Below are 57,671 nucleotides of genomic sequence, written 5' to 3'. Positions count from 1 at the left end.
TATATTCCTTTTTCCTTATAAATACAGTAAAATATTTGTAGATTAAACGTTTTATTACACCTTATTTACTTTTTATCTACTTTATAATAAAAAAGAACTATCCCTTCTCTTAAAAATTCAGAGAAAGAATAGTTCTTTTTTCATTTACTTTATTTCTTAAAGTAAGTCCAACCTTCTTCTTGGTAAACTTTTTCTTCTTTCATCAACTTACCAAGTGCGCGCTTAAATGCAGCTTTACTCATGTTAAAGCGTTCTTTAATATCTTCTGGATGGCTCTTATCCCAAAACGGCATTGCTCCGCCTCGTTCTTCCATATATGCATAAATTACTGCCGCATCGTCTTCCATTCCTTCTTCTTTACGAGGAAGAAGTGAAATGTTAATTGTACCATCATCTTTCACGTCAATAATACGGCCCGTTACACGCTCCCCGATGCGGACTTGTTCTTTTCTTTCTGTATGGTGTAAGAAAGCACGGAAATGCTCATCAGTTAGTACGAATGAACCAACTTGAAGAGAACGATATACACGTCCATTTACGTTTTTATTACGCATAGATGGCGTTGCATCTACGATAATTTCTTGCATATCACTGTCTCTTGCCGGAAGAGCAATTAAACGATCACGATTCGTTAATTTTAACGTACAATATAATTCGTCGCCTACTTCTGGCCATACCGGCATATAAATCGGGAACTCATCAGCTGGAATTAGTATATCTTTTGATACACCAATATCAACAAACACACCTAAACTAGGAATGACTTCTACAACCTTTACCCAGTTCCAATCATACGTTGTAATAATTGGCTCCTTCATTGTTGCTGAAATACGATTTTGGTGATCAAGGTATAAGAATACATCAATCGTATCGCCTTCTTCAATTTCTCCAGCTACTTCGTTTTTATGTAGGAAAATTTCTTCTTCTTCATTCCCAACCATATATCCAATTTCCGTTTCGCGTAAAACAGTTACCTGTTCAATCGATCCTATTTGCAAATACATATTTTTTAATTCCCTTCTATATATATAAAATTATCTTTTTTATCATTCCAAACAAAAGTTAATTATAACATGATTTTTCCTGTATTTGTCCAACTGCCCAAAATTCACTATAATAAAGTGAGGTTACATGAATATAAGTATGAAAACACTTAAGTCTAGACTCGTTTTCAGCTATACTTTAGTATGTACAGTACATAACAAGATTAGAAATTTATTTGGAGGTGCTAACTATGGCAAAAGATAGTTCTTTTGACATCGTTTCGAAAGTAGAATTACCTGAAGTAACAAACGCAATTAATATCGCATTAAAAGAAATCCAAAACCGATATGACTTTAAAGGAAGTAAAAGTGATATTAAATTAGAAAAAGAAGTACTAGTTTTAACTTCTGACGACGAGTTCAAATTAGACCAAGTAAAAGACGTTTTAATTTCTAAACTTGTAAAACGTAACGTTCCAATTAAGAACTTAGATTACGGAAAAGTTGAAGCTGCAACTGGCAACACTGTTCGCCAACGCGCAACACTTCAACAAGGTATCGATAAAGATAACGCTAAAAAAATTAACAACATCATTAAAGAAATGAAATTAAAAGTAAAAACACAAGTACAAGACGATCAAGTACGTGTTACAGCAAAAAGCCGTGATGACTTACAAGCAGTAATTGCAGCTGTTCGTAGCGCTGATTTACCAATCGACGTACAGTTCATTAACTACCGCTAAAAAGAAAACTCCTCTTAATTAGAGGAGTTTTCTTTTTAGTTTTGTAGAGACAATATTACAAGAACAAGCCATAGAAAAAAGGCATCTGCGGTGAAAATTGCTAAGTGAACAGAGTCTAACTATACGAATACTTCACAAGTGAATGCATGATTAAACTAGGCCTTATTGTAGAATTTGTTTCATACATGCATTTAGCAGACCTTATTGAAAATAAAAAAAAAGACAATTTAAGACGTTTCCCCTTCGATTTGAATTACTTTTCTTAGTAATTACATCCTAGGCCAAAGTCATCTTAAAAATCGCTGTAACTTATAATTTCTCTTCCTGCCAAAACGTAACAATTTATGAGTATAAGAATATTTCCCAACCTTTAATATAATGTAAAATTAATAAGGATCTTAAAAAATGTTAATTAAAAAAGAGTTAGAAGTGGTTATATGAAGAAATTAATATTATGGTTTTTATTGGCCACATTCTCCCTAAATACTGTAGGATGTTCTAATAATACGAATACACTAACGGATAAGTCTAACTGTATCAACAAAGCTTGGTACAAAAAAACTATGTCATGTAATCATTTAAAAAACATTAAATAGTTAATGATAAAAGTCATAAGAAAAGACCCATCAAAGTGCCTTCCTCCGACTTGAACCATCTTAATTTTAATCATATTTGGATGGAGTTAAAAAGAAGCATAAATTGTTAATAAAGATGCAGACTTCAAAATAAAAAAGTACGTTAAGGACACTCTTATATTAAACACTAATATTTTAGAAGCAAGTTTATAAGTATAAAACCTACAGGGATTTCCCCTGTAGGTTTTATTATATTTCAAGTGATTTCCAAATGAATTATGAGTGGCTTTTTTCAGTTTGATTTTCAAAATATTTTTCTTTAACCATTTTTATCAGAGTTTCTTTTTCTGTTAGTTCAAATATAAATAATGCTTTTTTCATGTTATTTGCAATATCTTCTTCATTCTGTTGTTTAAATCTTAATAAATTCCATCCTTTTAAATAGTACAGTTCACCTAATAAGTATAAAGTATTTAGATTAATAGCTAATTTGATGCCCTTATCAATGTATTTTACCGCTTCTTCATATTGATAGGTCATACCTAAACATTTCGCTAAATTAAAAATGATTTTTAATTTAATCGCTTTATCTCTCGGAAAATCTAACTTATTAAAATTAGTTAAACATCTTCCTAATATAGTAATACTTTTATCATATTCTTTATTTTCCGCATAAAATATAGACATTGTCTGCATAATATCTATTTCTCTTTCTGATAAAAAATCAACATTGGTTAAAGTTAGTTTTAATGCATTATTTAAAAGTTTTAAAGCAGTTTTTATGGATCTGTTCACCTCAAATACAGCAATTGCTTCATGCCATAGGAGAAATTGTTTATCTTCTTTTGCTTGGAAATTTTTTTCATCTTTCTCTTTTTTCACTATTTCATAAAGTTCTTTATATTGTTTTTGCTTTAAGCAATCTTTTATTACGTATTTTACATTTTCTACATATTTAAATTTTTTGTTTTGAGTTAATGCAAATATATTATTCGGGTCAATACCAAGTCTTTCTGATAATTGATATAACAATATACTAGATGGATAAATCATACCTTTTTCTATTTTGCTAATTTGACTTTGCGAACATATTCCATGACATAATTCGGATTGTGATATATTTTTTTTAATTCTAAGCTCTTTAATGGTAATACCCAAATCGTAAAATTCCATTTTCCCACCTACTATTTAGCACTATATTAGTATAAGAGTATTCTCTAATTTTTAATGTAATATAAAATTAATATAGTTGCAATTATCGTTCGTTCCAAAGATCTTTCTCTATCCGTATTGACACAAAAACAGGCTAGGAAGAAGACTTTCTCCATAACCTGGAACCCCCTCTCATTAGAGAAGTTTTCATTTTCGTATCGTTTCTCTTAAGAAATTTCATATCAACAGAATAAACACTATTGCCCCACCGAACAAACAAATACAATAAGAAGACGTGAACATAGAACGAGCAACTTCTCATCTACGTTTCCTTTTAACTGCAATTAAAAACGCAATAAATAATACATTCACACCAACGATTAAGGAGATAAATAACCAATTCACACCTGTTTCTCCGTTAAGTTTATACACGTTTGATTCTTCACGCTTTAAAACGAGATAAAATCCCCCATTTTCCTCTCTTATAATTTCATCCTCTAACAATCCTCTTAACTCTTGTTTTTCACCAATCGTACTTGCAGGTAAGGAGACTTTTTGTGTTTCTTTCGTATTATTAATTGCTACTAAAGTTACTTCATTTTTATATTTTCGTTTTAGTATGCTCATCCCGCTATTATCATACAATAGCTCAAACGTACCGCGTCGTAAAGACGGTCTCGCCTGTCTAAGTTCACCTAGTTTTGTTATGTGCTGCATAAATTTTTCGTCTGACTTAAAATCCATTAATCGTCTATTATCGGGTACACTTCCTCCATCTAATGCAATTTCAGTTCCGTAATAAAAATTCGGAATTCCAGGTGATGTTAACAGATATGTAAGCGCCAGTTTTAAACGTGATGGCGGATAATACATATTTTCTTTTGCAATACGCGCATATCTTTTTGTTTCTTGATCATCTAAGAACGTAACAAATTCTCCTTCTTTTTTACTCACATCGTATAACGATTTCACCGATACATCCGCTTTGGAAAACGATTCTACTATTTTTTCGTTGTATTCGCTATCCTCCTTTGTCATAATACGAAAATCTTTCTTTATCACTTGCATATCTTTTTGCGCGTTATCCCAAAAGGAACGCGGCTTTTTTTCACTATGTATAACATAACTTCCGTCTAAATCAACTTCTTTTATCCACCATTTCATTGCGTCAATTACCTGTTGTTCGTTTTCTCCAAGCGGAAATTGAAATACAACTTTCATTCCTTTTGCCTGAGCTTCTTTTACAAGTTCTTTCACATCATTTTCTGTCCCGAAATGTTCATTTACCTTTTTAAAATTTCGCACGTCTAATCCATCGTACTTTCCACTTTCAAAAAGTGGCGAAAGCATAACGGTAGTAAAACCCATTTCTTTTATGTAATCCAACCTTTTTATAATTCCTCTTATATCCCCGCCTTGATACCCTTCTAAATTACCAACTTCTAACTGTTTGTCATTTTTCGGTTCTCCATTATTGAAGCGATCAATCATAATGGAGTATATAACCTCATCTCGCCACTCTCTTTTTTCGTCTGCAAAAGTATGTATTGGTACAAACAAAACAACAGCTAAGCAAAAACAAATGAATAGTTTCCTAGTCCATATTTTTCCCACACGCATCCCCCAATTTTTTAATTGTAAGAATATTATACCAATTATCCAAGTGAAACGCATATGCCGATTTCAATCCTCACAAAATAATCTATGTTAGATTTTATGACATCACGTATATAATTTTCTGAATTTTTAGTTGATTTTTAGTTTTATTTCGAATATGATATGAAACATAACAAATAGATGTTATTTTTTCTAACATTCCAGGAGGAGAGATCATGAATATGGGAGATACGGTTTTTATGTTTGTGACGACAGTAATGGTCATGTTGATGACACCAGGATTGGCACTTTTTTATGGAGGTATGGTTCGTAGCAAAAACGTACTCAGTACAACGATGCATAGTTATAGTGCAATGGCTATCGTTTCGATTCAATGGATTGTTATCGGCTATTCTTTATCATTCGGGCCAGATTGGCACGGACTTATCGGTACACTTGATTGGTTCGGTCTAAACGGAGTTACCTACGCACCAAATCCAGACTACTCATCTACTATTCCTCACAATTTATTTATGATGTTTCAACTCATGTTCGCCATTTTAACTCCAGCTTTAATTTCAGGTGCATTCGCTGAAAGAATGCGATTTTCTGCCTTTCTTATTTTTATCCTTCTATGGACAACAATCGTTTACAATCCTGTCGCTCATTGGGTATGGGGCCTCGGTGGGTGGCTAAGGGAACTTGGTGCACTAGACTTCGCTGGCGGAAATGTCGTTCACATCACTTCCGGAGTTGCCGGTCTTGTATTAGCTATTTTCCTTGGAAAACGAAAAAACATAAATGGTTCTTCTCCTCACCATTTGCCATTTACAATGTTAGGCGCAGGCTTATTATGGTTTGGCTGGTTCGGTTTTAACGTTGGCAGCGCATTATCCTTAAACGACGTAGCTTTAACTGCATTTATTAATACAAATATAGCCGCTGCTGCCTCTGCTCTAACTTGGATGCTTTCTGAATGGTTCTTCCAATCAAAACCGACCGCGATGGGAGCTGCTTGCGGAGTTGTTTCTGGTCTAGTAGCTATTACACCAGCCTGCGGGTTCGTTACACCTTTCTCCGCCCTTCTTATCGGAGCAATTGGTGGTATAATATGCTTCGGCGCCGTTTTCTTCCTAAAAACAAAATTCGGGTATGACGATACACTTGATGCCTTTGGATGCCACGGCATCGGAGGAACTTGGGGCGGTATTGCAACAGGACTATTTGCAACTACTGCCGTAAACGGGGATGGCGCAAACGGATTATTTTACGGAAATGCCGCGTTACTGTTTAAACAACTTATAGCGATTGGCGCAACATATGCATTCACGATCATCATGACGTATGCCATTATTAAAGCGATCAACTTCTTCCTCCCCGTTCGCGTCGATGAACATGAAGAACACATGGGTCTTGATATTTCAATGCATGGCGAGAAGGCTTATGAACATGCAGAGCGAGTAAACTAAAAAAGAGATGCAATCTATTGATAGTAGATTGCATCTCTTTTTTGCGTACTAGGCAACATACCCCACCTAGTATAAATGTAAATATATCAACGGTTTTTTGGATATATCAACGATTTTTCAAATATATCGATTGTTTCTTTCAATATATCAACGGTCCGACACAACATATCGATTTACAAACAAATTCCGACATAATTTACAAGCAAAATACCCCACATAACGTTATACAAAAAAGACGACCGAAACCCGGTCGTCTTTTCCTATTTATTTTGGAGCATTTCCTACATATTGCGTAATATCAACATTTAACGCCTGCGCTAAACGCATACCGTATTCTTGATCTGCACGGAAGAAGTTACAAACAGCTAGTAATTTCGTGCGTTCATTTACGTCTTTCAAGTCATTTGTTAAGTTTGCAATTAAGTTATCTTGCTCTTCTTTAGAGAATGAACGGTAACGCTCACCTGCTTGTTTAAAGTCATTTGGTTTCTCGATTTTTTCACGAGATACATAGCCTTCTACTTTCATAGTCGAATCGCGGTAAGCTTTGTCTTCAACTGGATTCTCTGCATGACGGCTCGGTTCGTAGTTGATTGTAGATGGGTTTTGATTCATTTGCATCGCACCATCACGTTGTTGGTTATGAACAGCTGCATATGGGCAGTTTACAGGAATTTGCAAGTAATTTGCACCAAGACGATAACGCTGTGTATCTGGGTAAGAGAATAAACGACCTTGTAATAATTTATCTTCCGATGGTTCAATACCATTTACAGTTGCACTTGGAGAGAACGCTACTTGTTCTACTTCTGCAAAGAAGTTTTTCGGATTACGATTTAACGTCATTGTCCCTACTTCAATTAACGGGAAGCGATCTTCTGGCCATACTTTCGTTGGATCTAGTGGATCAAAGTCTAAAGAATCCATTTCATCTAGTTGCATAACTTGTACGTGTAAATCCCATTTTGGATGATTTCCTTTTTCGATTGCGTCGAACAAATCACGAGTTGCATGATTGAAGTCTTTCCCCTGCACTTCTTGCACTTCTTTCGCATTTAAGTTACGTACACTTTGCTGCGGTTTCCAGTGGTATTTAATATAAACAATTTTACCTTCTTCATTAATCCATTTAAATGAATGGACACCGAAACCTTCCATTTCACGATAGCTTGCTGGTGTACCATAATCAGAAAATACCCATGTCATCATATGTGTAGACTCTGGAGTTAACGTCATGAAATCCCAATAACGATCTGGCGTTTGAATATTTGTATCCGGTGCTGGTTTTAAAGAATGAACCATGTCAGGGAATTTAATTGCATCACGAATGAAGAAAACTGGTAAATGATTACCTACGATATCGTAGTTTCCTTCTTCTGTATAAAATTTAACTGCGAAACCGCGTGGGTCACGAGCTGTTTCTGGAGAACCTTGACCATGAATAACCGTTGAAAAACGAACAAATACAGGTGTTTCAGTTCCTTCATTTTGTAAAAATGCTGCTTTCGTATATGGCTTCATGCTATTTTTCGTTACGAATACACCGTGAGCACCTGCACCACGTGCATGCACAACACGCTCCGGAATACGTTCACGATCAAAGTGTGCAAGTTTTTCTACTAAATGATAGTCTTCTAATAATACTGGTCCACGACGACCAGCTGTACGAGAATTTTGGTTGTCTCCAACTGGAGCACCTTGGTTTGTTGTTAAGCGATTATTTGGATTCATCTAGGGGGATCCTCCTCTTTCTTTCATAGTAATTATTATTTATTTAAAATTATTATAAATTAATTATTATTTAAAACTAAATCTTTGTCAACTATTTCCTTCACTTTTTTGGAAACAATTTCAGCCAAACAGTCGATAAATGCAGATTGTGCATTCGGCATATTTGGTCTAAAATATTTAGCATTTAATTCATCAGTTACAACTTTACATTCATAATCATTGTCATATAAAACTTCTAAATGCTCTGCCACAAAGCCAACTGGGCAATATATGAAAGATTCGTACCCATGCTCTTCATATAAATCTTTCGTTAAATCTTGCACATCTGGACCAATCCACGGATCTGGAGTATTCCCAGCACTTTGCCAACCCGTTGTATAGTTTTGAATATTGGCAGTCCCCGCAATTAAATCTGCTGTATGCTGCAATTGCTCCACATAAGGGTCCCCTGCTGCAATAATTGTTTCTGGCAAACTATGCGCCGAAAAAATTACAACTGTTTTCTCTTTATCTTCAATCTTTGTAAATGTTTCTTTTATTTGATCTGTCCAATACGAAATAAACTTCGGTTCATCGTACCATTGTTCAATTGGTTCAATCACAGGACCACCGATTTCTTTTGAAAGACGAATAGCACGGTCATTATACGCTTTAATGCTAAATGTAGAATAGTGCGGTGCTAATACGATACTAATCGCCTGCTCAATTCCATCTCGCTTCATTTCTTCTACAGCATCTTCTATAAATGGCGCAGTATGTTTTAAACCTAAGTAACAAGTAAATTCATACTCTGTAAATATATTATTCATTGAATCTGTTAATTTATGCGCCTGCTCTTTCGTAATTTTTGCAAGCGGCGAAATTCCACCAATCGCTTTATAGCGCCCAATTAAATCTTCAAGCGCTTCTTCTGATGGCTTACGTCCGTGACGGATATGTGTATAATATGCCTCTACATCGTCTAATGATTCTGGTGTTCCATACGCCATTACGAGTAAACCTATTTTTTCCTTTGTCATCTATATAACACCTCAATTTTATAAATGAGAATACTTTTCAGAACGTTTGTTTCAAATTATAACAAGTAATAATAAGTACGTCAAAATAATAATTCTAATTAAGTATTATTTATAAGGTGATTTTGAATTTTATATGACAATTTCTTTAATAAAAGCGACTTACATAATTGCAAGCCGCTTTTCTCCTATTCTTTAATATTTACCCCATACTCTTTAAACCAAACATGAATTTGTGCTAAATGAGCTAAAAGCTGTGGCCCAGTCATCAATTGACCAAACCACGGTGTTTGAAATGCACTGCCACCAGACTGAATCAATCCGCTCAACTGCTCTTTATCAAATAGTTCGTGTAAAATTGAACCTTTATCTGTTAATAGATTTTGAAGCCATACCGTTACTGCCTTTGTATAGTGTGGATTGTGCGTTTTCGGATAAGGACTCTTCTTCCTATATAAGATGTCATGTGGGAGTACATCTTCTAACGCTTTACGTAATAGACCTTTTTCGCGGTTTTTATACATTTTCATTTCCCAAGGAATATTCCACGCATATTCGACAAGACGATGATCTGCAAATGGAACGCGTACTTCTAAACTTGCCCCCATACTCATACGGTCTTTTCTGTCTAATAATGTTGTCATAAACCATACCATATTTAAATAAAATAATTGGCGTCTTTTTGCTTCTAGTGGACTTTCCCCCTCTAAAATAGGAACTTCTTGAATCGATTCCTCATAGCGCCTTTGTACATATTGTTGTAAATTTAGTTTATTTCTCCATTCTTTTTTTAGAAGTTGTTCACGTGCCTCTGTAGAACGCATCCACGGAAATGCACTCGATTGTAAATCATCTTCTCTATAAAACCACGGATATCCACCAAATATTTCATCTGCACATTCTCCAGATAAGCCAACGACAAAATCTTGTTTAATTTCTCGGCAAAACCATAATAATGACGAATCGATATCTGCCATACCAGGCAAATCACGAACGAGTACCGCTTCAGTTAAATACTCTGCTAATTGTTCATTCGAAATGACGCAGCGATGATGGGTTGTTTGAAATGTCTCAGTCATTAAATTAATAAACGGAGCATCTGAATTTGGCTGAAACGCATTCGCTTTAAAGTATTTGTCATTATCTTCATAATCAACAGAATATGTGTGTAATTGCCCTTTTCCTGACCTTGCATATTCTTTCGCAGCAATTGCTGTTATAGCGCTCGAATCTACACCGCCTGATAGAAAAGTACATAGTGGTACATCAGAAACGAGCTGCCTTGTAATCGCATCTTGTAATAAAAAGCGTGTTTTCTCTACTGTTTCTTCAAAGGAGTCTTCATGTTTTTTACTTTCCACATTCCAATATCTCCATATACATAAACCGTTCTTTGAAAATGTCATCGCATGACCTGGACGTAATTCTTTTATACCAGCATAAATACCGTGGCCAGGTGTTCTTGACGGTCCGAGTCCGAATATTTCTGATAATCCTTCTAATGTTACTTCTGCCTTCACATCTGGATGCGACAATATCGCTTTTAACTCCGAACCAAATAATAAGCGTCCGCTATCATATTTATAAAAAAGTGGCTTTACACCTAATCGATCTCTCGCAATAAATACTTGTTCTTTCTGTTCGTCCCATACTGCAAACGCATATATACCGTTTAAATGATCGACACATTCTTCTTTCCATTCAATATAAGAAGCTAATAATACTTCTGTATCAGAATGACCTTTGAACGTATATCCTCTTCTTAATAATTCCTTTCGAATGTCTTCTGTGTTATAAAGTTCACCGTTATAACAAATGGCATAATTCGTTTCATCTTTTAAACAAGTCATCGGTTGTTTACCACCCTCAGGATCAACAACGATTAACCGTTTATGCCCAAATGCGACATTACCTTTAATCCAAACTTTATTATCATCTGGACCGCGTTTCGCTAATGTCTCAGCCATCTTCGTAACGACATCTCTTTCTCCTTCTAATGAGCGTTTATAATCCACCCATCCTGTAATCCCGCACATATAAATCATCCTTCCATCTTATTTCTTTTCTTGAACGTGCAGTAATCCCCACCCTGTGAGTGCGGATCAAAAAAATGACAAACTTGACGATAACCTACTATCCACATTTGGAATAGCATTCTCACTCAGTAAAACGTGTTTTATTGTATGCCCACCTATGTTTAGATGTGTCTAGTTATAAAGAATGCACGAACTGTCTATAACAGGAATAACTACTTTTCATAAAGGAGAAATCGTGTATGATACAACGTAAACATATTTTATATAACCAGCCCCGTGCTCATACAGTCGGTAATGTAGAATATATAAACAATGAATGGGTATTCTTTGATGATGAAAATGATGAAGCGTTTTTATTAGAAGATATTGCCGAAGATGGGTTTGAAGTTTTATATAATAACAATTGGCTACCAGCCCGTTTCTATGAACAAGATGTATTACAAATCGCCAACGAACAACACCATTTGCAAAATGGTGAAATGATACGTATTCGAAAAAAGTTACTTCTTAGTTATAATGAATGGCTCGAGGAATTACCTGACTCCGTCTTCACATTATTAACTGAATCATTGCAATCACTTCACTACTCTTTATATGATTGCATGTATTGTCATAATTATTTATCTTTCTTACCGAAAGAGGAGTCACGCGAAGGAGTAAATATTCTTTTGTTTGATAACGAAGAGATGATTTGTACACTGCAGCACCATTTCGTCCGTCACACTACATCCAATAAAAATATGTTCCGTTTTACGAAAGTAAATGGGGAAGAGTTGCATATCGATGCGACATAAAGTGAAACTTTAATCAGTGGGGCAGCCCCACTGATTATTAGCCTTCACCAATCGGGTGTTTACGAGCAGTTGATCTCCCGCCTAACTTCTTTGCTTAAGCTGAATTTTGAGGTGGGAGTTTTACTGCCAGTTAATACGGGATAACGTAAAAAACCACCTTATCTCCCAAGTCTTTGAGATTATAAGGTGGTTTTATTTTTTATTAGAATACTTTCCAGCCAATCGGTAATTTCAGTCCAAGGTAAAATACTGCTACTAGCGCAACAATAAATAAGCCCCAAACCGCCCCTGTTGGTTTGTTTTTGCTCATTTTCACAAGAACCATTTCCATTCCACCGATAACTAAAATACCAGTTAACATTTTTAAGCCATACCACATGTGCATGCTACCTGTTGCTGTCTTCACAATACTCATGTACAACATGAAGCCTGTCACAATAATGATGATATACATTAGGCGAAGCCCCATATGTACACCTTTACCTTTTCTTCCTGCTGAATAAAGTGAATACGCAACGAAGAATAAAATTAAACCTAACGCCCATGCTGTAATATGCATATGTACCATCGTATCCCTTACCTCCTCTTTTCACACTTTTTCACTCTATATGATAACATGTTCATTTATTTTCAGGAAATGTTTCGCTTTTTTACATTTAAATGATATAATATTTAGAGTATTTACAAACTTCTTGTAATAACAAAAGGGGGAACAATCATGATTCAAACTAAGGATATTATCGAACTTACAGACACATACGGAGCAAATAACTATCACCCACTTCCAATCGTTATTTCTAAAGCAGAAGGTGTTTGGGTAGAAGATCCTGAAGGAAACCGCTATATGGACTTATTAAGTGCATATTCTGCAGTAAACCAAGGTCATCGTCACCCGAAAATTATTAACGCTTTAATTGACCAAGCTAATCGTGTTACGTTAACTTCTCGTGCTTTCCATAGCGATCAATTAGGTCCTTGGTACGAAAAAGTTGCGAAACTAACTAATAAAGAAATGGTACTTCCAATGAACACAGGTGCTGAAGCTGTTGAAACTGCAATTAAAACAGTTCGCCGCTGGGCTTATGATGTGAAGAAAGTAGAAGCAAACCGTGCTGAAATCATCGTTTGTGAAGATAACTTCCACGGACGTACAATGGGTTCTGTTTCTATGTCTTCAAATGAAGAGTACAAGCGTGGATTCGGTCCAATGCTTCCTGGCATCGTTGTAATTCCTTACGGTGATTTAGAAGCATTAAAAGCCGCAATTACACCAAACACAGCAGCATTCATTTTAGAACCGATTCAAGGTGAAGCTGGAATTAACATCCCACCAGCTGGTTACTTAAAAGAAGCTCTTGAAGTATGTAAAAAAGAAAACGTTTTATTCGTAGCCGATGAAATCCAAACAGGCTTAGGCCGTACTGGTAAAGTATTCGCTTGTGACTGGGACGATGTAACTCCTGACATGTACATACTTGGTAAAGCACTTGGTGGCGGTGTGTTCCCGATCTCTTGCGTTGCAGCAAACCGCGACATTTTAGGTGTATTTGAGCCAGGTTCTCACGGTTCTACATTCGGCGGTAACCCACTTGCATGTGCTGTATCTATCGCAGCTCTTGAAGTGTTAGAAGAAGAAAAATTAACAGAGCGTTCTCTTCAATTAGGAGAAAAATTAGTTGGGCAATTAAAAGAAATTGATAACCCAATGATCACTGAAGTTCGCGGTAAAGGTTTATTCATTGGTATCGAATTAAACGAGCCAGCTCGTCCTTACTGTGAACAACTAAAAGCAGCTGGTCTACTATGTAAAGAAACACACGAAAACGTAATTCGTATCGCACCACCTCTAGTAATCTCTGAAGAAGATTTAGAGTGGGCATTCCAAAAAATTAAAGCTGTATTATCATAATAATAGAGAGGTTGTCCGGCATGTTGGGACAACCTCTTTCTTTTTATATTCATTTATATTAAGATAAAATCGTAATTTTCTGTATTTTAAAATCGTAAAGGAGGTGCGATATGCTATTAAGATACGGTAAACAGATTAACTATTTAGCTACATCTTTTATTTTAGTTACATTCTGTGGCTTCCTACTTTCCACAACATGGCTTACTCACTACTCAACTCCTACTACATTCACACTACTGAAAGCATCATTTTGGACTGCTGTTATTCTTACTATCATTGGTTTTGGACGAGAAAAAAGTGCACTTACGGTTATACTATTTGGCATTTGTACACTTGCATTCATTGGCCTTTACACTTTTTCCGTTATCGATTACCTCTATAACCCAAGGCCATAAAAAAGAGCTATCTTTTAACAAGATAGCTCTTTTCTTTATTTCACTACATTTCGCAAAGTACCAATTCCTTCTACTGTAATGACCACTTCATCACCAGCATGTAAAAACTTCGGTGGTGTAAAACCTTTTCCGACACCAGCCGGGGTTCCTGTTGCGATAATATCACCTGGTTCTAAAGTCATTCCTTTGCTTATCGTTGAAATAATTTCTTCTATCGAAAAAATCATTTTATTTGTGTTGGAAGTTTGCCTTACTTCTCCATTTACTACCGTTTCAATGTGTAATGCATTCGGCGCATTAACCACCGATTTATGAATTAAATACGGTCCCATCGGGCAAAATGTATCGAAGCTTTTCCCAAGGAAAAACTGTTTATGTTTTCTTTGAATGTCTCGAGCTGTTACATCATTTATAATCGTATAACCAAAAACATGCTCAAGCGCTTTTTCTTTTTTAATTTGCTTCCCTCGCTTACCTATAATGACAGCTAGTTCTCCTTCATAATCTAGTTCGTCCGTTGCGTGAGGGTGACCATTAATTTGCTCATTTATGCCAATAACTGTTGTTGGTGCTTTCGTAAAGATCATTATATTTTCTGGAATAGACTCTACTCCGCCCATTTCTACCGCATGCTCACGATAGTTTTTTCCAACGCACAAAATATTCTTTCTTGGCCTTGGAATCGGTGCTAATATTTTCACCTCTGTTAACGGATAATACGCCGCTTCCCCGTTCTCTTTTGCCCAATTTACAATTTCACATACTTTCTCAAAGCACTCAGTCCCTCTTTCAATACACTCTAACATTGTAATAGGGATTGTAACCTTTTCCCCTTTTTGTCTTTGCGCTTCTCTTAAGTGTAATACCTTTTCTTCTTCTTCATCCACAATACCTACAAATACCTTTTCTTCTTTCTTCGCCGTTACAAAACGCAATATTTCCACTCTCCATCCTAAAACTCATACCCTTTAATTGTATTCGCATCCGCAAGAAAAAAACCTTCTCATGCACGCTAATTTTTACAATATTCTTCTCACATCCTATTCGTTACCCCTCTACATTTGGCATAAAATGTAGAATTTTTACTTTTTTTAGCGAAGGTATTTCTTTTTTATGGAGTTTTTGTATAATATGTACTACATATATACTAAAAATTTCATTTAGAGATGGAGCCGATTTCAATGTTTGAGCAAGCGATTGAAAAAAAACGTGAAAAAATGATTTATTTTGCTGAACGCTATGGAATGACTTCTCAAAAAACAGTGGATTGTAGCCAAGAACTGGACAGGCTCTTAAATGTAATTTGGCATGTACATACGGATTTTCACTCAAATCAAACACTCAACACACACACGCAATAATGTGTGTGTTTCTTTTATTTCAAAAAAACACACATTTTATCGGAAACGCCCATACAATAGTAGAAAAGAAAATTTTAAAAACGAAGGGTGTTTTGTATGCCAGCTATGGTCGGACATATTCGTATCGTCAATATTGGATCAAGTGGTATTTTTCATATTGGAGATGTATTTGCGATTAGGCCTATTAGTTACTCACGTGCTTTCGCCGGGGCCGGCTCTTTTAATGTTGGAGATAATGTTTCTGTCTACAATTATCAAAGTGCAACGACTGTTAATGATTCAGATGTCGTTGATCAAGCGATAATTGGTTCAACTTAAAGGGGGCGATTGTATTGAATTTTTACGTAAACCAAAGCATTATCATTAACAGCATTAAAATTGATAGCATTACAACCTCTTCTGTATTCCAAATTGGCACTGCCGGAAGTATTAAAGCCCTATCCAAATTTTCAAATACGGGCGGATTTACGGAGCCGCTTCGCCCATTACAGGCAAACGGACAAATTATTTCTATCAAACCATCAACTAGTTCTTCTTAAGACATCCTTGTCATAAATATATAGCAGGAATATTTTTACCCTCCCTATTGAAAAGGAGGTTTCACAAATGAATCAAGATATATATACTTACTTACACCAACTTCAACAAGCTCTTCAAACACAACAAGCAGCCATCCTCAATTTAGAAGATCAAGTGCGTCAACTCCAAGAAGAGCTTAACGAATTAAAAAATCGCCCCTCCTCTTCTGTAGGAAAAGTGGAATACAAATTCGATCAATTAAAAGTCGAAAATTTAAATGGCACTTTAAATATTGGCTTAAACCCATTTTCAGCAAAAGGACAACAAATTGAAGATTTTCAAGTGGATACAGAAACATTGAAGGTAAATCCTGAAACCGAAACAAACCCAGACTTTTATCAAGGTATCCTCCAAGAAATGCATCGATACTTAGATGAAGAAGCATATAATCGTATTCTCCATTTTGAACAAGAAGAGAGAACACCGCTTGATGAAATGTATCGACAAATGATGGTGGATGACATAAAAAAACAGATGGAGCATCGACTCCCTTATTATTTATCACAAGTTCAATCATATGAAGGTATTTCAACAGATCCAGATTATTTACGAGATATCATTATCCAGGCAATGAAACAAGATATTGACAAAGCCTTTCTCTCATTTATTCAGCACATACCGGGAAATTTCCGAAAGGAGTAAGTATGTATGAACCTTAACGTTGTAAACCGTGAGTTAAAAGTCGGACAGATTAAAATGAACGGTGTATCGTCGTCCGCACTCTTTTTAATTGGAGATGCAAATCTCCTCATTCTATCTTCTATTCTCGATACACCATTTGAAACAGTTACAGAGGGTCCATTTGTACCATTAGTAACAGATGTCCCTCCTACTCCAGGTTAAGGAGACTGAGAAATTATGTTGCATCATGTGTCCATTGTCCAAAATGTTTCTATTATTTCTTTAGGGATTACTGCCGTATTTCAAGTTGGAGATGCAAACCAAATGGAATTAAAAAGTAGAGCTCTTGCCGTCCACCGTGAAATTCCTTGTTATATAAGGGGAGAAGGTCGCTTTGATGCTTTTGAAATCTTTACAGATGAACACATTACAATTCCAAAACGAACGACAGATGTAAAATTAAATATTGTAAATGAATGCCCTTTTATTGAAGTTAATAATGTTGAATTGCGGACACTTTTAAATTCTGGTTGCTTTCAAATTGGAAATGTTGATTATGGTTTTAATAACTCTCGTATTATGCAAATCCGCCAATATATTACGGATGAACCTTCCGCACAATAATTCATATAGTAAGTAAAAAGCTTAGTAAAGTAGGTGGATGGTATGCCTTCGGTTGTAGGAAATCTCGTCGTTCAAAATAGTAACGGCTCTTTCAACTTAGGAGATTTTTATAACGTATCTCCGAAAGAAAACACGAAAGCTTATAACGGATCTGGGGCTTCCAATGTTGGATTTGTCGTAAATACGTTTAACGGTGTTAGTGCAACAAATACGTTTGATTCTGATGTGGCGGATCAAGATCAGATTGGAACAGCGTAAAAAAAGTAGGAGATATTCTCCTACTTTTTTCTTTTATCTAATTCAAAATTATTAAAATGAAATTTTAATAAGAAAGAGCTTTACTGTCCACAAATAGCAGTATAAACAAGTAAGTAGTAAAGAGGCACTATTTCATTTTATTTAAATGATAACCCTCTCTCCTCCAAAGCCTTTCTAAGCTTCGGCATAGACGCAGGTCCCATACCATGCAGTTTTAAAATCTCTTTTTCACTATACTTGGATAGTTCTTCTATCGTGTGAATTCCATGGTGCTCTAGCGCATTTCGTGCTGGTGATGAAAGAAGTGAAAGAAATCCTGTTTTAGGTTTCTTTTCTTTCTCACAAGTCGGGCAAGTTGGGCAATCGCTACTTTTGTAGTATTCATGTCCTTTTTCACAAGTTCTTAACGTTTTTTCCGTTACCATTTTCAAGCCCCTCTATTCCTCAATATTTACAACATGATTCCCATCAAAGAAGTATAAACATTTCTCTTTCACAGGATGTTGTAAGCTTTTCTCCAGCGCTTTTGCATATAACGAAAGCTGTACTTTATATCGATCTTCTAAAATTGGTTTTGCTTGTTCGAATCCGCCTGGGAATTTCCCTTCAATCGTATCTGTTTTGAAGTCGATTAACGTAATGCCGTTTTCCTCTTCAATCATGCAGTCGATAACCCCTTGGACAAGAATCGTTTCTTCACTCTTCCCTTGCCAATCTTGATATGCTTCTTCTGCTGCAAGCATCATCGTAAATGGCACTTCACGCTCAACACTTTTCGCCGCTAGTACCCTTTTACCTAAATCACTGTCAAAGAATGAAATTACTTTTTCAATCGCTATTTCTTCCGCCTGCTCGAATGTTAATAATTCCTTATTTACCATTCCAGCAATTTGCTCTTGCAGAACTTCAACCGTAATCGGCTTCTTCAAATCAACATGCTGCATAACGGCATGGACTGCTGTTCCACGCTCTGCGTACGTTAATCCTTTTTTCTCCATAAAGCGCGGACGTGTTTTAATTGGCGTACGTAGTTTTTTAATAAAGGCATTATCGCTACCTTCTTCAGATTGATAATTTCTCTTTATTTCTGTAACAGATTGCTTCGCACGATAAGATGTTGCATCCTCATATCCGTACTTCCACATTAATCTGTCGTACACTTCTTCTTTCCGTTCACTTTGCAGGGGAACAGCCTTTTTCTCACGAAGCGCTTCTAACAATTCTTGTTTCTCTTCTTGAACTGGCTCTGGTGCAAGTAGCGTGTTACCGTCCACAACTTCTACTTTCCAGTTCGTGTCATACCCGTAAATTTCATCTGGAATACTTCCTTGTCCTAATTCAAGAAGCATTTCACTATCACGGTGTCTATATAATGAAGGTGCAATCCAGTCTAAATAACAAGACGCTCCGGCACGTATGTGATCCGGTAATAACCATTCACTATGTTCCCTCGCATCAAGCCATTTTTCCATCTCCTTATTTGCATCCTTAACTGTTCCGATTAAAATTAACTTCTCTTTCGCACGCGTCAACGCTACGTATAGTACGCGCATTTCTTCCGCAATTAATTCCATTTTCATTTTACGTTTAATCGCAAGCTGTGATAATGTCGTGTATTTAATTCGTTTACGCGGATCGATAAATTGCGAACCGAAACCGAAATCTTTATGGAGTAAGAAACGTTTCATTAAGTCTTGTGTATTAAAACGACGGCCGAGTCCAGCTACAAATACAACCGGGAACTCTAGCCCTTTACTTTTATGGATCGTCATGATGCGAACAACGTCTTCTTGTTCACCGAGGGCCCTCGCCGTCCCCATATCATCACCGCGTTCTAAAATACGTTCAATAAAACGTAAGAAGCGGAATAATCCTCTAAATGATGTTGCTTCATATTGTCTTGCACGGTCATATAGTACGCGTAAGTTTGCCTGCCTTTGCTTTCCAGCTGGTAAACCGCCAACGAAGTCGTAATAACCTGTCTCGCCGTACACTTTCCAAATTAAATCAGAAAGTGATTGTTGACGTGCAAATTCACGCCATCCTTGCAGTAAGTTATAAAACCACTCTAGTTTTTCATGAAGTTCTTGTTCCTCTTCAAGCGGTGCACCTTTTAAGAATGAGCTCATTACTTCATAAAACGAGCCTTTCTTTCCGTGAGCACGAAGCGTCGCAAGGTCTTCATCGTTTAATCCAACGATTGGGGAACGAAGTACAGCTGCAAGCGGGATATCTTGCATCGGATTATCAATAACGCGGAATACGTTCATCATAATATTTACTTCCGTTGCTTCAAAATAACCAGTCGCAAGGTCAGCATATACCGGAATTCCTTGCAATTTTAACTCTTCCATAATTTGCGGCGCCCACGGCATGGAGCGAAGTAAAATAACGAAGTCGCGGTATTGTACAGGACGCATACTATCCGTTTTACGGTCATACACTTCATAACCGGAATCAACCATCGCTTTAATGCGCTGCGCCATAAGGCGAGCTTCAAGCTGTGCTTTTTCGACTTCTGCACCTTCTTCACCGTCTATTACTTCTTCTTCCGTTTGCTGAATACAGAGTAATTCTGCCGCTACATCTTCACCTTCTGGATAGGTAGCACCTAGTTTTAATTCAGCGTCAGCGTCGTAGTCAATCTCTCCAACTTCTTCGCCCATAATTTGTTTGAAAATGAAGTTCGTACCTGCTAGTACTTCATGACGACTACGGAAGTTTTTCGCTAAGTCAATCTTCATTCCGCCGCCCAATCCTTCTTGTGTGAAGCGTTTATACTTTCCTAGGAATAGTCCTGGTTCAGCTAGTCGGAAACGATAAATCGACTGCTTTACGTCACCAACCATGAACAAGTTTCCTTCACTCTCAGAATCTTTCGTTACGAATTTAATAATGGATTCCTGTACAAAGTTCGTATCTTGATATTCATCGACTAATACTTCAGTAAATTTATTACGATATTGGAGCGCCACTGCTGACGGATTCATTTCACCATTTTCACTTTGTTCACTTAAAATTTGTAAACAGAAATGCTCTAAATCTGTGAAATCGACCATTCCTTTATCTCGCTTCATCGCTTGGAAACGCTCTGTAAATACTTTTACAAGTTGAACAAGCTTTTCTAATACTGGGTGCATATCTTGAAAATCTCGTAAGAAACTTTCAGGTTTGCGGCTAAATAACTCTTCTTGTAATTTCTTTACTTCATCTTTCGCTTTATTACGAAGAGAGTCTACTTGTTTTACAACATCTTCATTGTAATCACTTTTCTTAATACGCTTTAACGTTTGCCACGATACGTTTTGCATCGCTTCATACACGCTTGTCCACGACTCACGAGCAGCTGATGATAACGTTCCAAGTAATGCTACATCTGCTTGCAGGGTTTCAACGCGAGGCGCTGGACCGTCAGGAAGCATTGCGAGTTCAGTTGCCTTACGAATATGCTGTTCCGCTGTTTCAAGCTGGAATTTCACATCTTCTAATAAATAAGAAGCATATACTAAATCTTCAATTGTCTTTCCTTCTACGTCATATGCTTCTACTAATTTATCAAGCCATTTTTCCGGATTTGGATGCGCTCTTGACTCTGTATGAAGCGCTAAAATCATACGTTGTAAGTCATCATCACTACGGTCACTCGTATAACGATCAACAAGTTCAAAGAAGATTGTATTATCTTCGATTCCGTACTCTTCTTCTAATATGTCATCTAGCACTTCTTCTTTTAACAATTCATTTTCTGTTTGATTCGCAATACGGAAACGAGGATCAACATCCAGCATGTAGTAATATCCTCTAATTACTTGTAAACAGAATGAGTGAATTGTTGAAATAGAAGCTTTATTTAATAGGCTCAGTTGCTTTCTTACATGCTGAGAGCCTGGTTCATCAATTAATACCTTTTCTAACGCTTCCCCAATTCGATTTTTCATCTCTTGCGCTGCTGCATTTGTAAATGTTACAACGAGCAGGCGGTCGACATCGACTGGATTCTCTTCATTAATAATCTTTTTAATAATACGTTCAACTAATACTGCTGTTTTACCTGATCCAGCTGCAGCCGCAACTAAAATATCACGTCCGTTCGCTACAACAGCTTTCCACTGGTCATCTGTCCATTGACTACCTTCTGGTTTTTTAGGCCAATTTTCTATCATTCTCCGCCAACCTCCTCTCTTATTTTCTCCATCGCTTCACTATCTTTCATATCTTTTAACGTACGGAATTGATTATCTTCAAGTGACTCATCAAATTGACAAACAGATTTGAAGTTACAGAACGTGCACGCTGCTTTATTTCCCATTTTATAAGGAGCAATATCGATAACACCTTCTGTAATATCTTTTCCGATATTTTCAAACGTATGGTGTACATATTTTTGCAGTACGTTAAACTCTTGCTCACTTGCAATACTTGAACGCGCACTAAAGCTACCGTCTTTTTTCAGGCCAGCAGAAATAATATCTGAACTTCCTGTTGAAAGTTTGTTATCCATTAAACGAACAACGTCCGCATCTCCTAATACGAGTCCTTTCATTTTAAATTTCTTTAAAATTTCTTTTTCAATTTCGGCTTCAGATGCGTCACCTTTCATTTCAACAATTGGATTATGGATATGAAAATACAATACACCCGCTGGTGATGCTGCTTGGCCTTTTTTCATCCACGTCTGTGCATTCGAAGTAACAACATCTAAATACGTTAACATTTGAAGTGCTAATCCGTAATACACTTCTGTTAAATCTAACGCTTTTGAACTTGATTTATAATCAATAATACGTAAGAACGTCCCGTTCTCATCTTCTGCCTTATCAACACGGTCAATACGGCCGACTACTTCCATCTTCACACCATTTGGTAGTGAGAATTCCATCGGCGGAAGTGATCCTGTACCGCCCATACCGAATGGCACTTCTAAATCAACTGGTACGAATCCGCTCGACTTCGCATGTTCACGAAGAATGATTGACGTACGGAAAATGATTTGTTGTAGTTTTTGTTTTAAATAGAAATGACGGTTTGAACTTAATAAAATTTGTCGTTGTAATAACGGTGCGATTTCTTCTATTACTAAGACAGAAAGATGCTCACACTCTTTTATAGATAAATCCGCCCAAGTGCGGTTTTCACGCAATAACTTATCCGCAATTTTCTTTAATGCCGCATGGAATAATTCACCGATGTCTGGTGCATCAAGCTTGAAAATATCACGCTCTCTAAGTGATAAACCGTGCTGTGCAAAATGAGCGTATGCACAACGGTTAAATAGTTCCATACGAGAGACGCTTCCTTTAATTATATCTCCATATAAATCTCTACTTACTGCTGTACTTAGCTTCTTCGCACGATTTCGATAGAATAAACTTGATAAGACGCGGCTACTTTTTTGTTTCCATTCATCTGAAGTTACGTAGAAGTTGTATACGTCCCACCAAAAGTCTAAATTCCCTTCAAATCCGTATCGCTTCCACGTTTGTAGTTGCTGCATAACGTAAGATAACGTTACTTCTGGCGTTGCTACGTATGAAATTTGTTCTGAACGTGATAAATCATTTACGTCATTCGTAATAAATGAATCTTTCACATTAGGGAACATTCTTTTTATTTTCTTAATAAAGCTAGACGCAAGTAACGTCTTTCCTTCTTCATCTGCAAGCGGGCATGAAATGTATAACCTCTCAGACGCTCTCGTTACCATTTGATACATAACGAACTGTTCTTCTAACAAAGTTTGTCTCGTCGTTGGCGCTAATTCAATCCCTGCCGCACCAAGAACTTCTCTTTCCTCATCAGAAAGCATACCTTCATCCATAGGTGCTGCTGGAATGACCCCCTCATTTACACCTATAATAAACGTTGCTTTCACGTCAGATAACCTGGAGTGATCAATATTAGCAATTAACACTTGGTCTAATGACGGCGGAATGTTAGCAAATTGAAGTGCCTCAAGACCTGTCGACATAACGTCCGTAAACATAGAAAGAGACATTTTCTCTTCACCAAGCATCTCTACAAATGTATCAAGAAGACTCATTACTTCTTCCCATACTTGTTCATGATCTGTCGCAAATAAGAAATCTCCACTTTCTTCTGCACGTATACGTAATTCTTCTAGCTTCTTCGGAACATCCAGTTCTTCTAAAAATAAGTAAACTGCTTCACACATTTGCATAACTGTTCCTGCACGCTTTAACCTTTTTTGCATGCGAATAACAGGTGTTCTTACAACGTCACGTAACCTATTTATTTTCTCTTCCATTTCACGTTCACTGTCTGTAATCATCCCGTTCGTATCATCAAGAGAACGATAACGGCGATACATCCATGGATCCTCTGAAGTCCACCTCTTTCCTTGTACACCGTACGCTAAACAGTAATTTTCAAATTCATCCATTTCTTCACGCATCGTTTCTTTTCTTACGTCTAATGGATATAAAAGCTCTGTTTTCACGCAGCGGAACACCGCATCATAACGCCAATTCCCACTAATAATCTCGAGTGCAGAACGAATACATTCTACTAATGGGTGGTGTGACATCGGACGCTTTTCATCGATGAAGTGCGGGATATTGTAATCTGTAAATAACGTGCGCATCACATCGTAATAACTTTCCCCATTACGAAGAAGCACTGCAATATCTCGGTAACGATATTTTTCATTCGCAACAAGTTTACGAATTTCACGAGCAACACCTTCTACCTCCGCTCGTAAATTCGCAGCTGTGCTAATCGTTACACTCGCTTCACCGTTAAATTTTTCATTTGGACGCGCTTCATAATGAGCTTCTAAATGCGCTAATGCTGGAGAATGAAAACGCGGCTGTTCCATAAGTGGAATTGTTTTTTCAATTTCTATTTTCTCTTCACGCGCTACTTGTTTGATTTTTTCATACGTTAACGTCGTTTCATAAAATAAATCGAGTTCATTTACTGGCTGTGCTAACGTTTTTTCATCTATCGTTAACGTGATCGTAACTCTCGCTCCGCAAATCATAAGCTGTCTTACAATCTCTAACTCTTGCGGGGAGAATGAATGAAATCCATCTATATAAATTTCCGCACCATTTACATATTCAGACTGCGGAAGCTTTTCCACTAGCAATTGCAGGTAGTCTTCTGAATCTAAATATTTTCCAATTAAAGCACGTTCAAAATCATCGTATAATAGCTGTAAATCATACACTTTATTCGCTAGTAACTTTTGTTCGGCACTGCTACTATGCGCATCCAATTGTTGCCACATTTCATATACGTTAGATGGCGTTACATTGTAACGTTTAAACTCTGCAATCATACTGCCAAGATGTTCAAAGAAACCGTTTTGCTCCGCTGCTTTTTGGAACACCGATAATCCATCTTTACGAGACTCTACAATTTTACGGAGTAACATATGTACACCCGCTTCATCAATATGAAGACGACTCGCTCCGCCAACTTCTTGTAGTACCTTCCACGCTAATCGTGAAAAACTAAAAACTTGTGCCCGAATAGAACCTCTTACATCCTCACTTCCAATTAACGCCTGCTGCGTCTGGAATGTCATCTGTTCTGGCACAAGATATAATATTGTTTTCCCTCTCGGGCGTTGTTTTAACTCTTCTTGCACTTCGCGTAAACAAAGTGTACTTTTTCCACTTCCCGCTCTACCAATCACAAATCGAAGTGACATGTAACCCCACCTTTCACTTACATAACGAACGTTAGTTTGCTACTATAATTGTATTATAGTACACGAAAAAAGACAAACTGAGTTGTTTGTCTTTTCTATACTTCTATCTATTATATCAACCTTTTGAAAAATTCGTTTGCACCTCTTGAATTGGCCAATATCGCAAATCAACTTTACCGACGACTGTATCAGCTTTTACAAAGCCAAAGTGTCTACTATCCCAGCTCCCGAGCCGGTTATCACCTACTACAAAAATAAACCCGGGTGGCACCAGCTTTTCTTTCGTTAACTCTTCTAATGTAAAGTCGCCTGTTAGTTGCCTTCCATTTATCTCTTTCTTATATTTCTCTAGATACGGCTCATCAATAAATTGTCCATTTATATATAACTTATCATGCTTATATTCAATATGATCTCCAGGTAAACCGATAATTCGCTTTACATAGTCCTCTTTTTTATTCGCATGAAACACCACAACGTCAAATCTGTTCAAGTCCCCAACTTGATAACTCACCTTATTTACAACGAGCATATTACCATCTTGCAATGTCGGCATCATTGACTTCCCCTCTACAACATACGTTGAGAAGAAAAACGTTCGAAAAAATACAGCTAATAATACACCAATTAAAATTGTTCGTATCCACTCTATGCCTTCTTTTTTCAAAGTTTTCTTCATCCGCTTCTCCCCTTATCCTTTAATACTGAAGCTTTCCTTTACAAAGAAGACTATTCTTAATGTAGTTCTAACTTTACTTCAATTTTCTTACCGACATACCATAAAATAAAAATACCAATCGCTACAATGACTGATTTCACCGGATTATGAATAAATGACATTAAATCATGACCGATATACGTTAAAATAAAAATCATCACAAGTTTTCCGAATGCTAACGCTAGCCCAAACTGTTTTACACTAATTCGTGATAAACCAGCGACAACATTTATTAGTGCTGACGGTGTAAACGGAAAACAAAATATAACAAAAATCGGTGCGAATCCTTTCCTTTCAATCCACCCCATTGCTTTTCTTACTCTCTCATGCTTATTTACAAACGAAAAGAAACGACTGCGACCAAAATGGCGGATGATGAAAAAGACAAGTAATGCACCCATTACTGATCCAAGCCATGAATAAAGAAAACCGAGCCAAAAGCCAAATGCAACAGCATTCGCCAGTACAAATACAATAAGCGGTAATGCTGGAATCAACGCCTCTATCATCGGTAAACCAATACCAAGAAGTGGTCCGAACGCTTTATAACTCTCAACAATATGATCCATATTTTCTGGTGAAAAATACTCTTTGATTGTCTGAAAATCCATTCTACACTTTACCCCTTTACTCTAAATACTATCCCTACTGTATCATTGCTTATATGAAAGAGGAAATGGTAGATACGACATATGGAGATGTATTTATTAAAGTTTCCATATCTTTCATAAGAATTCCTTCATTATTTAGCTATGATAATCTATCAATATTCGACAGGAAATGTCGTTCGTTTTGTTATTTAGGTGGTTTTCCGGTATTTTTATCGGTAAATGAAATTACAACTCGGTTTTTCTAACACATCTCTTTATCTATAAAGATTGATAAAATGAAACTTTAATCAACCCTCACCAATCCGGCTTTTACAGGCAGCAGGGCCCCTACCTAACTTCTTTGCTTTCGCTGAATTTTGATGTGTGCGTCTTACTGCCCGGTAAATAGCGGATAAACAAAAAAGAATGGGGATGATTCCCCCATCCTTTCACACTTCGCCTTCCTTCACAAAATACACTCTCTCATAAGCAGGTCTTAATGTTGATTCCTCTTTTTTATCAATCTCTTTAAAACAAGGGCTCCCTTGTTTTTTCCTACGATCTTCATATTCAGTACGCAATTTCGCTGTACGATTTTGTTGATTTTCAAAACTAGTTTTTGATATTTCTAATTTCACAGCAAAGCCATTTATAAACCTAATAATAAGATTTCCATCTTTTAATTCTTTATTACCTTCAATATAAAAATGAGACAACCAAGCGCACTCTTTTCTAGAGTAAGAATAGGTAGGGAAAAAATAAAGTTGATCTGTAGGACTAATCGCAATCGGTGCTTTATGTGTAATATGAGTTAATTCTTTCGTTCCTTCTTTTCTGCCTAAGAAACTAGAACCATGCTTTCGGCAACTTCTTTCTATAATATCTAGTGGTTTTTGAAATACGAAAAAAGAATCATTCATTTCAACGACTCGCGTAACAATTTTCTTTTCACTTAGAATAACAGGAAGTAAGGCCATCGTATTTTTCGTTACAACATAATTTTCGACATAGCGTTCCACTTTACTTTCCATACTCTATTATCTCCTTTTTTCCATTTATATTAGCAGCTGCATATATAATTTTAGCACCTATGAAAAGAAAACGGATTGCACATTCTACTATTTTACATTAATTTATTATTTATCAAACATTCTTCAAATTTCAAAATAAATATATAAAAATAACAAGATGGCATTGTGCACAAAAAAGCATTTATACTGCTATAAATATTTGAAATCACTTCCTCATTTCACATCATTACAACAATTAACTTTGTTATAATTAAAATGTAAATCCAATATATGGAGGGCCACTATGGAAGAAAAAGAGATCCAACCATCGATTCAAATGAAAAATAGTAGCGTCATTATCGTGAAAAATTAAGCTAGTATTATATTCGGTTTATTTTTTATTCTGCTATTCTTTGCCAAACCGTTTCGTAAATCAAAATGTACAGAATGTAAAAAACGTGAGAAGAAAAACGTAGCGAAAAAAGAGTAAAAGGCCTTCCTTTTTGGAAAGCCTTTTTACATTTGTATTATCATTTTATTTATTCTTCTTCACCCTTAGAAAAACAACTATATTTTCTTCCAAGGTTCTCTACATCTTTTTTGATTTGTAATATGATCCTTATATAAAACATGAGAAAGAGTATTTGTACTTGTTACCCGCTTTTAATTTTTACTAAAAAATTTAAATTTGTACATCTTTTTCCATCACTAACAATTCGTCAATTAATTAACTTTGTAATATAAGTTTTGTATATAATGTCATTCAAAAACACAATATATATAAGTAGCTATTTATAATTACATTGCTTTTTATCGAATTCTAAAAAGGAGTTGTATACTATGGATAAAGAAAATCTATTAAGTCAGCAGGTTAATAGCATCCCCTCAGATGCTCTGAATACTCCTAGCAAGGAACAAGAACAACTGTTAGAAACATCATCTCAAAACGTACAAAATTCCAATAACAATACTAACAAAAAAGATGAGACTCAAGGTCTATCTGGAAAAGATTCCCCTATTTCAATAAAGAATACAAACTTATAGTTATTTACTATCATACGCAGCAAATGCTCTTGCTGAACTAATTCTTATACAGAAACTAATACGCATTCCCGATAATTTTTTACCAGTTGTAACATAGAAAAAGAGATTTAGATATAAAAACAGGCTCTGAAAAAAATTTCTGCACAACCTAAAAAAAAAGGATGGCATTAGCCATCCTTTTTTCCATCATCAACTATAAAATTATAGTTTGATTACGTTTTTAGCTTGAGGTCCACGGTTACCGTCTTCGATTTCGAAGCTAACTTTTTGACCTTCTTCTAAAGATTTGAAACCGTCAGTTTCGATTGCTGAGAAGTGTACGAATACGTCGTTTTCGCCTGGAACTTCGATGAAACCGAAACCTTTTTCGTTGTTAAACCATTTTACTTGTCCTGTTACTGCCATAATTATTTCCTCCTAAGAAAATACAAATTTTAAATTTTTTAGTCTTCCTGTCTAAAAAAAGAATCCACACATTATCAAATACGAAACATAAACTAGTTCTCACATACTTTTTCTCGTTCGTTTTCAGCACTTGATAACATATGGATTGCTTAATTTAACTATTCAACTGACATCATCATAGCACATTAAAATAAAATGTACAATCTTTTTCTAAAATGGAATTTCTAATTTTTAGTATTTCTTATAAAATATAATTATCTCTATTCCAAATAAGGAGGAATTTATGAACAACAAAATTCCTAGAAAAACATTAAAAAGAATCGAAGAGGATATTGAAAATAATAATCTTGGAAAAGCAAGAGACAGATTGCATGGCCTCATCTTTACATACCCAAATGAATTACATCTTCGAAAACAACTCGGAGATATTTATTATAAATTACAATATCCAGAAATGGCTGGACGTTACTGGTATCTAGAGGAGCATAAAACAGATATTATGCATGAATCATGTTTATTATTTGAGAAATCAATGGGAAATAACCCTCATCATATTGCACGCGCTTTAAAGTTTAAAGGCGATTCTAACCATATAAAAGCTTTGTATAAAGATCAACCTTTATCTTCAGTGCAGAAGAAAGTAGCAGAGGAGTTAATTTATGAGTATAAAGAAACATGGCAAGATAAGCTAGTTCCTTTTGGCTGTCTAGCATTCCTTGCTTGCCTTCTCTTTTCTGCCATTGTTGGTCTATTCACTATTTGGAATTGGATTTTTTAATTATAGGGGGAATTTTTACATGTCAAACTACGATAACGAAGAAAAGCTAACAGGCGGAAACGTTTCGAACGTATATCGTTCTGAAAATACTGTTCGTCGAGAGTTAAAGCCAGATAGCGCAAAAATCCATAAGCTATTACAACACTTAGAAAACAAAGGATTTCATTATACTCCAAAGTTTTTAGGTGTAGATGAAGAAGATAGAGAGGTTTTATCCTTTATTGAAGGAGAAGCTGGGAATTATCCTTTAAAAGAATATATGCGATCTAATGATGTATTAAAAGGAATCGCAAAGATGCTCCGCCTTTACCATGATGCTGTAAGTGATTTTCCGTTATTAGATGATTGGAAACCGATGGATCACACGCCAAATAACATTGAGGTTTTATGCCACAATGATTTTGCCATATATAACATTATTTTTAATAATGAGAAGCCAGTAGGGATTATTGATTTCGATGTTGCTGCTCCTGGTCCAAGACTATGGGATATCGCTTATACACTTTATACTTGTGTGCCTTTAAGTAGAGTGTATTATACAGAATCTGGTGAAGCCATTCATTATGAATCATCGCAACATGCAGATCGTATTAAAGAGAGAGTGAAATTATTCGTTCAGTCCTATGGTAAAAATATGGATGAAGATTACTTAGGAATGGTGTTGCTACGATTAGAAGGGTTATGTACATATATGAAACGAAAAGCGCAAGAAGGCGACTTGAATTTCCAAAGAATGATTGATGAAGGACATCTAGAGCATTATGAGAAAGATATGAAGTTTATTCGTAATCATAGGGCTGAGTGGCGTTGATTTAGTAATAAAGAAAAGTTAGTATCGTTTTTTGCCGATAAATTGATATCTCTTTTCGAATCGTTCACAAAATAACAAGGGGCCCCCTTCAAACAGGTGCCCCTTCCTTTTATTTCGTAAACTGTGCTTCTTCTGTAGATCCTTTTAACGCTGTCGTTGATGAAGTTCCGCCTGTAATCACTTGTGCAACTTCATCAAAGTAACCTGTTCCTACTTCGCGTTGATGACGTGTTGCAGAGTAGCCGTGTTTTTCTGCTGCAAATTCAGCTTGTTGTAGTTCAGAGTATGCTGCCATGCCGCGCTCTTTATAGCCACGTGCTAGTTCAAACATACCGTAATTTAATGAATGGAATCCAGCAAGTGTTACGAATTGGAACTTATAACCGTAAGATGCGATTTCCTTTTGGAAGCTCGCAATTGTTTTTTCATCTAGTTTTTGTTTCCAGTTGAATGAAGGTGAACAGTTATATGCAAGTAACTTTCCTGGATGCTCCTTATGAATTGCGTCCGCAAATCGTTTTGCATCTTCTAAATTTGGTTCCGACGTTTCACACCAAACGAGGTCTGCATACGGTGCATACGCTAAACCGCGCGCAATCGCTTGATCAAGACCTGCATTCGTACGGTAAAATCCTTCTGGTGTTCTTTCTCCTGTAATAAATGCTTTATCAACAGGATCGATATCGCTCGTAATTAAATCAGCTGCATCTGCATCTGTTCTTGCAACGATAATTGTTGGCACTCCCATTACATCTGCTGCAAGACGTGCAGAAATTAAATTACGTACCGCTGTTTGCGTTGGTAGTAGTACTTTTCCACCTAAATGGCCACATTTTTTCTCTGAAGATAATTGATCTTCAAAATGCACACCTGATGCACCTGCTTCAATCATACCTTTCATCAGTTCGAATACGTTTAATTGTCCACCAAATCCAGCTTCTGCATCTGCTACAATCGGTACGAAATAGTCTGTATCATCGCTTCCTTCCATATGTTGAATTTGATCCGCACGTTGAAGTGTTTGATTAATTCGTTTCACTACAGCAGGTACGCTGTTCGCTGGATATAAACTTTGGTCTGGATACATATGTCCAGAAAGGTTTGCATCAGCTGCCACTTGCCAACCACTTAAGTAAATCGCTTTTAACCCAGCTTTTACTTGTTGCATCGCTTGATTTCCTGTTAATGCGCCAAGTGCGTTAATATAGTCTTCTGTATGAAGCGATGTCCAAAGCTTCTCAGCACCGCGGCGCGCTAATGTATGTTCAATATCAATTGATCCGCGCAGGCGAATTACATCTTCTGCCGAATATGGACGTGTGATCCCTTTCCAACGCTCATCTAATTCCCAGCTTTCTTGTAATTTCTCGATTCTTTCGTTTTTCATTTATTCCATCCCCTTTTCATTTTTTATAAAATTTCATAACCTGGTAATGTTAAAAATGGTACGAATTCATCATTTCGAACGAGATTTGTAAACAACATTGTCGCCTCTTGGAATCTCCCTTTCTTAAAGGCTTCCTTACCAATCTCTCTTTCTATTTTTGCTAATTCTTCTTCTTTTAGCTCTTCCATTAATTCAAGCGTAATATTACGACCATCATTTAGTTTTCCACCTTCATGACGAATCCATTGCCATACTTGTGCTCTTGAAATTTCAGCAGTTGCCGCATCTTCCATTAAGTTATAAATGGGTGCTGCTCCCCGTCCGCTTAACCAAGATGCAATATATTGAATACCTACGCTAATATTCATGCGAAGGCCCTCTTCTGTAATCGTTCCCACCGGTACCTCTAGTAAATCGTTTTCTGTTACACATATTTCTTCACGTTTTCTGAAAATTTGATTTGGTGTTTTCATAATGTGATTAAATACTTCCATTGCAACCGGTACAAGTCCAGGGTGAGCAACCCAAGTCCCGTCATGACCGTCTAAAGCTTCGCGCTCCTTATCAGCACGCACTTTTTCAAAAGCTGCTTCATTCGCTTCTGGATTATTTTTAATCGGAATTTGTGCCGCCATTCCTCCAATTGCTGGTGCATTACGGCGGTGACACGTTTGAATTACTTTCAAAGAATACGAACGCATAAATGGCGCTGTCATCGTGACTTGTGCTCTATCTGGTAGTAAGAATTTATTATGATTACGGAAACTCTTTAAAAAGCTAAAAATATAATCCCATCTTCCACAGTTTAAGCCAGCAGAATGATCTTTTAGCTCATACAAAATTTCATCCATTTCAAACGAAGCGTGAATCGTTTCCAGTAACACAGTTGCTTTAATCGTTCCATTTGGAATGCCGATATATTTTTGAGCAAATACGAATACATCATTCCATAATCTCGCTTCTAAATAACTTTCCATTTTCGGTAAGTAAAAGTATGGGCCGCTCCCTTTTGCTAAAAGAGCTTTCGCATTATGGAAAAAGTACAAGCCGAAATCTACTAAGCTACCTGACATATTTTCCCCATCAACTTGCATATGCTTTTCCTCTAAATGCCATCCTCTTGGACGTACAATGAGTACAGCTGTTTTCTCATTTAATCTATATTCTTTCCCTTTATCATTTTCATGTGAAATCGTTCCCTTTACTGCATCTCGTAAGTTGATTTGACCTTCCACTGCATTTTCCCAAGTTGGTGAATTCGAATCTTCAAAATCCGCCATAAAAAGATGCGCTCCTGAATTTAAAGCGTTAATGACCATCTTTCTATCTACCGGTCCAGTAATCTCTACGCGGCGATCCTCTAAGTCTTTTGGCAGCTTGGCAATTGTCCAATCCGCTTCACGTATGTGTTTTGTTTCTTCTAGAAACTTCGGAAACTCCCCTGCATCAATTCTCTTTTGTTTTTCTACACGTTTTTGTAAAAGTTCTATGCGGCGCTCATTAAAATTCTCATGTAGTTCCTTCAAAAAACTAAGCACCTCAGGTGTCAATATTTCGTTGTACGCTGGTAACATTTCTCCAACGAGTGTAACCCGTGAAGTTTGCGTCGACATATTAGCATCCCCTTCTTAAACTGTTTTATAACAGATTTGATTTCATGTTTTATATTATATAACAAATCTTCAGAAAAGGAAGTTTTTTTTGAAAATTCACTTCATTTTTTTCAAAACGCCATTCTTTCGCGCTTTATTTCATACAAAAAAAGGCCGCTGTTATACAACAACGACCTTTTTGTATTATTTTTAAATTTCACTTTGACTAGTTAAACTTTATTACTGCCCTTGTTCCATATCATGCAATATTGCTCTATGTAAAAACTGTGCGTATTGTTCTCTCGTTACCTTCATAGACGGACCGAATTTACCTTCTCCGATTCCCATTGTAATACCATTTGTTTGTACTGCACTAATTGCATTCGTTGCCCATGAATTTGCTGAAACATCATTAAAGTTATGAGATCCCTTTGCCTGTAAGTCAAAAGCATTCGTAAGAACTTGTGCCATTTCCGCACGCGTTAACGTCGCCTTCGGTCTAAAGTTTCCATTCTCGTCTCCCTGGAAAATTCCCATTTCCGTTAAAGCCAATATTTCCTCGATAAAGCTTGTTGAATTTTCATCGATATCTCCATATGGGTTTTCATATTCATCTTGTTCTTCCATATCAAACACACGGTAAATTAAAGCTGCAACTTGCTCACGTGTTACATTATCCCCAAAACCGAATATTCCATCGCCATATCCCAAAATAATTTCTTGTTCCGCTAAATCATGAATCGCCTCATATGCCCAATGCCCTTTTGGTACATCTTTAAATACAATTGTATTTGTTTTTTGCAACGGTGCACTTTCCGCTTTTACATTGTTACTCTCTGCTGAGAATAACACCCCACCCATAATTGTTAATGCTGTAGCTGTTTTTAATAATTTTTTGCTCATTACATTTCCTCCCCAATATGTATATGTTTTTTCAAATATACATAACAAATAGTATAGTAACAATATATTTTCCGACACATTTCGTGACGGTTTTGTGAATCATATTACACATCATGTCTTTTTTATGGGGTTGATTATAAAGCTTATGTATAACATTAAAAATACATAAAAACGAATAATAATTCTTTTTTAAACAAACAAAAAAGCACAAATATTTCTATTTGTGCTTTCATATTTCACTCTATCTCCAATCCTCTTTCAAATGATAATTAATAATCGCATTATTAATAAATTGAGCATATTGTTCTCTAGGTACAGGGCGATTTAATTCATACATGCCATTCCCAGTTCCTCTTACAACATTATTAGATTGTAGCGCACTAATTGCATCTTCTGCCCAGTGGCCTTTTGGAATATCTTTAAATGTATGTTTTTGCTTCGTTTCAAAAGTAAATGCTCGTTTTAAAATGACAGCCATTTCCGCTCTAGAGACTGGTGCTTTCGGCCTAAAGTTCCCTTGCCCATCCCCTGTAAAAACACCACGTTTTGTTAACGCCAAAATTTCCTTTTTAAAAGTTGTTGTACTATCAGAAATATCTTTATACGGATTCGCTACTGATCCTTCTTCTTTCATTTCAAGTGTTCTGTAAATAATACCAGCTACTTGTTCACGTGTTGTAAGATCACCAACACCATACTTCCCGTTTCCATACCCTAATATAATTTTATGATATGCTAAATCCATAATAGCGTCATATGCCCAAAACCCGTATGGAACATCTTCAAACACAATCATTTGTGGATACTCTTCCGCTTTTACAGGCGTCACATTCGTCCCTGCAAATATCCCTCCTGCCATTGTCGCAATCATCATTACACCCAATATTTTTTTCTTCATCGTCCTCTCTCCCTATTTCATTCAAATAAAATGAACTTCATTGTTTCAGGAGTACTATTTTTTGGTGAATGTAAGATAAAATGCAAATCTTCTAGAAGAAATATTTCCACTACCTTTCTGCTTTATGCCTCCTTCTTCCTTTTTCAAAAAGGAAGTTGTCACATCTAAGGTGTTATATACTAAAACATTCTACAATCTCTTTATAAACTCCTTTTCACTTTACAACTTCCCTTTATTGGCGCGTAAAGGAGATGCCTAATGAAGGTTACTATATTCATGATTTATATTTCAGAGGTAGCATTCCTCTCCACTGATAACTCGCCTTCTCTTCCCTTGCGAAAAGTTAGCGCCATCCCTACAAATATAAGGATAATCCCTACTACTTGCATACTAGTTGGTCTAAATCCGGTAAAAACAGTATCTAATAATATTGCAACAGCAGGATCTAAAAACACTAATACAGAAATAATTCTCGTCGATAAATGTCTTAAACTGTCAAAAAATAAGTAATATACAAATCTAGTATGTACAGATCATCACCTTGAAAATGCTCGAAATCTAAGAATAGTAGTAATAAAAAAAGCATCCTTTTTTCTTAAAAGAGGATGCTTTTTTATATTTATTAACACTCAAATATGCTACTACTTTTGAAGAGTAAATTGGCCAACTATTTGTTTTAATTTTCCTGCTGCGTTATGCATATGTTCAATTGAAACCGAAATCTCTTGAACAGATTTTTCTTGCTGTTGAATAGACTCTTTTACCCTATCAGTTCGGTCAGATGATCTTTGGGAAATTTGAGCCATGTCTTCTGCAGAAGCCGAGATTTCCTCACTACTCGCTGCAATTTCATCTGTAGACATAGATACCGTTTGAATTTGCTCAGATACTTGCTGTACTTTTTCTGTAATTGTTCCAAATACTTTTTCTGTGTGCATTACTACTTGTGTACCTGCCTGTACCTCATTATCTACTTTCCCCATCATATGTACCGTATGGTTCGTTGTTCCCATAACTTGAGTAATAAGATTCTCAATTTGTTTTGCAGAATCACTAGATTGTTCTGCTAATTTCCGCACTTCATCTGCCACAATTGCAAACCCTCTACCACTTTCACCAGCACGTGCAGCCTCAATTGCGGCGTTTAATGCTAATAAGTTAATCTGAGAGGTAATACCTTGCATAACATCAATGATTTTAACAATTTCTTCTGATTGTTCTTTCATAGTCTCTACTTGTTTCACACCGCTATGTACCGAATTTTGGATTGTATCCATCTGTTGAATCATTTGTTTCATTAATTTGTTACCATTCTCTGCATCTAATGCTGATTGAGCAGATAATTCATTTACAGAGGATGATGTATTGACTATACTCTGCATTCCTTGTGTCAACTCTTCCATCGCACCCGCAGTTTGTTCCATTGCTTGCATTTGACTTTCTGCACCATTTGCAACTTCTTCAATATCCATAGTGATTTTCTTCGCTGCACTACTAGATACTTCTGATGCAGATACTACTCCGTCTGCATGTTGGAATAAAAGCTGAATATTATTCTCTACTTCTTGCATATTTGTTCTTAGCCCTGCAATCATCTCGTTAAAATTACTTACTAATACACCTAATTCATCCTTAGCATTATAATCACCATGTACGGTTAAATCTCCTTCTTTCGCTCTTTCCATCATACGACTAACCGTTTGTAAAGGAGCAACTATAAGCTTGCTAATAATATAACTTACTATACATATAACGATTGTAGTAACTACTACAAGAATGATAAAGGTAATAACGGATCGATCAATCATTTTTTGAGAATCTTTAAACACTTGATCAGCTAAGTTTGAAACATACGATTCTAGATCCACTGCATAACCAGCTAACTCTATTCCCTTCGGTTTTAATTCCTTCTGAAATTCATTTACCATTTGTGGCTCGTTTGTTGCCTTCGCCTTTTCAAATAATTTTTTATATGTATCTTTATAACTTGGTAAAGATTTCTTCATCTTCTGAAACAGTTCATCCTCTTGCTTACTTAAATTAAAACCATCATCATATTCTTTTAATAAAGAATCATATTTTTTAAGATCCTTTTCAATATTATCAATTATTCCCTCTTTATTTGCTACTTCATTTTGTGATGCCGTAATTAACTCTAATAAGTTATATTCTAGTGAATTTTGTGTGCGAAGCATTCCTTCTAATAAAATTGCAGAATATTGATAATCATCTACTACAACCTCTGTATCGTGTTTAATCTTATTAATAGAATGAATTGCTACACTGCTTATAATTATCATACCTAAAACTGCTAATGAAATAAGCGCTAATAATTTATATTTCACTTTTAAATTTTGTAAAAAATACATTTTTTCACCTTTATTCCTTTATATATAGATTTTTAGAATTTTATAGCTTATTATTTACAAAATCGCAATAAAAAGCAATGATAAATATTCCCAATATGAAACTTATATCTCTATAAAAAAAAGTAGCATAATAGCTACTCCTTTTTTCTTTGTTTCTCATATTGTTCAAACGTGTGAATTCTTTCAAAAATTGGTGGGTGCGTGTATAAGAAAAATTTCACTAACGCAGGCGGATTGACTTGGCTTAAACTTGTTTTTGATAAATATTGAAAAGTTTTCACACCAGATTTCCCATCCTTCGTCATATTTAAAGCATATTGATCTGCCGCTCTTTCTTCTATACGTGAAACGTAGTTTGTTGCTGGTTGTGCTGCAAAAGAGAGTATAGAAGAAATTAAGAAAAATAAAGGTAAAATGGAGAAACATGCCACTTTTGAAATTTGCAATGTATCTCCCCATTTGCGAATACACATATTTATAATACGACTAATTAAAAACATACCTATAAACGATAGCAATACATAACTTGCAACGCCAAAGTATATATGCTTCATAACATAATGTCCCATTTCATGAGCCATGATAAATAATATCTCTTTATCTTTTAACTGCTTAAGCGTTGTATCCCACATTACAATACGGGCGTTAGGACCAATTCCTGTTACGTAAGCATTTAATGCATTCGTTTTCTCTGACATATTTACTTCATATACGTGTTTAGCAGGAATGTCAGCTTTGTCTGCTATCGCTAAAATTTTCGTTTCTAATTCTTTATTTTTCAGCGTTGAGAAGTCGTTATAAAGCGGATCAATAACGACAGGCTGTATGAATGTTAAAAAGATTGTAAATGGAACAGAGAGCGCCCACCCTGCTAGCCACCACCTCTTCGGAAATTTACGGATAAGCCATAATAGAACGGTAACTACAATTAACATAGTCGCATAACTTTCCCAAAAACCGATAACATGATCTTTTATCCAGCTTTGTGTACTTTGTGTTGAAATGCCGTAATCAACGGATACTTTCCGGCCAATCCATTGCATCGGTAAGGCAAGCACTGTTGTCAGTAATGATAAATAAAAGAGATAAATCGCAACTTGCAAGACACTTATTTTAGTCGTTTCCTTCGACCATTTCTCAAACTTTCTTGAAATACCTAGCACAAGTACAAATAATAAAATAATCCATTCAAGAGGCGTCGCTAAAAAGTATAGTAAATTTTTCACGCGCGAATAATCTTGGCTTAGCGTAAGCTCTCTAGCACTCATAAACGTTTCTGGATCTGCACTTGTTCCTTTATACATGTCCGGAATAAGTTCATGATTCCATCCAAATAAATACCAATATATAAGTAACGCAAATCCAACGTACAAAAAAAGCGACCAACCAATAACCTTCCTCACGCTATTCCCTCCTCTATGCTGCCTGTCTATTATTATTGTAAGTTCGTACACGCTAAATTAGAACAAGCTTATTATGTGAATTGCTCTGGATCTTTTTATTTACATAAAAAAACTCTTCTACATAAGAAGAGTTTTACCTATCTTTAAACACTTTCTTCGGTTCATAATCCGGAAGCACTTACAAACCAACGCCTTTTACATATCAAATATACTCATAGTCTTGAAAGAATAGCGTCGTTATAATAAAGCGAAACTTTAATCAGTGGGGTCTTACTGCCCGGCAAATAGCGGGATAATCTTAAAAAATCCGATTAAAACTAGTACGTACCCTACTTGCTTTTTAGATAACATAAAGAGCCTCTTTAAGGAAGTACATCTATTAATAAACTAAAATCTTGTAAAGAGAAGGAACTATATTTCATAATACCCTGTACAGCTAAAAGTAAAATAAGACCGATCACACACATATAGTTAACGCTTTCTTCACTCTTTTTTTCAGTAACGACTCCACCACTTATACATAAAATCCCCAACAAATGGAGCGCTAAATACATGAAAAAGTAAGCTTCCTCCCAGCGCAAAATAACATTCACTGTCGTTATTAACACTAGACTAAGTAAAATCAAATAAAAAAACTTATTTGATGATATCGTTTCATTCATATAATTTTATACATCCCTTTCAAATTTAGAATTAATGATGTTTCAAAGCTATAAAGTAAATGATTGTTTTCATACTATAAAACAAAAGGAAAGCCACTATTACTTTCTCGAATACTTTATGAACCCACATATACTTCTCTCCATTTTTTCTGAAGATGCGCTTCATCATTTCTTCTACAATTAGACCAAATATTAGTACAACTCCTAATACAATAAGAAGAGAAATAATATTTTCTTTTAAATGATTACTAGAAAACAAATACTACAGGTTGAATCCAATTACAAAAGCTTTTATCACACATATCTGCAATAGACGTAGCATCTATAATTTCTTTTAATATTTTTTCAACCGTCTTCTTCATCTTATTTACTCCCGACTACATCTGAAAAGCTCTTTTCCTGCTCTGCATATATAACTGGCACTTCTTTACTCCAATACTTCCGATTAACAAATAAAAAGATAAGTACTAAGTTTAATCCCGTTATAAATATAATAAGTCCAGGAAAGAATGTCGTATAATTTGAGAAGTCTGCAAAACTCATAATTTTTTCTCTACTTATTAAAAAAGACGCGCCCATTACAAATGCATTGTTTAACATATGTATTGCAATTGGCATGAGTAAACTTTCCGTACGAATATATACGATCGACAATACGATGCTGAATATGGCTGCACCAAGGAAATCAACATGTAACAATGCAAACAATATTGCTACAACGATGGTCGCTATGCTCGTTCCCCATTTTGTTGCAAAGCGTTGAAGTAAAAATCCGCGAAAAACAAACTCCCCGATAATTGGTGCGATGAATACAACCCTAATGACTTGATATACATATCCCCCAGTACTATCTATAATCGGTTCATGCAATGCATTCATAATAAAGTCTGGTGTGATCCATGCAAAACTATACATATACAAAATAAGATACCCGTAACTAAATATGCATAACATAACCGTAATGTATAAAACTTGCACCAAGTTAAATGTTTCATTTTTATTAACAAACAATGAAAATGAAATGCGATGCTTTTTATACTCATAAAAAATCCATACCATCGGAAGGATATAGAATATAAGGATATTTATAAAAGAAGAATTTTGTATATGAAATATACTTGTTAGCAACTCGCCACTACTTCTCGCTATTAAAATTAATAGTGCAAATACAATTAAAAAATATCTAGCTCGCATCACTTGAAACGGATTCACACTCATCTCCTCCCCTATGTTACTTTTATCATATCATTTGATTCTTAATTTTTTGCGAAAGAAAACCTTAAAATTTCCTTAAAAATTCCATAAGTTACAAAAGGATGATATGATATTCGAGAAAATTTGGAGGGATGTTTATGTACCAAGCAAATATTTTACTCGTTGATGATGAAACAGCAATTTTACAATTACTAACTACCATTCTTGAAAAAGAAGGTTTTTCTCATATTACAACTGCAACATCAGCTGAAATAGCTTTATCTCTAACTAAGGAAAACAATTACGATTTAATTATTTTAGATGTAATGCTTCCTGGACAATCTGGTTTTGATATTTGTCCAATCATTCGCCAACAAACAGATTGTCCCATTTTCTTCCTATCAGCAAAAGCATCTGATTTAGATAAAATATCTGGATTTTCATACGGTGCGGATGATTATATTACGAAGCCCTTTAATCCATTAGAAGTAGTAGCACGCATGAAAGCACAGCTTCGGAGACATATGAAACAAGCAGTACCGCACGAACAAAAATCACACTCGATTTCATTTGGAAGATTTGAAATTGATCAACACTCTGCAGAACTGACAGTGGATGGTCACATTGTCGAATGTTCCGCTCAACTCTTTCAACTACTACTCTTCTTTTGCGAGAATCCGAACTACGTATTTTCGAAAGAGGAAATATACGAAAAAGTTTGGGGAGCACCTGCCTATAATGGCGATGACAACACTGTTATGGTCCACATTCGAAAACTACGTGAAAAAATTGAACACGATCCAAGTAAACCAGAATATATAAAAACTGTTCGCGGCCTTGGTTATAAGTTCGTTACAAAGTAGGGTGACGATATGAATTTTAATAAACGACTTATTATTCAATTTATCATGCAACACGTTTTTGTTTTAGTTACATTACTTATCGCTGTAGTTGCTGCTTTTACTTATTTAATTTTTCTTCTTACTAGTACTTTATATGAACCTAACATTCCAGATTCTGATAGTTTTACGATTTCAAGATACATCTCTTCAGAAGATGGGCATATTTCATTACAATCTGAAGTGCAAGATTTAATAAAGGAGAAAAATGATTGGCTCCAAGTTGTAGATGAAAACGGAAAAATCCTCTACCACTTTAATACACCAAATGATGTTCCGAATGCTTATACGAAGACATCTTTAGTCGCATATATACAACATCATATCGAAAGTAATTATAAATTTACATATTGGGAAATTGAATTAGAAGAAAAGAAAGTACTTGTTATTTATGGTGGTATGTTAAAAAGCAATGCTTTACTAACAGCAATTCAAAAGGAGCATTCCTCTTTAACAATGGATTCGTTCACATTAACAGATCAAGAAAAACAGTTACTGTCTAAAGAAAAAGCAGCACTTCAAATATTTAATCAAAATGGCGAAGAGGTTTTTTCTTATACAACCGGAAAGAAAAAAACATTTTCAGCAATACAAATCGCCCTTAATGAAAAAGAACCTTGGAATCATAAAGAAAACACGTCTAGCTTTTACGATGCAAATAGTGGCAACCTTCTCGTTGTAACTGCAAAAAATGATCACTACTACCCAGATGACGAAATTGAAGATGTATTTACTAAGAAGTTTCTCATTGGATGCGGATTAATCCTTCTTATCGTATTTGTTTATTTAGTCATTCTTTCTATTTGGTATGGTAATAAATTCGGGAAACCGTTATTACATGCGATGCGCTGGCTTAAAAATATCGCTGGTGGAAAGTATGAAGAACCTATTAGTAAAAAAGGAAAGCCTGTCAGGTTCCGGCGATCTGGTAAAGAAAAATGGTCATTCCGTTTGTTTAGAGATGTGACAAGTTCACTAGAACACCTTTCTATTACACTCAAGAAAAATGATGCGATGAGGCAAGTACTTCAGCAAACACGAGAAGAATGGATTACCGGTCTAACGCATGATTTAAAAACACCACTTAGCTCTATATATGGCTACGCATTATTACTAGAATCGAATCAATACAACTGGACCGATCGTGATATTCAACAATTTGGTAGTGTTATGAAAGAGAAATCTCAATATATGACGACATTAATTGATGATTTAAGCTTAACGTATCAATTAAAAAATAATAGCCTTCCTGCACAGCACGTAAACGTTGAAATCAATCAGTTCGTCCAAAAAGTATTATTGCAATTTATTAATAATCCAACACTTCAAAATCAAAATATTGAATTCGTACCGAGCTCAAATAAAATTCAATATTTCATTGAAGAAAAATGGTTCCAGCGTATTATCGAAAACTTACTCGTAAATGCTGTAAAACATAATAACGAAACAACTACTGTCATCGTAAAACTATCACAAAACGCTAATTCCTTTATACTCTCCATTTCGGATGACGGAAAAGGAATGGATGAAAAAACGAAAGAACTTCTATTTGAACGATATTACCGCGGAACAAACACAGAAGAAAGCAACATCGGAACTGGACTTGGCCTAGCCATTACAAAACAGCTCGTTCATGCTCATAACGGGACAATTTCCGTTGATAGTGCACTCGGAAAAGGAACGACGATTATTCTTGTGTTTCCGTTTCGTTCGTAGGAAAGACGCTATGTGGCGTCTTTTTTCTTTTCTAGAAGAATTTTGCGGTAATTGAAATTATGTGGATCGTTTTTTTTGAGGTGTTTTAGCGGTATATGAAATTATATCAGCGATTTTTTGAATATATCAGCGATTTCCGAAATATATCGACTTACCGACAAAAATTGACAATACTAACCTACTTCCTCTACTACTATACAAAGTAAAAATGACCTTTCATAACTCACTATGAAAGGTCATCTCCATATTTTAGCTATTTCCCTACTAACACAAACACATTCTCATCAGGTGCTTCCATTACTGCAACATGTCCTGATTCCGTTGGAAATGGTTCGCGAATCCATTTTACATCTTTATTATCTTTTAAACTTTCATACGTTTGTTGTACATCTTCTACTAATACTTCCACTTCCGTAAAATTAATATCCGGATGATTGCTTATTACTAACTCCGAACTTTTCTCATCTGGAAATTTCAATCCTATTAACGTCCAAATAGCTCCTTCTTCTATTTCTCTTTCTATCATCCAGTTTTGCTTCATTCCCATTTCTTTATAGAAAGAAACTGATTTTTCTATATCTTTCGTATGTATAGATACACATTCTAGTTTTTTGAACATTTTCCTATTTCCCCCTTCATGAAAAAGCGAACCATCTCCCAATGATTCGCTCTTACCCTATTATTTTTTCTTCACCGGTATCCAAAGCTCTACTTGTGCAAACTCACTCTTATCTTCGTGGCAACGCTCATCGTACAGTTCAAACTCTGTAACTCCGCAATGTTCATATCCTGAATGCGGGAACCATTCTGAGAATACTGCATTCCAAGTTTGGTGAATAGACGATACCATTTCTTCATGAGGAACTTTCGGCGTTGTAAATACTGCATATGTTGCTGCCGGGAAAGTACGCTTTGCAATTTCATTTGGTACATTTTCAAAATCTGTAACTTCCATTCCGATAATATAAGTGAAGTCTCCTGTTTCTAAATTAAAATCAGTACATAATCCAAGCTCTACCCATTGACTCGTATCTTTACGATTCGGAATCGTCGTTCCAAGATCTTTTTGTAAATATTCTTGCCAAAATACTGGAATGTCTTGATGGTTTTTCCCTTCTTTACTTGTCGTCTTCAGTTCATAACCCGCCACTAAAAATTCTGGTTTATTTACAATACGATATTCCATTTGTATGCCTCCTAAATACGGATTTAATTTTCTTTGCTTTACATTCACTCGGTAATACATCGGTGTTTCGATTTCTTGTTTTCGATATTCACTCGGTGTCATTTGAAATAATTTTTTAAAGGCTCTCGTGAACGTTTCGTGAGATTGAAAGCCATGTTCAAACGCGATATCAATAACTTTTTCATCCGTATGAGAAAGTTGATAAGCTGCCCGGGCTAACCTCCTCTTTCGAACATACTCCATTACTGTATCACCTACTAATGCCTGAAATACACGATGAAAATGCGACTCAGAAAAACCTGCAATGCGAGCTAAATTACGCAGCGTTTGTTTTTCCATTACATCTTCCTCAATATAATCAATTGACCTTTGAATTTGTGTTTCATAGCTTTCCATCTCTGTTCACCCGCCTTATATGTATTATGATAAAAGAGAACGCAATCCAATTCTTGACGTTTTTTACTATAATTCCATAAAATATTGTAACTTTTTTATATGTATTTCGTTGTTATGTATGAAGGGAGGGAAATTAGTGAAACGCAAACAATCATTAGAAGACATTTATTCAGATCATATGCATGATTTATTTCGCTATCTTCTCTCCCTAACCGGAGATTCTCATTTTGCTGAAGATCTCATGCAGGAAACCTTTTACCGCATGCTCGTCCATATTGATTATTATAAAGGCGAAGAAATTAGGCCGTGGTTATTTACAATAGCCTACAACGCCTTTATCGATTGGTATCGAAAAGAAAAAAAATATAAAACAACTATAGTGGAAGAATTCCATTTACCAAACGTGCCAAGTACAGAACATGAATATTTCGTAAAATTTGAGATCGCTAGTTGGTTAGAAAGTTTATCTTCTCTTCCGCTCGAAAGACGAAATGTCCTACTACTACGAGATTACTACGGATTCTCGTATAAAGAAATAGCAGAAATGACCGGTCTCTCATTAGTGAAAGTGAAAATTGAATTACACAGGGGACGGAAAGAAATGAAAAGCATAAAGGAGTGATACGGATGGGGTGTACAGAATTTAAAAAACTATGGAAGAAGTATGAAAATGGAACGCTCACGCATGATGAACAAGAACTGTTAGAAAGTCATATTGAGTCATGTGAAGAGTGTGAAGCTTACTTAGATGAGCTGTTAACAAAAACAGAACCAATTAAGAAAAAGTTACCTCCAAAAGATCTTAAAGTTCCTTTTTGGAGGATTAAGTGGAAACATCGTTTACAAACGTTTGGTTTTATATTATCAATTTGCATCGTTATCTATATAATCGGCGGGGTATTATCAGCCTTTTATTTTCAAGCTAATAATGATAAAAGGCTAGAAGAAATTAGAGAGGTTCCTTCGCTTGCACTTGAAGCAACGATCCCAAATAGCCGTGTTATGGGGGGCGGAACAAGTGTAGAAGCTTTTTTCCGTACGAATAGCCAATTTGATTTAGTACGAACCGTCGGTAAAAAAGAAATGCCCCTCGGTACAATAGAAACAAAAAGCTTCTTATCATCTGTAGATGTTACGAAGCGAACTTGGATGAATCCGTTCTATCAACCAAAACTCTTCTTTGTTCACCCAAAAACAGAGCAGGGTGATTATTTAAAGGATTCATCAAAAAAAGTATGGGATACACTTGCAAAAGTACATGATGGAACCGTTGCAGAAGTAGCAATTTCTTTTGATAAAGCTTACACTTTAAAAGAATTAGAACCGCTTTTATATAGCATATTTGAAGCACAAGAACTCCCTCCAACTCCTGTATGGTACGCTTTAGATACAGGACAAGAAAGAAAAAATGTAGATGACTATATCCTACATGGCGGAGAAGCTATAGGATTTCCAGAACATGTAAGATTCCTCGATAATGAAACTGACGGGCAGAAAACGCAAGAAGACAAAGTAACCGAAATGATGCGCGTCCTTTCTATCCATAAAAAAACGGTAAGCAAAATAGCAGCACTTTCTGAGAAAGAACTAAATTTAGATAAACGTTATCAATATGTAAAAGATAACGGTGTAAAAGTATACGGAATTGTTATTACTGGCCCGTCGAAAGAGTTATTAAAATTACAAAACTCCCCGCACATACGTTATGCGACTCTTGGAGATATTGAGATTTGGAATTGGTTTGATAATTAATAAAAAAGTCGCTAAGAAATTAGTAACATCCTACTTTCTTAGCGACTCTTTCAACATAGTACAAACTGCATATATATTTTATATTTCACTAACCGAATCCGTAAATAAAGCATGGAATACGTTAACTTCTCCCATACGTAAACATTCCGTTTCAATATCAGATATTGCCGTTCTAGCAACCTCACGCTCTACTCTTACAAATCCTTTTGTATGCATTCGTTTTTCAAATTCACAAATGGTATCCATTTCTACATCGATTGTTTCAAAAGTCCCTTCCCTTACATCTTCATCATATTTTGTTTTTAATACGTAGTAATAATAATATTTATCAAGTAAGCTAACAAAAACTCCTAAGTCAAGACGCTCACCTCTTGATTTTCGTATCCAATCAATATCATCATTTAACATCGGTTCTCTTCCATTTAACAACACGTTATATTCTAAACAATTATATAGGTTTAAATCTGTACAATCTGATACATGGTAATCACAAAATGTTGACTCGATTAAAGACAAAACTTCCTTTTGAGAACTTTCGTTTTCTATAAATGTTTCTTTTAGCTCTACAAATCGTTTATGCTCTTTAGATTCTTCGTACAATTCTTCTTCTTTCATAATATTTTTTGGAAAGAATTTGTAAACTATTTCTTTTAATTCATTCATCATTTCAGACTTCGCCGTTTTAGCCATTTTGTAAATCCCCCTATAAAAAAAAGAATTCTCACTGCAATAAAGAATCATAACCCAAATATGTTATTAATTAACAAATATATTATATTAAAATAAATAATATGATTCAATTCTGTTTTTTAAAAATTTTTCTGTTATAATGTCTAATTCCGAACATTAAATGTATATCATTATAAGAATTACAACAAAAAACGACAAAATTCTTTAAATTAACTTAAAAAATATAAAAATCTATATATAAAGAACGAAAGATTCTAAAGCGTCTATTAAAAATATTTATTATTTTTTACACATTAAAAATTAGTACTTTTTTCACAAATTATTATCAATAGAAAACTTTACAATTTTATTTTTTTACCATAAAAGGTATTTTTATGATAAAATGAAATAGTATCGTAAAAATGTAACACATTTCTATACGAACAACCCTTTAAAAGAAAAAGGTGTCATCATAATTGATGACACCTTTTTCTTTTAAATCAATTTCACATACATCCCTCTCACCGCTTTTTCATAAGCAATATCACTCATCTGTCTTATTTTTTCTGATACAACAGATGACTGAACAATTTTCCCTTCACGAAGTAACGGCGGATCAATACGACGCACTTTATTTTTCTGATGTAAATCATAATCGTTTCTATCTTCTTTTACTTTTACATTTGGATGAACTTTGCTTAATAAAGCTTCTACTTCGGGGTCATTACATTGCTGCAATTTCGAAATAAGCTCCTCATCTTCAAGAAGAAAATCATCTGCATGAATAATCCTTTTATGAAGAGCTACCTTTAACGTTTTCGCTAACATATCATTTCCGTAAACATTCATTGGTTCCATAAAGAAATCGATTACTTCTTTGTAATACGTTTCTGTAAACCATTCCGCTATTTCGATATTTTGAAGAACCATTTTCCCCTCTACTTCGATGACATCCTCTAAAAAACTATGAACTTCTTCTAAAGAAATATATCCGTATGTATACATATCTCGTAACGTATAATCCACTCGATCTGCGCATAATTCGGGCGCTGACCTTTCCAGTAACGTCCACTTCAAATCATCTAATAAAATATCTTCATAGTTATAACCATGCCTCGCAAGGATCGCTGGAATTTCTGAGTTTTTCACGACAGAACTAAATATCTCTTCATGATAACTTTCATTTTCGTTATCAAAAACGTAATCAATCACGTGAGAAAAAGCAGTATGTGATACGTCATGCAGTAAACCTGCAATTTGTTCCTCTACTGAACCACCAAGTTTCTTAATTAACAACATAACACCAACTGAATGATCAAAGCGCGTTACATTCCATTTCTCGTTCATTAAGTAACTTGCGCCTGCTTGATGAATTCCCTTTAGTCTTTGCACAGGCTTACTTAAAATTAATTCTTCTAGCACTGCATCCACTTCAAATTTTCCGTATAGTACATCTGATATGATCACTTACAATCCTCCTTTTCAAGCAAAGTCTTTTTATACTATCTCTTTTTTGAAGAAGCGTAAATATACTATTCTGTAATTTGAATATAAATGTTTTGTTTTTATAAAAAAAGCAGGTTCTCCTATTCTTATCAAGTTCAATCATAAAAAGAAAATATTTTCACACCCCCTCTTTTTTGTTTTAATAGATTTATACATACATATTTATTAAAGAAAAAAGCAACGAATAGAGTCAATTAGAGACTGACTTACAATTATAATATGAAAGGTCGGATAACTATGGACAGTTATTTCCCAAAAGCGGGGAAGTTAATTGGCGGTATCATTATGCTTATTATTTTGCTTTCATCTCTTTGGCTTATATGGATCGGAGAAACGAACATTCGTTACAGCGGGGATCATAAGAGCACGATGCCTTTTTGGTACAAGTGGATCCCTGTTATTGTCGGTATACTCCTTGTCCGTTTCCTACCATTTCATCATAAAAACTATAATCCCCTTCAACAATTTGAACCAAGGCGCATCATAATTCAAACTGCTATCTTATTCTTAAGTGGCTCCCTCTTCACGATTTGTCTTCTCACCACGAACTTTGAAGGAATGGCATTACAATTGTGGTTTATGATATTTAAAATTATTTTATTATTATTAACTCCATTAATGCTGCTTTTGTTTTATAAAAATAACCCTGAAAAAGAACGACCAAAGTCAGTAAAATTAACAGGGGATAATAGATGGTATCGGTTTACACCACTTATTGTCATTATAATCTGGGGTTACTTCAACTTCTTTTCTATATTCTCTACACCATTTGTTTCAATGAAAATGGAACCGACGATTTTAATCTCTATTTTACTTGTAGGGTTTCTTATAAATAGTGTACTTGAAGAGATTTTTTATAGAGTTTGGTTGCAAACACGTTTGGAATTATTACTAGGTACTTGGCCGGCTATTCTTCTTACATCATTGTTATGGGCAAGCTGGCATATCGCATTACATGGCTCTGGTCATTGGGATATTGATACAGCTACGGTCATTGTGAACCTTGGTATCGTAGGTCTATTCCTTGGATATTTGTGGGCGCGTTATCGTAAGGTATGGGTAATTATTATTATTCATGGATTAATTAATGCACATCCACAACAACTAATTGAGATTATATTTAAGTAAAGAGCGCGATTGAGAAATAAAAAATAAAAGGGATTATACATGATTAATATGTATAATTCCTTTTATTTAACCTTATTCAAACGTAACTTCTACCTGCACAATCTCCGACCTACTACCAAGTCTAAGCGGTGGTCCCCAAAATCCAAATCCAGAAGAAACAATTGCGTGGAACGCGCCTTTTTGTGCGTATCCCCAGTCTAGCTCGTACATTCTTCTCGTTACAATATGATTGGGCGCCATTTGTCCGCGGTGCGTATGACCGGATAACAATAAGTCTACACCAGCATCCGCTGCCTGTTTCAACTCAAATGGCTGATGATCCATTGCGATAACTGGCATGGATTTAACCACTGTACTCATAAGTTTTTCAAAGCTTTGGCGATCTCGCTCTGTTTTATCTCTTCTTCCAACGAGATAGAAATCATCTTCAATGGTGATTACTTCATCTAAAAGAATACGAATATCAATCTTATCCATCTCTTGTAAAAACTCTGGAACCGCTCTGCCGTAGTATTCATGGTTTCCTAATACGCCATATACACCTAATGGTGCTTTCATTTGTTTCATGATTGGTCCCATATTCTTTTGAATGAACACACCTGGATGATCATCGATAATATCACCTGGCAGCAAAATAATATCAGGTTCCATCTCATTTACATGACGAACAAGTCTTTTTAAATGTGAAACGCCAGACAGTTTACCGAAATGCATATCAGAAGCCATCGCAATGCGTAAACTTTTACGCCCCTCTACTTTTTTCGGTATGTGCACTTCGTACTTTCTTACTACCGGACTATACGCATTAAATACTCCGTACGCAAAGATAAAGATAAATGCAGCTATCACAGCCGCCCCTGTCCAAATAATTGCTGCTTCTTTCTCTACTGAAAACTGTAAAAGAAAGACCATAATATCAGCTAATGGCAACAACATAAGTGCATATTGTATAACCGCAAACCAAATCGAACCTATCGTTCGCAGAAATGGCAGAAACTTAAACACTTGCACGAGAATGTACGCATATGAAATAAATGCGACTATGAAAGCATAATATCCCCAAGATTCCCAGCCAAATACCGCATGAAGCCAAACCCATCCGTTCCAGCCGATGTAAAACATAAGTAGTGTGTATATAATTAATATGGTAAATATATTGAGATAACGAAGATTCTTCACAGCCAGCCTCCTTATTGATTTCTTCTATTATAACTTGTTATGCACTTATAACGTAAATATTAAGCACTTCAATCTTCCCAATAAAAACATCGATAAACATATCGTCTTAAAATTTTTAGGAACGGCTGTAATCGGCATTTTAGAGTCTTACGTGTTGGATGAAATTCTATTATCTTTATCCTTCAAAACTCACCTATGCAATTATGCATATACATCTATTCCGTTTTATTTTTATGTTACGATATAAATGCAATACGACATATATCGACAAAGATAAAAGGAAGTGATTGTATGAAACGTTCTAAAACATACTTAAAATGTTTAGCATTATCCGCTGTTTTTGCTAGTAGCGCTGTAACTCTTTCAACACCTGCTGCTTATGCTCAAACAACATCACAAGTTGTAACAGATATCGGACAAAACGCAAAAACACATACGAGCTATAATACATTTAATAATGATCAAGCTGATAATATGACAATGTCTTTAAAGGTAACTTTTATCGATGATCCAAGCGCAGATAAACAGATTGCCGTTATTAATACGACTGGTAGTTTTCTAAAAGCAAATCCTACTATAAGTGATGCACCTATTGATAACTACCCAATCCCTGGTGCTAGTGCAACATTACGTTATCCTTCACAATATGATGTTGCATTTAACCTTCAAGATAACAGCGCTCGTTTCTTTAACGTAGCACCTACAAATGCTGTAGAAGAAACGACTGTAACATCTAGTGTATCTTATCAACTTGGTGGTTCTGTTAAAGCTTCTGTAACGCCCAATGGCCCTAGCGGTGAGGCTGGTGCAACTGGTCAAGTCACTTGGTCTGACTCTGTAAGCTATAAACAAACTAGTTATAAAACAAATTTAATTGACCAAACAAACAAAAACGTAAAGTGGAACGTATTCTTTAACGGATATAACAATCAAAACTGGGGTATTTACACACGTGATTCTTATCATTCTTTATATGGAAACCAACTGTTCATGTACTCTCGCACATACCTATATGAATCTGATGCAAAAGGTAATTTAATACCGATGGATCAACTTCCAGCATTAGCAAATAGCGGGTTCTCTCCTGGTATGATTGCTGTTGTTATCTCTGAAAAAAATACAGATCAATCTAACTTACAAGTCGCTTATACAAAACACGCCGACGACTACCAACTTCGTCCAGGCTTCACATTCGGAACTGCAAACTGGGTTGGAAACAACGTAAAAGACGTTGATCAAAAAACATTTAATAAATCGTTCACACTAGATTGGAAGAATAAAAAATTGGTAGAGAAAAAATAAGTAAAAAAAACGAAGGGACTATTTAGACTCTTCGTTTTTTACTTATTCATAATAAGATCCCGCGAGTAATACCGTCGCTATGAAATTCTATGATATATTTTTAGGCATCTCTTCACCTTTATTTTGAAAAGCACCATCACAATCATTTAGCCATGCTTCCAATGATTCTAACGTTATATTCTCCCACTCATCTTTATTTTCTTTAAAATCTTTTTGAAGATAAAACAGGAATTCTACTAGTTTTTCTTTTGAATCTACACCATTAGCTAACTCATAAATATCCATATTATTACTCCTTTCAAATACAAGTAAAATCCGCAATCTCTTCAACACAAAAACATTCTTTTTTATAAAATGCTATCTTGTTATTAAAGATAGATTTCTTTTTTCCAACTACTAGATTTAGATTGAACTACTATTAGATTTTCACTTTCCCATTTTAATGTACCCAAAAATCTTGCATACACCATTTCATTCCCTACCTCTTCCACCAATAGTTGATCTCGAATCTTTAATCCCTTTTCATCATACACTTCACATCGTAGCTGGAAACCTTTAACACGATGAATTCCTTTTAATATCGCTATCTTCTTACGGCTTGGGCTTTTCTTAGGTGTCTTCCCAACTAAAAATATCCCTTCATAGTTTTGCTTCACAATCTCTTCTAAAGTTTCCTCTATATACCCTTTAACAATAGATGATGAAAGAGTAGAGTTTTCTTCAAGTCCAGGGACAACATATTGGCGTACTAATTTGCAAAACTCTTTGTATTTCTCTTCAACTGAATTTAATGCTAAAAAGTCCATAAAATCATATGGAACATATATACGAATTTCACCCAAAGCTCTATTCACTTCATATGAAATATCAGTGTTTTCATTAGCTAAACAAAAGACAGTTACTTTTTCAATCTCTCTTAATCCCATCTCAAACTCGCTAACTTTCTTTGAGAAAATTAGCTCAAAAATTCTAATTTCATGTACAAGCAAATAATGTTTTTTAGGACGTTTTTTTTTCCAATCGTAAAACTTTACTTCAAGCAATATAATTCACTCCTTTAAATTTATCACCATGCATCGGGGACCTATGATACCTTTTATTAATTTATTAAACTGTACTCCTTTTTCATTCTACCTTATCTATATTTTTAATATGCTCTACTCACAACGCACACGGTGACATAACAGCCATAAATACATCACTTCTCTCACCTGGTGCCATATACATTCCTTCTGCATCTAAATATTCAATAGAAAAGGCTGCTAGCTCATACGCCATTTCTTGATCGCATTCAAAAAGTGGATTTATAAAAACCTCACTTCCTGTAATCTTTTGTAAATCTTTCAAACAGTTAGACTTACTTCTTGTATAATCAGCCACATTCTCATTAGCCCAAGACCACATCCAACTGTTACTCTTTCCAGACCAGGCCCCTATAAAAACAACACTAAATTCAAGTAACACTTGACCATTTTTTTTAAACTGTAATATACATTGATCTTGATCATACCAATACTCATCAAAGTTATCGATATTATAATCCGAAATGAATTTTTGCTGTTTACTTTCTAATTTGTCATAACACATATCAAGATAATTTTCGAATTGTTCATCCGTCATTGCCAATTATCACACGCTCCCTTCCTTCAAGATCTCCGCTACAAACAATATATCTTACTCTCTCAAAACCTATATAAAGTGAAACTTTAATTAACCCTTACCAATCGGGCTTTTACCAATAGCCCCCCGCCCACATATCATATACGTTTCTATCACTAAGATATCTTAATATATACAAAGAAAGAAGAACTTATATAAGCCCTTCTTTCCATAAATAGTTTCTTTACTCCGTCTAATTTATTTTATCACGATAAATAAATTAGACATTATACAAATGCACCCCAACCATCTGTATATCCACCAAACTCTTCACCCAGTTTATTCAATTCCTTTTGCATCTCTACAATATCCTCATAAATTAAGAACATTTCTTTAGAACAAGTACATGTCCAATCTTCAAATTCTTCATTATAATCTAATTCACAATTTAAGCCCAGCTCTTGTAGTCTGCCAATTATTTTTTCTCCATTACCTTGATCAGGAATTGCAATAAAGAAATCTACTATATGTTTTTCATTAAAATCTATACCTTGTTTATATAACATATTTAATACTTGTCCATCTTCATCTTTTGGGAATTTCATTATTTCTTCCCTTTTCTATAGCATATAATAAACCTTCATTTGGAACAAAAAATATTCCATTACTTAAAGTCCTCTTTACCCGTTATTTTTAAGTTTTTTCCATTCTGTATACCTAATATCGATCACTTCTTTTAATTTAAAGTAATTTTCCCAAGTATCTTGCACTTGATATAATGTATCACACTCTAAAAATACATCATCATAATCATCTAAATATAAACCTTTTTCAAAATCAAAATAATCTATTGCAAATTGATTCCCTTCATCATTTAACATGTCATCGCTTAAAACCCCATCCCAGAACATATAAACTTGAGTCCCAGTCATTTTTCTAAGCTTAAATTTATTAATTTCCTCTTCGGTCTCTTCTAAAAATTCATCACTAAATAAATTATTATCAATAATCCAACCTAAGAACATTCCAGTATGTACAAATGCTTGCTCCATCGGTAATTCTTGTGGGAAATCTCCTTCATAATGATATTTAGCTTTATCGTAAATTATTGTTTGGAACAAGATTCTCACTCCTATTTCACATAATATAATTGAGCTCAAATAAATAATTCTTTGATACACTTTTTAAAAAGGTAAGTTGACTAGACTCTGTGGGGTTTTTGCTTCCAAAGGCTAAGTCTATCGCTACTGCTCAAGGTTACAGTGCACCATCATCACTCGCAGGCACTATCTCAAACCGGCTAAAATTCGATATGGGCTTTCCAGTATTATAAAACCTGTAAATAAAAACCCCTATAAGTTACATTCGAAGTTTGTATCTAATCATAAAAACGTCAAATGTTTCCTTCTAGGGGCTACCAATATTTATGATTAATAGAAAATCTAGAGTTTAATGTTTTTCCAACCAGAAAAACCAGATATAAACAATTAACCCCACTATAATCACGAAAATGAATAACTAACCTTGTTTATCCTAGATTCATATTAGAAAGAAAGTTTTCAAATAACTCCAATTCAAATTTATCCCTCGTCTTTAAATACTCTCTCTTTTTCTCAATGATTTGTTCTAATATCTCTTCTTTATTTAATAACAAGGCTAATCCAATAACATTTTGTGCTCGCGTCCCATCAAATATTGTCCCTATTAATCCAGCCTCATCATCATCTCTTACACATAAATCAAATACATTTTCCATATCTACATACTTATCAATATATGGAATGAAGTATTCCTTAACTTCTTTTAAAATATCCATAGTAACAGGTAAAATATCTTCTTCCTTTTCAACACGCCACCTTTTTTGCTCTCTATAGACTAAATTCCCTAAATCAACTCCAATTGTATAGGTCTCCTTTTTCTCTCTAATTGTTAAACCGTCAGCCCATTGATTTTTCATATTTTCTAATTCATCAAAACGAATTCCCACATCCACCGTCACATCAAAATCTTCTAGGTGATTGATAAAGGCTAAATGTATACCGATTTTTCCTTTATCAAATTTTTTCACCAGGTCTTGTTGTGTAATTCTAGTCTTATAACCGTTTTCTTTTAATGCTTCACCTAGACCTTGCAATAACTTTAATTTTAGTTCTTTTCTATTCATAATAACTATCCTCCTTACTTAGGGGTGACAACAACGGTTCGTATTCTACGAACTTGGTCTTTCAATCTATAAGGGGCATTCTTCCCTATAATCTTTCCTCCCTGTTTCCTCATTAGCTTATCCTTTTTTAACTGCATCGCAGTTCTTCTAGCATTACCAGCTTTAACTTCTACCACCAGTAATTTGCCACGAGGTGTTCTAACTAAATGATCAACCCTTCTAATACCTTTAGAAGTACGAACACTAACTTGACTTCCTAATACATCATATCCCTTTTTCTTTAATGCCGATTTTGCAAGTTCCTCAGCCCTTGCTCCTGCTCTTTTATTAGCTGCTAATGTAGCTCTTTTTTTCGCTTTTCTTGCTGCTTGTTTTGCTGCTTGTTTTGCTGCATAACGTGCTACATGAGGGGCAGCCATCCTTGCACCCGCTATTACAAGTGGAGCAACAGGTATATTACCATCTGGATCTATCAACATTACTGGATTATTATCTACATACGTATACCCATTCATTGTAACCGGATCATCTTCATCACCTGGATCAGGATCCACCGATAAGAACACACCATGGTCTGGATTATAGTATCTCGCAATCAGATAATACATACCAATCTCTTTATCATACATGTATCCCGCATATCCAAATGGATTATCTGCTGCGATACCTTTTGTGTCGCTCTTTAATACGTTACCCCACGAATCATATTCATACGTTGCTACAACTTCTCTATTTTGATCTGTCATCGCAACGACATCACCACGTGGGTTGTAGTGGTAATATAATGTTTGTCCTTTTGATTTCATGGCTAGTCGTACGCCACTTGTCGAGTATACATATTGACGAAGAACATTTCCACTACCATCTGTCTCATATAATGGGTTAATGCTGTCT

At 35.3% G+C, this 57,671-nt stretch carries 57 protein-coding genes and 3 pseudogenes; 23 read left to right on the top strand and 37 right to left on the bottom strand.

The window, feature by feature from the left end; genetic code table 11:
- Positions 1 to 149: 149 nt before the first annotated feature.
- A complete protein-coding gene (locus tag DOS87_RS06055; protein ID WP_000281261.1) occupies positions 150 to 1,004 on the bottom strand; it encodes a CvfB family protein in 855 nt (284 codons plus the stop codon).
- Between the two features lie 230 nt (positions 1,005 to 1,234).
- Between DOS87_RS06055 and DOS87_RS06050 the strand changes: the two genes are divergently transcribed.
- Complete coding sequence (locus DOS87_RS06050; RefSeq protein ID WP_001040146.1) at positions 1,235 to 1,726, top strand: YajQ family cyclic di-GMP-binding protein; 492 nt, start codon at positions 1,235 to 1,237, stop codon at positions 1,724 to 1,726.
- A gap of 851 nt (positions 1,727 to 2,577) precedes the next feature.
- Here DOS87_RS06050 and DOS87_RS06045 read toward each other — a convergent pair.
- Both DOS87_RS06045 and DOS87_RS06040 read right to left on the bottom strand, forming a co-directional pair.
- Entirely contained in the window at positions 2,578 to 3,474 is an 897-nt protein-coding gene (locus DOS87_RS06045; RefSeq protein WP_000397873.1) for a helix-turn-helix domain-containing protein, read from the bottom strand.
- A gap of 297 nt (positions 3,475 to 3,771) precedes the next feature.
- Entirely contained in the window at positions 3,772 to 5,127 is a 1,356-nt protein-coding gene (locus DOS87_RS06040) for an alpha-amylase family glycosyl hydrolase (RefSeq protein ID WP_002162891.1), read from the bottom strand.
- A gap of 158 nt (positions 5,128 to 5,285) precedes the next feature.
- Here DOS87_RS06040 and DOS87_RS06035 point away from each other — a divergent pair, with 158 nt between their 5' ends.
- Positions 5,286 to 6,518 carry an ammonium transporter gene (locus DOS87_RS06035; RefSeq protein ID WP_001055851.1) on the top strand — a complete coding sequence of 411 codons (1,233 nt, stop codon included), beginning with the start codon at positions 5,286 to 5,288 and terminating at the stop codon, positions 6,516 to 6,518.
- 264 nt (positions 6,519 to 6,782) lie between these two features.
- Here DOS87_RS06035 and katB read toward each other — a convergent pair whose 3' ends face one another.
- The 3 genes from katB to asnB form a co-directional block, all read right to left on the bottom strand.
- A complete protein-coding gene (katB, locus tag DOS87_RS06030) occupies positions 6,783 to 8,249 on the bottom strand; it encodes a catalase KatB (protein WP_001069166.1) in 1,467 nt (488 codons plus the stop codon).
- A 59-nt stretch (positions 8,250 to 8,308) separates the two neighbouring features.
- Positions 8,309 to 9,268, bottom strand: a complete 960-nt coding sequence (gene hemH, locus DOS87_RS06025; RefSeq protein WP_000159539.1) for a ferrochelatase — start codon at positions 9,266 to 9,268, stop codon at positions 8,309 to 8,311.
- A 185-nt stretch (positions 9,269 to 9,453) separates the two neighbouring features.
- Positions 9,454 to 11,301: an asparagine synthase (glutamine-hydrolyzing) gene (asnB, locus tag DOS87_RS06020; protein WP_000333993.1), complete on the bottom strand. Its 1,848-nt coding sequence runs from the start codon at positions 11,299 to 11,301 to the stop codon at positions 9,454 to 9,456.
- Positions 11,302 to 11,540: 239 nt separating this feature from the next.
- On the opposite strand from asnB, the gene DOS87_RS06015 reads away from it, so the two are divergent.
- Positions 11,541 to 12,095, top strand: a complete 555-nt coding sequence (locus DOS87_RS06015) for a DUF2777 domain-containing protein (protein ID WP_000616051.1) — start codon at positions 11,541 to 11,543, stop codon at positions 12,093 to 12,095.
- A 202-nt stretch (positions 12,096 to 12,297) separates the two neighbouring features.
- On the opposite strand, the gene DOS87_RS06010 is transcribed toward DOS87_RS06015, so the two are convergent.
- The gene (locus DOS87_RS06010) at positions 12,298 to 12,663 is read right to left on the bottom strand and encodes a YisL family protein (protein ID WP_000233496.1); all 366 of its coding nucleotides are present in this window, start codon (positions 12,661 to 12,663) and stop codon (positions 12,298 to 12,300) included.
- Between the two features lie 150 nt (positions 12,664 to 12,813).
- Between DOS87_RS06010 and rocD the strand changes: the two genes are divergently transcribed.
- Both rocD and DOS87_RS06000 read left to right on the top strand, forming a co-directional pair.
- A complete protein-coding gene (gene rocD / locus DOS87_RS06005) occupies positions 12,814 to 14,004 on the top strand; it encodes an ornithine aminotransferase (RefSeq protein WP_000616660.1) in 1,191 nt (396 codons plus the stop codon).
- A 110-nt stretch (positions 14,005 to 14,114) separates the two neighbouring features.
- The gene (locus tag DOS87_RS06000) at positions 14,115 to 14,399 is read left to right on the top strand and encodes a hypothetical protein (protein ID WP_000926870.1); all 285 of its coding nucleotides are present in this window, start codon (positions 14,115 to 14,117) and stop codon (positions 14,397 to 14,399) included.
- Positions 14,400 to 14,434: 35 nt separating this feature from the next.
- On the opposite strand, the gene DOS87_RS05995 is transcribed toward DOS87_RS06000, so the two are convergent.
- Positions 14,435 to 15,334 (bottom strand): fumarylacetoacetate hydrolase family protein, encoded by a 900-nt coding sequence (locus DOS87_RS05995; RefSeq protein ID WP_001213078.1) that lies wholly within the window; start codon positions 15,332 to 15,334, stop codon positions 14,435 to 14,437.
- 246 nt (positions 15,335 to 15,580) lie between these two features.
- On the opposite strand from DOS87_RS05995, the gene DOS87_RS05990 reads away from it, so the two are divergent.
- The 7 genes from DOS87_RS05990 (at position 15,581) to gerPF (ending at position 17,842) form a co-directional block, all read left to right on the top strand.
- On the top strand, positions 15,581 to 15,760 hold the full coding sequence (locus DOS87_RS05990) for an aspartyl-phosphate phosphatase Spo0E family protein (RefSeq protein ID WP_000462848.1): 180 nt from the start codon (positions 15,581 to 15,583) through the stop codon (positions 15,758 to 15,760).
- A gap of 96 nt (positions 15,761 to 15,856) precedes the next feature.
- Entirely contained in the window at positions 15,857 to 16,078 is a 222-nt protein-coding gene (gene gerPA / locus DOS87_RS05985) for a spore germination protein GerPA (protein WP_001111188.1), read from the top strand.
- A 14-nt stretch (positions 16,079 to 16,092) separates the two neighbouring features.
- The gene (gene gerPB / locus DOS87_RS05980) at positions 16,093 to 16,299 is read left to right on the top strand and encodes a spore germination protein GerPB (RefSeq protein ID WP_001012509.1); all 207 of its coding nucleotides are present in this window, start codon (positions 16,093 to 16,095) and stop codon (positions 16,297 to 16,299) included.
- 67 nt (positions 16,300 to 16,366) lie between these two features.
- Positions 16,367 to 16,981: a spore germination protein GerPC gene (gene gerPC, locus DOS87_RS05975; protein ID WP_001070761.1), complete on the top strand. Its 615-nt coding sequence runs from the start codon at positions 16,367 to 16,369 to the stop codon at positions 16,979 to 16,981.
- Between the two features lie 6 nt (positions 16,982 to 16,987).
- Positions 16,988 to 17,182: a spore germination protein GerPD gene (gene gerPD / locus DOS87_RS05970; protein WP_001052807.1), complete on the top strand. Its 195-nt coding sequence runs from the start codon at positions 16,988 to 16,990 to the stop codon at positions 17,180 to 17,182.
- Positions 17,183 to 17,197: 15 nt separating this feature from the next.
- The gene (locus DOS87_RS05965; protein ID WP_000902327.1) at positions 17,198 to 17,584 is read left to right on the top strand and encodes a spore germination protein GerPE; all 387 of its coding nucleotides are present in this window, start codon (positions 17,198 to 17,200) and stop codon (positions 17,582 to 17,584) included.
- 42 nt (positions 17,585 to 17,626) lie between these two features.
- Complete coding sequence (gerPF, locus tag DOS87_RS05960) at positions 17,627 to 17,842, top strand: spore germination protein GerPF (RefSeq protein WP_001141566.1); 216 nt, start codon at positions 17,627 to 17,629, stop codon at positions 17,840 to 17,842.
- 137 nt (positions 17,843 to 17,979) lie between these two features.
- Here gerPF and DOS87_RS05955 read toward each other — a convergent pair whose 3' ends face one another.
- The 6 genes from DOS87_RS05955 to DOS87_RS05930 all read right to left on the bottom strand — a co-directional run bounded on the left by DOS87_RS05955 (position 17,980) and on the right by DOS87_RS05930 (position 27,856).
- Positions 17,980 to 18,267, bottom strand: coding sequence for an RNA polymerase alpha subunit C-terminal domain-containing protein (locus DOS87_RS05955; protein WP_000255717.1), 288 nt, complete (start codon positions 18,265 to 18,267; stop codon positions 17,980 to 17,982).
- 12 nt (positions 18,268 to 18,279) lie between these two features.
- Positions 18,280 to 22,005 carry a helicase-exonuclease AddAB subunit AddA gene (gene addA / locus DOS87_RS05950; RefSeq protein ID WP_098578115.1) on the bottom strand — a complete coding sequence of 1,242 codons (3,726 nt, stop codon included), beginning with the start codon at positions 22,003 to 22,005 and terminating at the stop codon, positions 18,280 to 18,282.
- Complete coding sequence (gene addB, locus DOS87_RS05945) at positions 22,002 to 25,517, bottom strand: helicase-exonuclease AddAB subunit AddB (RefSeq protein WP_063675092.1); 3,516 nt, start codon at positions 25,515 to 25,517, stop codon at positions 22,002 to 22,004. The genes addA and addB overlap by 4 nt, the downstream gene beginning before the upstream one ends.
- A 115-nt stretch (positions 25,518 to 25,632) precedes the next feature.
- Positions 25,633 to 26,196 (bottom strand): signal peptidase I, encoded by a 564-nt coding sequence (gene lepB, locus DOS87_RS05940; protein ID WP_000751897.1) that lies wholly within the window; start codon positions 26,194 to 26,196, stop codon positions 25,633 to 25,635.
- Positions 26,197 to 26,252: 56 nt separating this feature from the next.
- Complete coding sequence (locus DOS87_RS05935; RefSeq protein WP_000347517.1) at positions 26,253 to 26,846, bottom strand: TVP38/TMEM64 family protein; 594 nt, start codon at positions 26,844 to 26,846, stop codon at positions 26,253 to 26,255.
- 428 nt (positions 26,847 to 27,274) lie between these two features.
- Positions 27,275 to 27,856 carry a competence protein ComK gene (locus tag DOS87_RS05930; RefSeq protein ID WP_000444446.1) on the bottom strand — a complete coding sequence of 194 codons (582 nt, stop codon included), beginning with the start codon at positions 27,854 to 27,856 and terminating at the stop codon, positions 27,275 to 27,277.
- A 283-nt stretch (positions 27,857 to 28,139) separates the two neighbouring features.
- Here DOS87_RS05930 and DOS87_RS05925 point away from each other — a divergent pair.
- A pseudogene (locus DOS87_RS05925) lies at positions 28,140 to 28,325 on the top strand (hypothetical protein).
- A gap of 350 nt (positions 28,326 to 28,675) precedes the next feature.
- Positions 28,676 to 28,879: a hypothetical protein gene (locus DOS87_RS05920; RefSeq protein WP_000356915.1), complete on the top strand. Its 204-nt coding sequence runs from the start codon at positions 28,676 to 28,678 to the stop codon at positions 28,877 to 28,879.
- A 201-nt stretch (positions 28,880 to 29,080) separates the two neighbouring features.
- Here DOS87_RS05920 and cspA read toward each other — a convergent pair whose 3' ends face one another.
- The gene (gene cspA, locus DOS87_RS05915; RefSeq protein ID WP_000301518.1) at positions 29,081 to 29,284 is read right to left on the bottom strand and encodes an RNA chaperone/antiterminator CspA; all 204 of its coding nucleotides are present in this window, start codon (positions 29,282 to 29,284) and stop codon (positions 29,081 to 29,083) included.
- A gap of 283 nt (positions 29,285 to 29,567) precedes the next feature.
- On the opposite strand from cspA, the gene DOS87_RS05910 reads away from it, so the two are divergent.
- Both DOS87_RS05910 and DOS87_RS05905 read left to right on the top strand, forming a co-directional pair.
- The gene (locus tag DOS87_RS05910; protein WP_001060337.1) at positions 29,568 to 30,062 is read left to right on the top strand and encodes a DUF6584 family protein; all 495 of its coding nucleotides are present in this window, start codon (positions 29,568 to 29,570) and stop codon (positions 30,060 to 30,062) included.
- Between the two features lie 19 nt (positions 30,063 to 30,081).
- Positions 30,082 to 30,873 carry a phosphotransferase gene (locus DOS87_RS05905; RefSeq protein WP_000073811.1) on the top strand — a complete coding sequence of 264 codons (792 nt, stop codon included), beginning with the start codon at positions 30,082 to 30,084 and terminating at the stop codon, positions 30,871 to 30,873.
- A 109-nt stretch (positions 30,874 to 30,982) separates the two neighbouring features.
- Here DOS87_RS05905 and aceA read toward each other — a convergent pair whose 3' ends face one another.
- The 10 genes and pseudogenes from aceA to DOS87_RS05855 form a co-directional block, all read right to left on the bottom strand.
- Complete coding sequence (aceA, locus tag DOS87_RS05900; RefSeq protein WP_000787346.1) at positions 30,983 to 32,260, bottom strand: isocitrate lyase; 1,278 nt, start codon at positions 32,258 to 32,260, stop codon at positions 30,983 to 30,985.
- A 23-nt stretch (positions 32,261 to 32,283) separates the two neighbouring features.
- Positions 32,284 to 33,873, bottom strand: a complete 1,590-nt coding sequence (gene aceB, locus DOS87_RS05895) for a malate synthase A (protein ID WP_000107342.1) — start codon at positions 33,871 to 33,873, stop codon at positions 32,284 to 32,286.
- A 219-nt stretch (positions 33,874 to 34,092) separates the two neighbouring features.
- Positions 34,093 to 34,755 (bottom strand): S-layer homology domain-containing protein, encoded by a 663-nt coding sequence (locus DOS87_RS05890; protein ID WP_012614769.1) that lies wholly within the window; start codon positions 34,753 to 34,755, stop codon positions 34,093 to 34,095.
- Positions 34,756 to 34,996: 241 nt separating this feature from the next.
- Complete coding sequence (locus DOS87_RS05885; RefSeq protein WP_000727105.1) at positions 34,997 to 35,653, bottom strand: S-layer homology domain-containing protein; 657 nt, start codon at positions 35,651 to 35,653, stop codon at positions 34,997 to 34,999.
- 281 nt (positions 35,654 to 35,934) lie between these two features.
- Positions 35,935 to 36,236 (bottom strand): annotated as a pseudogene (locus DOS87_RS30475) (EamA family transporter); the annotation flags it as partial.
- Between the two features lie 58 nt (positions 36,237 to 36,294).
- Positions 36,295 to 38,022: a methyl-accepting chemotaxis protein gene (locus DOS87_RS05875; protein WP_044783507.1), complete on the bottom strand. Its 1,728-nt coding sequence runs from the start codon at positions 38,020 to 38,022 to the stop codon at positions 36,295 to 36,297.
- 134 nt (positions 38,023 to 38,156) lie between these two features.
- The gene (locus DOS87_RS05870) at positions 38,157 to 39,425 is read right to left on the bottom strand and encodes a M48 family metallopeptidase (RefSeq protein WP_001233326.1); all 1,269 of its coding nucleotides are present in this window, start codon (positions 39,423 to 39,425) and stop codon (positions 38,157 to 38,159) included.
- 362 nt (positions 39,426 to 39,787) lie between these two features.
- Entirely contained in the window at positions 39,788 to 40,087 is a 300-nt protein-coding gene (locus tag DOS87_RS05865; RefSeq protein WP_001006051.1) for a DUF2101 family protein, read from the bottom strand.
- A gap of 31 nt (positions 40,088 to 40,118) precedes the next feature.
- A pseudogene (locus DOS87_RS05860) lies at positions 40,119 to 40,449 on the bottom strand (hypothetical protein).
- A 1-nt stretch (position 40,450) separates the two neighbouring features.
- On the bottom strand, positions 40,451 to 41,299 hold the full coding sequence (locus tag DOS87_RS05855) for a CPBP family intramembrane glutamic endopeptidase (protein WP_001067992.1): 849 nt from the start codon (positions 41,297 to 41,299) through the stop codon (positions 40,451 to 40,453).
- 140 nt (positions 41,300 to 41,439) lie between these two features.
- Here DOS87_RS05855 and DOS87_RS05850 point away from each other — a divergent pair, with 140 nt between their 5' ends.
- Positions 41,440 to 42,144, top strand: a complete 705-nt coding sequence (locus DOS87_RS05850; protein ID WP_000283858.1) for a response regulator transcription factor — start codon at positions 41,440 to 41,442, stop codon at positions 42,142 to 42,144.
- Positions 42,145 to 42,153: 9 nt separating this feature from the next.
- Entirely contained in the window at positions 42,154 to 43,896 is a 1,743-nt protein-coding gene (locus tag DOS87_RS05845) for a sensor histidine kinase (protein ID WP_001010455.1), read from the top strand.
- 253 nt (positions 43,897 to 44,149) lie between these two features.
- On the opposite strand, the gene DOS87_RS05840 is transcribed toward DOS87_RS05845, so the two are convergent.
- Both DOS87_RS05840 and DOS87_RS05835 read right to left on the bottom strand, forming a co-directional pair.
- On the bottom strand, positions 44,150 to 44,515 hold the full coding sequence (locus DOS87_RS05840) for a VOC family protein (RefSeq protein WP_000473636.1): 366 nt from the start codon (positions 44,513 to 44,515) through the stop codon (positions 44,150 to 44,152).
- A gap of 60 nt (positions 44,516 to 44,575) precedes the next feature.
- On the bottom strand, positions 44,576 to 45,478 hold the full coding sequence (locus DOS87_RS05835) for an AraC family transcriptional regulator (RefSeq protein ID WP_000446842.1): 903 nt from the start codon (positions 45,476 to 45,478) through the stop codon (positions 44,576 to 44,578).
- Positions 45,479 to 45,614: 136 nt separating this feature from the next.
- Between DOS87_RS05835 and DOS87_RS05830 the strand changes: the two genes are divergently transcribed.
- Together DOS87_RS05830 and DOS87_RS05825 are read left to right on the top strand one after the other, a co-directional pair.
- Entirely contained in the window at positions 45,615 to 46,100 is a 486-nt protein-coding gene (locus tag DOS87_RS05830) for an RNA polymerase sigma factor (protein ID WP_044783508.1), read from the top strand.
- A gap of 5 nt (positions 46,101 to 46,105) precedes the next feature.
- A complete protein-coding gene (locus DOS87_RS05825) occupies positions 46,106 to 47,230 on the top strand; it encodes an anti-sigma factor (protein WP_029442105.1) in 1,125 nt (374 codons plus the stop codon).
- 78 nt (positions 47,231 to 47,308) lie between these two features.
- Here DOS87_RS05825 and DOS87_RS05820 read toward each other — a convergent pair whose 3' ends face one another.
- Together DOS87_RS05820 and DOS87_RS05815 are read right to left on the bottom strand one after the other, a co-directional pair.
- A complete protein-coding gene (locus DOS87_RS05820) occupies positions 47,309 to 47,920 on the bottom strand; it encodes a hypothetical protein (RefSeq protein ID WP_098578114.1) in 612 nt (203 codons plus the stop codon).
- A 474-nt stretch (positions 47,921 to 48,394) separates the two neighbouring features.
- Positions 48,395 to 49,366, bottom strand: coding sequence for an HD domain-containing protein (locus DOS87_RS05815; RefSeq protein ID WP_086390229.1), 972 nt, complete (start codon positions 49,364 to 49,366; stop codon positions 48,395 to 48,397).
- A gap of 276 nt (positions 49,367 to 49,642) precedes the next feature.
- Between DOS87_RS05815 and DOS87_RS05810 the strand changes: the two genes are divergently transcribed.
- Positions 49,643 to 50,533, top strand: coding sequence for a CPBP family intramembrane glutamic endopeptidase (locus tag DOS87_RS05810; protein WP_086390228.1), 891 nt, complete (start codon positions 49,643 to 49,645; stop codon positions 50,531 to 50,533).
- Between the two features lie 72 nt (positions 50,534 to 50,605).
- Here the strand turns inward: DOS87_RS05810 and DOS87_RS05805 are convergent, their stop codons facing one another.
- Complete coding sequence (locus DOS87_RS05805; RefSeq protein WP_086390227.1) at positions 50,606 to 51,712, bottom strand: metallophosphoesterase; 1,107 nt, start codon at positions 51,710 to 51,712, stop codon at positions 50,606 to 50,608.
- Between the two features lie 34 nt (positions 51,713 to 51,746).
- On the opposite strand from DOS87_RS05805, the gene DOS87_RS30470 reads away from it, so the two are divergent.
- Complete coding sequence (locus tag DOS87_RS30470; protein ID WP_050842825.1) at positions 51,747 to 51,959, top strand: hypothetical protein; 213 nt, start codon at positions 51,747 to 51,749, stop codon at positions 51,957 to 51,959.
- A 44-nt stretch (positions 51,960 to 52,003) separates the two neighbouring features.
- Entirely contained in the window at positions 52,004 to 53,014 is a 1,011-nt protein-coding gene (gene cytK2 / locus DOS87_RS05795) for a beta-channel forming cytolysin CytK2 (protein WP_016082529.1), read from the top strand.
- Between the two features lie 87 nt (positions 53,015 to 53,101).
- Here cytK2 and DOS87_RS05790 read toward each other — a convergent pair whose 3' ends face one another.
- The 7 genes from DOS87_RS05790 to DOS87_RS05760 all read right to left on the bottom strand — a co-directional run.
- Positions 53,102 to 53,299 carry a DUF7660 family protein gene (locus DOS87_RS05790; protein ID WP_069355186.1) on the bottom strand — a complete coding sequence of 66 codons (198 nt, stop codon included), beginning with the start codon at positions 53,297 to 53,299 and terminating at the stop codon, positions 53,102 to 53,104.
- A gap of 83 nt (positions 53,300 to 53,382) precedes the next feature.
- Positions 53,383 to 54,057 (bottom strand): hypothetical protein, encoded by a 675-nt coding sequence (locus DOS87_RS05785; RefSeq protein WP_150158231.1) that lies wholly within the window; start codon positions 54,055 to 54,057, stop codon positions 53,383 to 53,385.
- A 118-nt stretch (positions 54,058 to 54,175) separates the two neighbouring features.
- Positions 54,176 to 54,640 carry a DUF6882 domain-containing protein gene (locus tag DOS87_RS05780; protein WP_098577930.1) on the bottom strand — a complete coding sequence of 155 codons (465 nt, stop codon included), beginning with the start codon at positions 54,638 to 54,640 and terminating at the stop codon, positions 54,176 to 54,178.
- A 260-nt stretch (positions 54,641 to 54,900) separates the two neighbouring features.
- On the bottom strand, positions 54,901 to 55,218 hold the full coding sequence (locus tag DOS87_RS05775; RefSeq protein ID WP_141402226.1) for a ribonuclease E inhibitor RraB: 318 nt from the start codon (positions 55,216 to 55,218) through the stop codon (positions 54,901 to 54,903).
- 75 nt (positions 55,219 to 55,293) lie between these two features.
- Positions 55,294 to 55,734 (bottom strand): DUF7832 domain-containing protein, encoded by a 441-nt coding sequence (locus DOS87_RS05770; RefSeq protein ID WP_000487868.1) that lies wholly within the window; start codon positions 55,732 to 55,734, stop codon positions 55,294 to 55,296.
- A gap of 407 nt (positions 55,735 to 56,141) precedes the next feature.
- Complete coding sequence (locus DOS87_RS05765) at positions 56,142 to 56,777, bottom strand: hypothetical protein (protein ID WP_208730223.1); 636 nt, start codon at positions 56,775 to 56,777, stop codon at positions 56,142 to 56,144.
- A gap of 14 nt (positions 56,778 to 56,791) precedes the next feature.
- On the bottom strand, positions 56,792 to 57,671 hold an 880-nt coding region (locus DOS87_RS05760; protein ID WP_208730222.1), incomplete at its 5' end, for an RHS repeat-associated core domain-containing protein.

The organism is Bacillus sp. CR71 (genome assembly GCF_003429245.1).
Lineage (GTDB): Bacteria > Bacillota > Bacilli > Bacillales > Bacillaceae_G > Bacillus_A > Bacillus_A thuringiensis_S.
This window is presented reverse-complemented; position numbering and strand designations above follow the sequence as displayed.

Coding starts and splice junctions, on each gene's coding strand:
- DOS87_RS06055 (WP_000281261.1), bottom strand. CDS start 1,004: ATGTATTTGCAAATAGGATCGATTGAACAGGTAACTGTTTTACGCGAA.
- DOS87_RS06050 (WP_001040146.1), top strand. CDS start 1,235: ATGGCAAAAGATAGTTCTTTTGACATCGTTTCGAAAGTAGAATTACCT.
- DOS87_RS06045 (WP_000397873.1), bottom strand. CDS start 3,474: ATGGAATTTTACGATTTGGGTATTACCATTAAAGAGCTTAGAATTAAA.
- DOS87_RS06040 (WP_002162891.1), bottom strand. CDS start 5,127: ATGCGTTTCACTTGGATAATTGGTATAATATTCTTACAATTAAAAAAT.
- DOS87_RS06035 (WP_001055851.1), top strand. CDS start 5,286: ATGAATATGGGAGATACGGTTTTTATGTTTGTGACGACAGTAATGGTC.
- katB (WP_001069166.1), bottom strand. CDS start 8,249: ATGAATCCAAATAATCGCTTAACAACAAACCAAGGTGCTCCAGTTGGA.
- hemH (WP_000159539.1), bottom strand. CDS start 9,268: ATGACAAAGGAAAAAATAGGTTTACTCGTAATGGCGTATGGAACACCA.
- asnB (WP_000333993.1), bottom strand. CDS start 11,301: ATGTGCGGGATTACAGGATGGGTGGATTATAAACGCTCATTAGAAGGA.
- DOS87_RS06015 (WP_000616051.1), top strand. CDS start 11,541: ATGATACAACGTAAACATATTTTATATAACCAGCCCCGTGCTCATACA.
- DOS87_RS06010 (WP_000233496.1), bottom strand. CDS start 12,663: ATGGTACATATGCATATTACAGCATGGGCGTTAGGTTTAATTTTATTC.
- rocD (WP_000616660.1), top strand. CDS start 12,814: ATGATTCAAACTAAGGATATTATCGAACTTACAGACACATACGGAGCA.
- DOS87_RS06000 (WP_000926870.1), top strand. CDS start 14,115: ATGCTATTAAGATACGGTAAACAGATTAACTATTTAGCTACATCTTTT.
- DOS87_RS05990 (WP_000462848.1), top strand. CDS start 15,581: ATGTTTGAGCAAGCGATTGAAAAAAAACGTGAAAAAATGATTTATTTT.
- gerPA (WP_001111188.1), top strand. CDS start 15,857: ATGCCAGCTATGGTCGGACATATTCGTATCGTCAATATTGGATCAAGT.
- gerPC (WP_001070761.1), top strand. CDS start 16,367: ATGAATCAAGATATATATACTTACTTACACCAACTTCAACAAGCTCTT.
- gerPD (WP_001052807.1), top strand. CDS start 16,988: ATGAACCTTAACGTTGTAAACCGTGAGTTAAAAGTCGGACAGATTAAA.
- DOS87_RS05965 (WP_000902327.1), top strand. CDS start 17,198: ATGTTGCATCATGTGTCCATTGTCCAAAATGTTTCTATTATTTCTTTA.
- gerPF (WP_001141566.1), top strand. CDS start 17,627: ATGCCTTCGGTTGTAGGAAATCTCGTCGTTCAAAATAGTAACGGCTCT.
- DOS87_RS05955 (WP_000255717.1), bottom strand. CDS start 18,267: ATGGTAACGGAAAAAACGTTAAGAACTTGTGAAAAAGGACATGAATAC.
- addA (WP_098578115.1), bottom strand. CDS start 22,005: ATGATAGAAAATTGGCCTAAAAAACCAGAAGGTAGTCAATGGACAGAT.
- addB (WP_063675092.1), bottom strand. CDS start 25,517: ATGTCACTTCGATTTGTGATTGGTAGAGCGGGAAGTGGAAAAAGTACA.
- lepB (WP_000751897.1), bottom strand. CDS start 26,196: ATGAAGAAAACTTTGAAAAAAGAAGGCATAGAGTGGATACGAACAATT.
- DOS87_RS05935 (WP_000347517.1), bottom strand. CDS start 26,846: ATGGATTTTCAGACAATCAAAGAGTATTTTTCACCAGAAAATATGGAT.
- DOS87_RS05930 (WP_000444446.1), bottom strand. CDS start 27,856: ATGGAAAGTAAAGTGGAACGCTATGTCGAAAATTATGTTGTAACGAAA.
- DOS87_RS05920 (WP_000356915.1), top strand. CDS start 28,676: ATGGATAAAGAAAATCTATTAAGTCAGCAGGTTAATAGCATCCCCTCA.
- cspA (WP_000301518.1), bottom strand. CDS start 29,284: ATGGCAGTAACAGGACAAGTAAAATGGTTTAACAACGAAAAAGGTTTC.
- DOS87_RS05910 (WP_001060337.1), top strand. CDS start 29,568: ATGAACAACAAAATTCCTAGAAAAACATTAAAAAGAATCGAAGAGGAT.
- DOS87_RS05905 (WP_000073811.1), top strand. CDS start 30,082: ATGTCAAACTACGATAACGAAGAAAAGCTAACAGGCGGAAACGTTTCG.
- aceA (WP_000787346.1), bottom strand. CDS start 32,260: ATGAAAAACGAAAGAATCGAGAAATTACAAGAAAGCTGGGAATTAGAT.
- aceB (WP_000107342.1), bottom strand. CDS start 33,873: ATGTCGACGCAAACTTCACGGGTTACACTCGTTGGAGAAATGTTACCA.
- DOS87_RS05890 (WP_012614769.1), bottom strand. CDS start 34,755: ATGAGCAAAAAATTATTAAAAACAGCTACAGCATTAACAATTATGGGT.
- DOS87_RS05885 (WP_000727105.1), bottom strand. CDS start 35,653: ATGAAGAAAAAAATATTGGGTGTAATGATGATTGCGACAATGGCAGGA.
- DOS87_RS05875 (WP_044783507.1), bottom strand. CDS start 38,022: ATGTATTTTTTACAAAATTTAAAAGTGAAATATAAATTATTAGCGCTT.
- DOS87_RS05865 (WP_001006051.1), bottom strand. CDS start 40,087: ATGAATGAAACGATATCATCAAATAAGTTTTTTTATTTGATTTTACTT.
- DOS87_RS05850 (WP_000283858.1), top strand. CDS start 41,440: ATGTACCAAGCAAATATTTTACTCGTTGATGATGAAACAGCAATTTTA.
- DOS87_RS05845 (WP_001010455.1), top strand. CDS start 42,154: ATGAATTTTAATAAACGACTTATTATTCAATTTATCATGCAACACGTT.
- DOS87_RS05840 (WP_000473636.1), bottom strand. CDS start 44,515: ATGTTCAAAAAACTAGAATGTGTATCTATACATACGAAAGATATAGAA.
- DOS87_RS05835 (WP_000446842.1), bottom strand. CDS start 45,478: ATGGAAAGCTATGAAACACAAATTCAAAGGTCAATTGATTATATTGAG.
- DOS87_RS05825 (WP_029442105.1), top strand. CDS start 46,106: ATGGGGTGTACAGAATTTAAAAAACTATGGAAGAAGTATGAAAATGGA.
- DOS87_RS05820 (WP_098578114.1), bottom strand. CDS start 47,920: ATGGCTAAAACGGCGAAGTCTGAAATGATGAATGAATTAAAAGAAATA.
- DOS87_RS05810 (WP_086390228.1), top strand. CDS start 49,643: ATGGACAGTTATTTCCCAAAAGCGGGGAAGTTAATTGGCGGTATCATT.
- cytK2 (WP_016082529.1), top strand. CDS start 52,004: ATGAAACGTTCTAAAACATACTTAAAATGTTTAGCATTATCCGCTGTT.
- DOS87_RS05790 (WP_069355186.1), bottom strand. CDS start 53,299: ATGGATATTTATGAGTTAGCTAATGGTGTAGATTCAAAAGAAAAACTA.
- DOS87_RS05775 (WP_141402226.1), bottom strand. CDS start 55,218: ATGAAATTCCCAAAAGATGAAGATGGACAAGTATTAAATATGTTATAT.
- DOS87_RS05765 (WP_208730223.1), bottom strand. CDS start 56,777: ATGAATAGAAAAGAACTAAAATTAAAGTTATTGCAAGGTCTAGGTGAA.